At 33.5% G+C, this 57,671-nt stretch carries 52 protein-coding genes, 8 pseudogenes and 2 riboswitches (1 of these 62 running past the window's edge); of the genes and pseudogenes, 41 read left to right on the top strand and 19 right to left on the bottom strand.

The genetic code is table 11. The annotated features are described in order from the left end of the window. From HMPREF3134_RS04080 to mbcS, 4 genes and pseudogenes are all read left to right on the top strand, one after another. Positions 1-209, top strand: partial view of an amidohydrolase gene (locus tag HMPREF3134_RS04080; RefSeq protein WP_070440916.1) — the end only. It extends 973 nt beyond the left edge of the window; the window shows 209 of its 1,182 coding nt (coding positions 974-1,182); its start codon lies off the left edge, out of view; the stop codon is at positions 207-209. Between the two features lie 117 nt (positions 210-326). After that, on the top strand, positions 327-539 hold the full coding sequence (locus HMPREF3134_RS04075; RefSeq protein ID WP_037551531.1) for a YozE family protein: 213 nt from the start codon (positions 327-329) through the stop codon (positions 537-539). A 71-nt stretch (positions 540-610) separates the two neighbouring features. Next, a pseudogene (locus HMPREF3134_RS04070) lies at positions 611-1,084 on the top strand (antibiotic biosynthesis monooxygenase). A 166-nt stretch (positions 1,085-1,250) separates the two neighbouring features. Further along, positions 1,251-2,846, top strand: coding sequence for an acyl-CoA synthetase MbcS (gene mbcS, locus HMPREF3134_RS04065; RefSeq protein ID WP_037551533.1), 1,596 nt, complete (start codon positions 1,251-1,253; stop codon positions 2,844-2,846). 117 nt (positions 2,847-2,963) lie between these two features. Here the strand turns inward: mbcS and HMPREF3134_RS12290 are convergent, their stop codons facing one another. From HMPREF3134_RS12290 to HMPREF3134_RS12280, 3 genes are read right to left on the bottom strand one after another with little or no spacing between them, the layout of a single operon-like run. Beyond that, the gene (locus HMPREF3134_RS12290; protein ID WP_218084861.1) at positions 2,964-3,101 is read right to left on the bottom strand and encodes an SDR family oxidoreductase; all 138 of its coding nucleotides are present in this window, start codon (positions 3,099-3,101) and stop codon (positions 2,964-2,966) included. A gap of 17 nt (positions 3,102-3,118) precedes the next feature. After that, entirely contained in the window at positions 3,119-3,607 is a 489-nt protein-coding gene (locus tag HMPREF3134_RS12285; protein WP_218084862.1) for an SDR family NAD(P)-dependent oxidoreductase, read from the bottom strand. Then, a complete protein-coding gene (locus tag HMPREF3134_RS12280) occupies positions 3,594-3,734 on the bottom strand; it encodes an SDR family NAD(P)-dependent oxidoreductase (RefSeq protein WP_218084860.1) in 141 nt (46 codons plus the stop codon). Before HMPREF3134_RS12280 ends, HMPREF3134_RS12285 begins: the two co-directional genes overlap by 14 nt. 120 nt (positions 3,735-3,854) lie before the next feature. Between HMPREF3134_RS12280 and HMPREF3134_RS04055 the strand changes: the two genes are divergently transcribed. The 5 genes from HMPREF3134_RS04055 (at position 3,855) to lqo (ending at position 10,205) form a co-directional block, all read left to right on the top strand. Beyond that, complete coding sequence (locus HMPREF3134_RS04055; RefSeq protein WP_070440913.1) at positions 3,855-4,034, top strand: helix-turn-helix domain-containing protein; 180 nt, start codon at positions 3,855-3,857, stop codon at positions 4,032-4,034. Between the two features lie 9 nt (positions 4,035-4,043). Further along, positions 4,044-4,736 (top strand): LysR family transcriptional regulator substrate-binding protein, encoded by a 693-nt coding sequence (locus HMPREF3134_RS04050; protein ID WP_070440910.1) that lies wholly within the window; start codon positions 4,044-4,046, stop codon positions 4,734-4,736. Between the two features lie 206 nt (positions 4,737-4,942). Then, positions 4,943-7,570, top strand: coding sequence for a pyruvate, phosphate dikinase (ppdK, locus tag HMPREF3134_RS04045; protein ID WP_070440907.1), 2,628 nt, complete (start codon positions 4,943-4,945; stop codon positions 7,568-7,570). A gap of 1 nt (position 7,571) precedes the next feature. Continuing rightward, a complete protein-coding gene (locus HMPREF3134_RS04040; RefSeq protein ID WP_049426432.1) occupies positions 7,572-8,402 on the top strand; it encodes a pyruvate, water dikinase regulatory protein in 831 nt (276 codons plus the stop codon). Positions 8,403-8,711: 309 nt separating this feature from the next. Continuing rightward, positions 8,712-10,205 (top strand): L-lactate dehydrogenase (quinone), encoded by a 1,494-nt coding sequence (lqo, locus tag HMPREF3134_RS04035; protein ID WP_048668172.1) that lies wholly within the window; start codon positions 8,712-8,714, stop codon positions 10,203-10,205. 55 nt (positions 10,206-10,260) lie between these two features. Here lqo and HMPREF3134_RS11745 read toward each other — a convergent pair whose 3' ends face one another. Continuing rightward, positions 10,261-10,476 carry a UTRA domain-containing protein gene (locus HMPREF3134_RS11745; protein ID WP_083279098.1) on the bottom strand — a complete coding sequence of 72 codons (216 nt, stop codon included), beginning with the start codon at positions 10,474-10,476 and terminating at the stop codon, positions 10,261-10,263. Positions 10,477-10,614: 138 nt separating this feature from the next. Between HMPREF3134_RS11745 and HMPREF3134_RS04030 the strand changes: the two genes are divergently transcribed. From HMPREF3134_RS04030 to HMPREF3134_RS12195, 4 genes and pseudogenes are all read left to right on the top strand, one after another. Continuing rightward, positions 10,615-10,977 (top strand): class I SAM-dependent methyltransferase, encoded by a 363-nt coding sequence (locus tag HMPREF3134_RS04030; RefSeq protein WP_070440904.1) that lies wholly within the window; start codon positions 10,615-10,617, stop codon positions 10,975-10,977. A gap of 88 nt (positions 10,978-11,065) precedes the next feature. Continuing rightward, entirely contained in the window at positions 11,066-11,464 is a 399-nt protein-coding gene (locus HMPREF3134_RS04025) for a hypothetical protein (RefSeq protein WP_256262266.1), read from the top strand. A 12-nt stretch (positions 11,465-11,476) separates the two neighbouring features. Further along, complete coding sequence (locus HMPREF3134_RS04020) at positions 11,477-11,794, top strand: YciI family protein (protein WP_070440898.1); 318 nt, start codon at positions 11,477-11,479, stop codon at positions 11,792-11,794. A 174-nt stretch (positions 11,795-11,968) separates the two neighbouring features. Beyond that, a pseudogene (locus HMPREF3134_RS12195) lies at positions 11,969-12,367 on the top strand (hypothetical protein). A gap of 361 nt (positions 12,368-12,728) precedes the next feature. On the opposite strand, the gene HMPREF3134_RS04010 reads toward HMPREF3134_RS12195, so the two are convergent. Further along, positions 12,729-13,619: a fructose bisphosphate aldolase gene (locus tag HMPREF3134_RS04010; protein WP_011274776.1), complete on the bottom strand. Its 891-nt coding sequence runs from the start codon at positions 13,617-13,619 to the stop codon at positions 12,729-12,731. Between the two features lie 173 nt (positions 13,620-13,792). Between HMPREF3134_RS04010 and HMPREF3134_RS04005 the strand changes: the two genes are divergently transcribed. The 3 genes and pseudogenes from HMPREF3134_RS04005 to HMPREF3134_RS03995 all read left to right on the top strand — a co-directional run bounded on the left by HMPREF3134_RS04005 (position 13,793) and on the right by HMPREF3134_RS03995 (position 16,808). Further along, entirely contained in the window at positions 13,793-14,275 is a 483-nt protein-coding gene (locus HMPREF3134_RS04005; protein ID WP_070440895.1) for an AAA family ATPase, read from the top strand. Between the two features lie 196 nt (positions 14,276-14,471). Then, positions 14,472-15,231, top strand: a pseudogene (locus tag HMPREF3134_RS04000) (HAD family hydrolase). 251 nt (positions 15,232-15,482) lie between these two features. Then, complete coding sequence (locus tag HMPREF3134_RS03995) at positions 15,483-16,808, top strand: putative glycoside hydrolase (RefSeq protein WP_070440890.1); 1,326 nt, start codon at positions 15,483-15,485, stop codon at positions 16,806-16,808. A gap of 39 nt (positions 16,809-16,847) precedes the next feature. On the opposite strand, the gene HMPREF3134_RS03990 is transcribed toward HMPREF3134_RS03995, so the two are convergent. Both HMPREF3134_RS03990 and HMPREF3134_RS03985 read right to left on the bottom strand, forming a co-directional pair. Then, positions 16,848-17,474, bottom strand: coding sequence for a cell surface protein (locus tag HMPREF3134_RS03990; RefSeq protein WP_256262268.1), 627 nt, complete (start codon positions 17,472-17,474; stop codon positions 16,848-16,850). Between the two features lie 199 nt (positions 17,475-17,673). Continuing rightward, the gene (locus tag HMPREF3134_RS03985; protein ID WP_070440884.1) at positions 17,674-18,099 is read right to left on the bottom strand and encodes a hypothetical protein; all 426 of its coding nucleotides are present in this window, start codon (positions 18,097-18,099) and stop codon (positions 17,674-17,676) included. 147 nt (positions 18,100-18,246) lie between these two features. After that, positions 18,247-18,353: riboswitch (SAM riboswitch) on the top strand. Between the two features lie 112 nt (positions 18,354-18,465). Here HMPREF3134_RS03985 and HMPREF3134_RS03980 point away from each other — a divergent pair. Both HMPREF3134_RS03980 and HMPREF3134_RS03975 read left to right on the top strand, forming a co-directional pair. Further along, a complete protein-coding gene (locus HMPREF3134_RS03980) occupies positions 18,466-19,281 on the top strand; it encodes a MetQ/NlpA family ABC transporter substrate-binding protein (RefSeq protein WP_070440881.1) in 816 nt (271 codons plus the stop codon). Positions 19,282-19,523: 242 nt separating this feature from the next. Continuing rightward, positions 19,524-20,861, top strand: coding sequence for an aspartate aminotransferase family protein (locus tag HMPREF3134_RS03975; protein ID WP_070440878.1), 1,338 nt, complete (start codon positions 19,524-19,526; stop codon positions 20,859-20,861). A gap of 44 nt (positions 20,862-20,905) precedes the next feature. On the opposite strand, the gene HMPREF3134_RS03970 is transcribed toward HMPREF3134_RS03975, so the two are convergent. Then, a complete protein-coding gene (locus HMPREF3134_RS03970; protein ID WP_141738624.1) occupies positions 20,906-22,369 on the bottom strand; it encodes an APC family permease in 1,464 nt (487 codons plus the stop codon). A 739-nt stretch (positions 22,370-23,108) separates the two neighbouring features. Between HMPREF3134_RS03970 and alsS the strand changes: the two genes are divergently transcribed. The 3 genes from alsS (at position 23,109) to HMPREF3134_RS03955 (ending at position 26,533) form a co-directional block, all read left to right on the top strand. Beyond that, on the top strand, positions 23,109-24,773 hold the full coding sequence (alsS, locus tag HMPREF3134_RS03965; RefSeq protein WP_037551543.1) for an acetolactate synthase AlsS: 1,665 nt from the start codon (positions 23,109-23,111) through the stop codon (positions 24,771-24,773). Positions 24,774-24,807: 34 nt separating this feature from the next. Further along, positions 24,808-25,512: an acetolactate decarboxylase gene (budA, locus tag HMPREF3134_RS03960; protein WP_070440875.1), complete on the top strand. Its 705-nt coding sequence runs from the start codon at positions 24,808-24,810 to the stop codon at positions 25,510-25,512. A 133-nt stretch (positions 25,513-25,645) separates the two neighbouring features. Then, on the top strand, positions 25,646-26,533 hold the full coding sequence (locus tag HMPREF3134_RS03955) for a zinc ribbon domain-containing protein (protein WP_070440872.1): 888 nt from the start codon (positions 25,646-25,648) through the stop codon (positions 26,531-26,533). Positions 26,534-26,667: 134 nt separating this feature from the next. On the opposite strand, the pseudogene HMPREF3134_RS11740 reads toward HMPREF3134_RS03955, so the two are convergent. Beyond that, positions 26,668-27,215: pseudogene (locus tag HMPREF3134_RS11740) on the bottom strand (CocE/NonD family hydrolase C-terminal non-catalytic domain-containing protein); the annotation flags it as partial. 127 nt (positions 27,216-27,342) lie between these two features. Between HMPREF3134_RS11740 and HMPREF3134_RS12190 the strand changes: the two are divergent. From HMPREF3134_RS12190 to HMPREF3134_RS03935, 4 genes are all read left to right on the top strand, one after another. Then, the gene (locus HMPREF3134_RS12190; protein ID WP_176744127.1) at positions 27,343-27,516 is read left to right on the top strand and encodes a hypothetical protein; all 174 of its coding nucleotides are present in this window, start codon (positions 27,343-27,345) and stop codon (positions 27,514-27,516) included. Further along, positions 27,500-27,805 carry a hypothetical protein gene (locus tag HMPREF3134_RS12435; RefSeq protein ID WP_256262263.1) on the top strand — a complete coding sequence of 102 codons (306 nt, stop codon included), beginning with the start codon at positions 27,500-27,502 and terminating at the stop codon, positions 27,803-27,805. Before HMPREF3134_RS12190 ends, HMPREF3134_RS12435 begins: the two co-directional genes overlap by 17 nt. 54 nt (positions 27,806-27,859) lie before the next feature. Beyond that, complete coding sequence (locus HMPREF3134_RS12430; RefSeq protein ID WP_242305274.1) at positions 27,860-28,012, top strand: hypothetical protein; 153 nt, start codon at positions 27,860-27,862, stop codon at positions 28,010-28,012. Between the two features lie 63 nt (positions 28,013-28,075). Further along, positions 28,076-28,792: an epoxyqueuosine reductase QueH gene (locus HMPREF3134_RS03935; protein ID WP_070440864.1), complete on the top strand. Its 717-nt coding sequence runs from the start codon at positions 28,076-28,078 to the stop codon at positions 28,790-28,792. Positions 28,793-28,844: 52 nt separating this feature from the next. Here the strand turns inward: HMPREF3134_RS03935 and HMPREF3134_RS03930 are convergent, their stop codons facing one another. Both HMPREF3134_RS03930 and HMPREF3134_RS03925 read right to left on the bottom strand, forming a co-directional pair. Further along, entirely contained in the window at positions 28,845-29,138 is a 294-nt protein-coding gene (locus tag HMPREF3134_RS03930; RefSeq protein WP_070440861.1) for a hypothetical protein, read from the bottom strand. A gap of 72 nt (positions 29,139-29,210) precedes the next feature. Continuing rightward, positions 29,211-30,278: a quinone-dependent dihydroorotate dehydrogenase gene (locus HMPREF3134_RS03925; protein WP_070440859.1), complete on the bottom strand. Its 1,068-nt coding sequence runs from the start codon at positions 30,276-30,278 to the stop codon at positions 29,211-29,213. Between the two features lie 230 nt (positions 30,279-30,508). Between HMPREF3134_RS03925 and HMPREF3134_RS03920 the strand changes: the two genes are divergently transcribed. Then, on the top strand, positions 30,509-31,363 hold the full coding sequence (locus HMPREF3134_RS03920; protein WP_070440856.1) for a fructosamine kinase family protein: 855 nt from the start codon (positions 30,509-30,511) through the stop codon (positions 31,361-31,363). Between the two features lie 291 nt (positions 31,364-31,654). Here HMPREF3134_RS03920 and HMPREF3134_RS03915 read toward each other — a convergent pair. The 4 genes and pseudogenes from HMPREF3134_RS03915 to HMPREF3134_RS03900 all read right to left on the bottom strand — a co-directional run. After that, positions 31,655-32,220, bottom strand: a pseudogene (locus HMPREF3134_RS03915) (DMT family transporter); the annotation flags it as partial. A 392-nt stretch (positions 32,221-32,612) separates the two neighbouring features. Further along, positions 32,613-32,849 carry a DUF896 domain-containing protein gene (locus tag HMPREF3134_RS03910; RefSeq protein ID WP_070440853.1) on the bottom strand — a complete coding sequence of 79 codons (237 nt, stop codon included), beginning with the start codon at positions 32,847-32,849 and terminating at the stop codon, positions 32,613-32,615. A 12-nt stretch (positions 32,850-32,861) separates the two neighbouring features. Continuing rightward, positions 32,862-33,806 carry an LLM class oxidoreductase gene (locus HMPREF3134_RS03905; protein ID WP_070440850.1) on the bottom strand — a complete coding sequence of 315 codons (945 nt, stop codon included), beginning with the start codon at positions 33,804-33,806 and terminating at the stop codon, positions 32,862-32,864. Positions 33,807-34,014: 208 nt separating this feature from the next. Further along, complete coding sequence (locus HMPREF3134_RS03900) at positions 34,015-34,581, bottom strand: TetR/AcrR family transcriptional regulator (RefSeq protein ID WP_070440847.1); 567 nt, start codon at positions 34,579-34,581, stop codon at positions 34,015-34,017. A gap of 312 nt (positions 34,582-34,893) precedes the next feature. On the opposite strand from HMPREF3134_RS03900, the gene HMPREF3134_RS03895 reads away from it, so the two are divergent. The 11 genes and pseudogenes from HMPREF3134_RS03895 to HMPREF3134_RS03845 all read left to right on the top strand — a co-directional run bounded on the left by HMPREF3134_RS03895 (position 34,894) and on the right by HMPREF3134_RS03845 (position 46,658). Next, positions 34,894-35,457 carry a M23 family metallopeptidase gene (locus HMPREF3134_RS03895; RefSeq protein ID WP_070440844.1) on the top strand — a complete coding sequence of 188 codons (564 nt, stop codon included), beginning with the start codon at positions 34,894-34,896 and terminating at the stop codon, positions 35,455-35,457. Between the two features lie 309 nt (positions 35,458-35,766). Continuing rightward, positions 35,767-36,825: a PTS sugar transporter subunit IIC gene (locus HMPREF3134_RS03890; protein WP_053024544.1), complete on the top strand. Its 1,059-nt coding sequence runs from the start codon at positions 35,767-35,769 to the stop codon at positions 36,823-36,825. Positions 36,826-36,981: 156 nt separating this feature from the next. Further along, positions 36,982-38,406 (top strand): phosphate--AMP phosphotransferase, encoded by a 1,425-nt coding sequence (locus HMPREF3134_RS03885; protein WP_070440839.1) that lies wholly within the window; start codon positions 36,982-36,984, stop codon positions 38,404-38,406. A gap of 452 nt (positions 38,407-38,858) precedes the next feature. Next, complete coding sequence (locus HMPREF3134_RS03880) at positions 38,859-39,569, top strand: aggregation-promoting factor C-terminal-like domain-containing protein (protein ID WP_037551556.1); 711 nt, start codon at positions 38,859-38,861, stop codon at positions 39,567-39,569. A 166-nt stretch (positions 39,570-39,735) separates the two neighbouring features. After that, complete coding sequence (locus tag HMPREF3134_RS03875) at positions 39,736-40,203, top strand: glycosyl-4,4'-diaponeurosporenoate acyltransferase CrtO family protein (protein ID WP_070440836.1); 468 nt, start codon at positions 39,736-39,738, stop codon at positions 40,201-40,203. Between the two features lie 20 nt (positions 40,204-40,223). Next, positions 40,224-41,335, top strand: a pseudogene (locus HMPREF3134_RS03870) (phytoene desaturase family protein); the annotation flags it as partial. Then, a pseudogene (locus HMPREF3134_RS12635) lies at positions 41,321-41,809 on the top strand (4,4'-diaponeurosporenoate glycosyltransferase); the annotation flags it as partial. The pseudogenes HMPREF3134_RS03870 and HMPREF3134_RS12635, both read left to right, overlap by 15 nt. 20 nt (positions 41,810-41,829) lie before the next feature. Beyond that, on the top strand, positions 41,830-42,687 hold the full coding sequence (locus HMPREF3134_RS03860) for a phytoene/squalene synthase family protein (RefSeq protein WP_070440834.1): 858 nt from the start codon (positions 41,830-41,832) through the stop codon (positions 42,685-42,687). Between the two features lie 9 nt (positions 42,688-42,696). Further along, positions 42,697-44,200: pseudogene (locus HMPREF3134_RS03855) on the top strand (phytoene desaturase family protein). 79 nt (positions 44,201-44,279) lie between these two features. After that, a riboswitch (SAM riboswitch) is annotated at positions 44,280-44,387 on the top strand. Positions 44,388-44,466: 79 nt separating this feature from the next. Continuing rightward, a complete protein-coding gene (locus tag HMPREF3134_RS03850) occupies positions 44,467-45,627 on the top strand; it encodes an aminotransferase class I/II-fold pyridoxal phosphate-dependent enzyme (RefSeq protein ID WP_070440832.1) in 1,161 nt (386 codons plus the stop codon). Positions 45,628-45,659: 32 nt separating this feature from the next. Next, positions 45,660-46,658, top strand: coding sequence for a D-lactate dehydrogenase (locus HMPREF3134_RS03845; protein ID WP_070440830.1), 999 nt, complete (start codon positions 45,660-45,662; stop codon positions 46,656-46,658). Positions 46,659-46,826: 168 nt separating this feature from the next. On the opposite strand, the gene copZ is transcribed toward HMPREF3134_RS03845, so the two are convergent. The 3 genes from copZ to HMPREF3134_RS03830 form a co-directional block, all read right to left on the bottom strand. After that, positions 46,827-47,033: a copper chaperone CopZ gene (gene copZ / locus HMPREF3134_RS03840; RefSeq protein ID WP_029376679.1), complete on the bottom strand. Its 207-nt coding sequence runs from the start codon at positions 47,031-47,033 to the stop codon at positions 46,827-46,829. 88 nt (positions 47,034-47,121) lie between these two features. After that, positions 47,122-49,509, bottom strand: coding sequence for a heavy metal translocating P-type ATPase (locus tag HMPREF3134_RS03835; protein ID WP_070440990.1), 2,388 nt, complete (start codon positions 49,507-49,509; stop codon positions 47,122-47,124). Between the two features lie 203 nt (positions 49,510-49,712). Further along, entirely contained in the window at positions 49,713-49,919 is a 207-nt protein-coding gene (locus HMPREF3134_RS03830; RefSeq protein WP_011274822.1) for a hypothetical protein, read from the bottom strand. A gap of 233 nt (positions 49,920-50,152) precedes the next feature. Here HMPREF3134_RS03830 and HMPREF3134_RS03825 point away from each other — a divergent pair, with 233 nt between their 5' ends. From HMPREF3134_RS03825 to HMPREF3134_RS03815, 3 genes are all read left to right on the top strand, one after another. Further along, on the top strand, positions 50,153-51,022 hold the full coding sequence (locus tag HMPREF3134_RS03825; RefSeq protein ID WP_070440827.1) for an SDR family oxidoreductase: 870 nt from the start codon (positions 50,153-50,155) through the stop codon (positions 51,020-51,022). A gap of 143 nt (positions 51,023-51,165) precedes the next feature. Next, positions 51,166-51,741, top strand: a complete 576-nt coding sequence (locus HMPREF3134_RS03820; protein WP_037551561.1) for a sugar O-acetyltransferase — start codon at positions 51,166-51,168, stop codon at positions 51,739-51,741. 248 nt (positions 51,742-51,989) lie between these two features. Further along, complete coding sequence (locus HMPREF3134_RS03815; protein ID WP_070440824.1) at positions 51,990-54,494, top strand: glycosyltransferase; 2,505 nt, start codon at positions 51,990-51,992, stop codon at positions 54,492-54,494. Positions 54,495-54,673: 179 nt separating this feature from the next. Here the strand turns inward: HMPREF3134_RS03815 and HMPREF3134_RS03810 are convergent, their stop codons facing one another. Next, positions 54,674-55,624 (bottom strand): NAD-dependent epimerase/dehydratase family protein, encoded by a 951-nt coding sequence (locus HMPREF3134_RS03810; protein ID WP_070440821.1) that lies wholly within the window; start codon positions 55,622-55,624, stop codon positions 54,674-54,676. A gap of 277 nt (positions 55,625-55,901) precedes the next feature. Between HMPREF3134_RS03810 and pruA the strand changes: the two genes are divergently transcribed. After that, the gene (pruA, locus tag HMPREF3134_RS03805; RefSeq protein WP_070440818.1) at positions 55,902-57,446 is read left to right on the top strand and encodes an L-glutamate gamma-semialdehyde dehydrogenase; all 1,545 of its coding nucleotides are present in this window, start codon (positions 55,902-55,904) and stop codon (positions 57,444-57,446) included. Positions 57,447-57,671: the final 225 nt, after the last annotated feature.

Here is a 57,671-nt window from a genome sequence, read left to right as displayed (position 1 = left end):
TAGAAGAATGTGAAGCACAACCGCCATCAGAAGATTTCGCATTTTATGCTAAAACATTGCCAAGCACATTTATTTATTCAGGTGCTGCGCCTCAAGATGGAAAAGCGTATCCTCATCATCATCCTAAATTTAAAATTGATGAGAAAAGTATGTTAGTCGCAGCAGAAGCTGTGGGTGCAGTTGTGTTAGATTACTTAAATTCTAAATAAAAAATGCTTATCTCAACCTTAGCCAACAAAACTTCAGAAATTGTTGGCTTTCCAGTACTAGTGTAAAGCTATGTATCATGATAGTATTAGCGTATATCTAAACACTGGGGTGAGATAATGAGTTTTTACGAATTTATGCAAGGATTTATTGGTGACCAAACCCCTTTAGGAGAACTTGCACATCGGATTAACCAAGATCAGCATTTTCCTAAGTACGAACGAGTTTCTGATAACATACTTAGTTATTTTACGAAAATTACAAAATTGGACCACGAATTTTTAGAAATCGTAAAGCGTTCTATCTCGCTTTATGAACAAAGCCAATTATAATGACAGAACGCATATAGATATACAAATTTAATAGTAGCTCAGTGCTAGTTTAGAAATGAAGGATAATAATCATGATTTTAAAAAATAGTTACAAAACTTATGTAGTAGAAGAAAAAGACGATAACACGATTTCAATAAAGAAAAATAATGATGAACATCAATATGATGTGTTAGAAGTGATTGATGATTTATCAAATGATTCTTTTTGTGTGTTAAATCATTTATTTATTAATGAAGGTATGGAAGATGAATTCGAGAAGAAATTCTTAGAACGTCCTAAATACTTACAAAATGTTCCAGGATTTAAAGCTTTAAGATTTTTACGTCCACAAGTAGCAAGACGACACTATATTATTTTAACTTTATAGGAAGAACGTCAGGCATTTTATGATTGGCAGAATTCTAATGAATATAGTCAAACCCATAAACATAGAGGCACTGAACGTGGTGTTGATCGCAACATTGTTAATCGTGATTTATCTTATAATGTGCGTATTGAGCTATCTGGTTTAGAGTCAAAATTAGATTTAAGTCATATTTTCTAGTACAGATATAAAGATTAAGCCAATGTCATTGTTATCGACATATGTGCTTAATCTTTTTCAATTTCAAACCAAATTGTAAAAACGTTTACATAAATTATTTTGATTTCATCAGACTAAAGCGTTTGATAAGATAATAAATAAGGTCGAACTGAAAGGGAGTATAGTAATGGATAATTCAAGTTTATTAGCACCAGAGACTTACAATATTGTTTCAGAAATAGAGAAACATGCTTCTAATACATCGAAGAAAGCCCTAATTTATGAAAATGGGGTAGACGAACCAATTACAGTGACATATTCAGAATTAATTAAAAATGCCAATAAAGTGGGACATGTCTTATTAAATCACGGACTTAAAAAAGGTGATAAAGTATTAATCATGATGCCGAGAGCAATTATGACATATGAACTATATCTTGCTGCATTAAAACTGGGTATTGCGATTATTCCTAGTTCAGAAATGCTAAGAACTAAAGATTTACAATATCGAATTACACATGGTGAGATTAAAGCAGTAATTGCTAAATCTGATTTTATTGAAGAGTTCAAAGGCGTTAAAGAGTATGACGCATTAACGAAATTTATTATTGACGGACACGAAACGGACTGGATTAATATTGAAGATGAAAAAACATCACAAAGTGATACGTTAGATATTGAAAAAACTTCAAGAGACGATTTAGCCATCTTATCATATACATCTGGAACGACAGGAAATCCTAAGGCTGTTACACATTCTCATGGTTGGGGCTTTGCACACATGAAAATGGCGCCGGAACATTGGTTATGTATTAAAGAAGACGACTTAGTGTGGGCGACAGCTGCACCAGGTTGGCAAAAATGGGTATGGAGTCCGTTCTTATCAATTATGGGTTCAGGCGCAACAGCATTTGTTTATAATGGTAAATTCAACCCTTCTCGTTATCTTGAATTACTACAAGGCTTTGAAATCAATGTCTTATGTTGTACACCAACAGAATATCGTATGATGGCGAAATTAGACAATTTACAAGAATATAACTTAGAACACCTTCACAGTGCTGTATCAGCAGGAGAGCCATTAAACCGTGAAGTTGTAGAACAATTCCGTAGTAACTTTAATTTAACGGTGCGTGATGGTTATGGACAAACAGAGAGTACTTTATTAATCGGGTTCCTAAAAGACACTAAATCACGACCAGGTTCAATGGGTAAAGAAATCCCAGGTAGCCGTGTTACTATTGTTGATGATGAAGGACAACCGGTTGAAACAAATGTTAAAGGAAATATTGCTTTGCCACTTGATTTCCCTGGTTTGTTTAAAGGTTATTATAAAGATGAAGAACGTACGAAAGCAGCTCAAGCAGGTGACTATTACATTACTGGAGACTTAGCGCATATAGATGAAGATGGCTATTTCTGGTTTGAAGGTCGACGAGATGATATTATCATCAGTTCAGGCTATACAATTGGACCGTTTGAAGTTGAAGATGCCTTAACAAATCACCCAGTCGTTAAAGAATGTGCTGTTGTAGCAAGTCCTCATGAAATTCGAGGCAACATTGTTAAAGCATTCGTTATTTTACAAGATAATTATCAAGGTAATGATGACCTTGTTAAAGAATTACAAACTTTTGCGAAAAATGAAGTAGCACCATATAAATACCCACGTGCAATTGAATTTGTAGACTCATTACCTAAAACAAATTCAGGTAAAATCCGTCGTGTTGAATTACGCGATGCTGAACGTGAGAAATATAATAAAGAAAATGGATTTAAATAATATCGATTTCAATGTATAAAAGACACCTCGTTAAATGCTTTGGTCATCTAACGAGGTGTTATTTTTGTGTATCAGTTTGTATTTGATTGAGTAATCGATACCAATTGATGAAGCATATTATCTTGCAGTATATCCACCGTCTACAGTTAATGTCGCACCTGTAATAAATCGAGCTTCATCACTTGCTAAGAATAATACTGCATTGGCAACGTCTACAGGTTCACCTAAATAGCCAATAGGATGGCGTTCAGACATTTTAGCAGTATAAGCCTCTAAACCACCTTCTGTTCTACATCGAGTTTTTTCACTAAAGGTGTTAATAATGTACCTGGATGTACATAGTTAACACGAATGTGATTTTTACCAAAGCTGATGGCATCTTGTCGTGTCATATTTGTAACATCACCTTTAGCAGCTGCGTATGGTGTGAGTTCATCTGTACCGACTAAACCTAAGATAGATGAGAAGTTGACGATTGAACCGCCACCGTTTTCACGTAAGAGTGTTACAGCATGTTTAGTACAGAAGAATACGCCTTTTACATCGACTGCAAATACTTGATCCCATTCTTCTTCAGTGAGTTGGTCTGTCGTTTTACCTGCACCAGTTATACCCGCACAATTAATGAGTATGTCTAATTTACCAATATCACGCTTAATATGTGTAAATGTTTCATCAACACTAGCTTCTTTAGAAACGTCTAAAACATAACCATATACCTTTTGATTAGTTTCTTTAGAAAGTGTGTCAACCCGCTTGATTGACTACATCTTCTTTAAGGTCTGAAATGATAACTTTTGCACCCTCTTCAACAAAACGCTTAGCAGTTTCGAAGCCCATGCCATCACCTGAATCAGTAATTAAAGCTACTTTGTTTTCTAGTCTCATAATAATCCTCTTTTCAAAAATAGTCTCATCACAATTTGATGGTATCATCGGAAATATATAATGTATAATGCATAATAATTATATTTTTATAACTTAAAGTTATGGTTTGAGGTGTAGCGTTTGGAGATTATAAAGCTCAAATATTTTAAAGTGGTAGCTAATATGAATAATATTACAGAGGCAGCAAAGCGACTGAATATTTCTCAACCAGCACTTAGTAAGGCGATTACATCAATTGAAGATGAGTTTGGTGTGGCATTATTTGACCGGAAAGATAGACATATCTACTTAAACCGATAGGGTGAATTAATGCTGAATTATATCGATAGTGCATATAGGGAGTTAAATGAAGGTGAACGTATAATCAAAGAATTAACAGGTGTCGAAAGTGGTCAAGTTACTTTTGCAGTAACATTTCCACATGTCATGCCATTACTCATTCAAAATTACGTGTCACGACATCCCAATATTAAAATTAAGCAATATCAAGCAATATCTGAACGGGCACCTCATTTGATTTTAAATAACGAAGTAGATTTTGCTATATCATCTTTTAAAATTGAACATCGCGATATTAGTTGGGAACCTATCATACAAGATGATATTTATTTAACTGTTAGTAAAGAACATCCTCTCTCTAAATGTACTTCTCTTGAATTAACACAAATTAAAGATGAACGATTGATAGGTCAAATTGAAGGTTATGGTTTTCGAGATACGATAGATCACATTTTAAAACAAGAAGGGATTGTTCCTAATTATCAAGTAGAGGTTGAGGATTCGAGCGCTATCTTAAAGCTAGTACCTATGAATATAGGCATCTCATTCACACCTAAACAAGCCTTAATAAATTTGGATAAGCAAATTGTAGCAATACCTATTAACAATGAACATTGTTATCGGGAGATTGGTTTAGCTTATAAAAAATCTCATTACTTTACAGAAGTAGCGTCGTCATTTAAGACATTTGCGACTGATTATTTTCAAAATCATATCACTTAAACTGAATAATATATAAATAGCATGACACAATTAAAGCGTGCAAAACAGACTTTTAGTTATTCTCATAAAGCCGTTTTATGCTTTGATTGTGTCTTTTTTATAAATATTGAAACTAAATGCGATGTTTTTAATTGTATTTATTTCGATTTTATGACATACTCAATAATAATTAGTATGACATAATAATTAATTGAGGTGACATTATAATGACGAAATATATTTATGCTTTTGATGAAGGACAAAAATCGATGAAAGATTTACTTGGAGGTAAAGGTGCTAACCTATCTGAAATGAAACGTTTAGGTTTACCTGTGCCAGACGGTTTTACAATAACAACTGCCGCTTGTATTGAATACTTAAGACAAGGCAAATCATTATCAACTGATGTAAAAACACAATTAATTGATCATCTTGTTGACTTTTCAGAGAGAACTGGGAAAGCATTCTCATCAGATGCTAACTTATTACTTGTATCTGTACGAAGCGGTGCAAAAATATCGATGCCTGGTATGATGGATACAATTCTTAACTTGGGATTAAATGACGATAACGTAAAGAAACTTGCAGATAAAACAGGTGATGCTCGCTTTGCATATGACTGTTACCGTCGCTTACTACAAATGTTCGGTGAAGTGGTATACAACGTTCCGATGCAAGCATTTGATACATATTTTGAAGATTATAAACAACGTCACAACTTTGAAAATGACGCTGCAATTACAGCTGAAGGTTTACAAGAAATTTGTGAACGTTTCAAAGACATTTATATGGAAGAAGTTTATAAACCGTTCCCTCAAGAACCTTTGAAACAATTAGAAGAAGCAATCGAAGCGGTCTTTAAGTCTTGGGATAATGACCGTGCACGAATTTATCGTGATTTAAATGATATTCCACATGACATAGGTACTGCTGTTAATATCCAAGAAATGGTATTTGGTAATAGTGGTAATAATAGTGGAACAGGTGTTGCATTCACTCGTAATCCTGTGAGCGGTGAAAATAAATTATTTGGTGAATATTTATTAAATGCACAGGGTGAAGATGTCGTAGCTGGTATCCGTACACCAAAAGACATTTCAACTTTACATGATCAAATGCCTGACGTACATCAAGAATTTGTTGAAGTAACGAAACAACTTGAACAGCATTATAAAGATATGCAAGATATTGAATTTACAATTGAAAATGGAAAGTTATACTTATTACAAACTCGTAATGGTAAACGTACGGCACGTGCAGCAATTAAAATAGCAGTAGATTTAGTAGATGAAGGTGTCATTAAAAAAGAAGAAGCGATGTCAAATGTTGATGTGAAATCAATCGACCAATTATTACATCCTAATTTTGATGAAAAAGCATTAAAACAAGCGACTGAAATTTCAAAAATAGGTTTACCTGCAAGTCCAGGGGCAGCTACAGGGCAAATTGTATTTTCAGCTGAAGATGCTAAGACACAAGCTGATGCAGGTAAGAAAGTTATCTTAATGCGTCCGGAAACGTCTCCTGAAGATATAGAAGGTATGATTGCGAGTGAAGCAATCGTAACAACACATGGAGGTATGACATCTCACGCAGCAGTTGTAGCTCGTGGTATGGGTAAATGTTGTGTGACAGGTTGTTCGGATTTAGAAATCAATACTATGGCAAAGACAGTTTACTATGATGGTGGGGAACTTCATGAAGGCGATACAATTTCAGTTGATGGTTCTAAAGGTGACATCTACATAGGTGAGATTGAAACAGTCAGTGCTGAACACAGTGAAGAGTTCACTCAATTTATGGAATGGTCAGAGGATATTGCACGTTTGAATGTTCGAATGAACGCAGAGACGCCTCAAGATATTAAAGCGGGTTATGACTTTGGTTCTAAAGGTATTGGTTTAGTTCGTACGGAGCATATGTTCTTCGGAGCGGAACGTTTAGTTGAAATGCGACGATTTATTCTTTCATCTTCATATGAACAACGAGTAGAAGCTTTGAATAATATTCGTAATTATCAAGTAGAAGACTTTGAAGCAATATTCCGATTATCTGGAGAGCGTCCTACAATTGTCCGTTTGCTTGATCCACCTTTACATGAGTTTTTACCTAATTCTGATGAAGATGTTGAAAATGTAGCACGACAACTCAACATTCCTAAAGAAGTATTGAATAAACGCATTGTAGATCTTCATGAAGTGAATCCAATGCTAGGACATCGTGGTTGTAGACTTGCAATCACATACCCTGAGTTATATGAAATGCAAGTTGAAGCGATTATGGGAAGCGTATTAAAACTTAAAAAAGAGGGTATAACATGTAAACCTGAAATTATGATTCCGCTAGTATCAACTGTGGAAGAATTCACAACGCTTAAAGAGAAATTGGTTAAAACCATTGAACAATTAGAGGATGAACAAGGTGACAGCGTACCATATTTAATTGGTACAATGATTGAAACGCCGCGCGCATGTTTAGTAGCAGATGAATTAGCAAAACATTGTGATTTCTTTAGTTTCGGTACAAATGATTTAACGCAATTGACATTTGGTTTCTCAAGAGATGATGCAGGTAAATTTATAAATGTGTATACTGAAAGTAATATATTGAAGCTTGACCCATTCCAAACGTTAGATAGAGATGGTGTCGGAAAATTAATCGAAATTGCAGTTGAACAAGCTAAAAAAGTAAATCCGAAAATCAAAATCGGTGTATGTGGTGAATTAGGTGGAGATGCTAAGTCTATTCGTCGTTTCAATCAATTAGCGATAGACTATGTTTCATGCTCACCATTCCGAGTTCCAGGTGCAATTTTAGCAACAGCTCAGAGTCAAGCGGAGGAAAGCGAGCAGTAAAGTGAACGAAACTCAATCAAATGAACAAATTCTAAAGTTATTTATCGTATCAGATTCCATTGGCGAAACAGCACAACGAATGATTCATGCAACATTAACACAATTCCCTGATTTGCATAATGTTGAAATTAAGAAATTTCCATATATTAAAGATGAAGAGGAATTCTTAAATATTTTAAATTTAGCACGTGAACAACATGCGATTGTAGCGACGACGTTAGTAAGTGAATCCTTTAATGCATTGGGACATCAATTTGCACATGAACATGATATTCCTTATGTTGACTACATGTCTGATTTAATCAGTATTATTAAGAAGGTAACACACAGTCAACCGCTTATGGAGAGTGGTGCGTTACGTAAATTAAATGATGAATATTTCAAGCGTATTGAAGCGATTGAATACTCTGTTAAATACGATGATGGTAAACATTTTACTGATATAGGTGAAGCGGATGCATTAATTGTTGGTGTGTCACGAACATCTAAAACACCATTAAGTATGTATTTAGCTAACAAAGGTTATAAAATAGCTAATATTCCATTGGTACCTGAAATTGAAATTCCTGATAATGTTTATAAACAAAAAGGGTTAAAAGTATTTGGATTAACTGCGAGTCCACAGTATATTGCAAACATACGAAAGAATCGTGCGGAAACGTTAGGTTTATCTAGTGAATCACGATACAATAACTTGGATCGTATTAAGAAAGAACTTGTATATGCTGAGGAAGTCTTTAAGAAATTAAATGCGACTGTTATCAACACGGAATATAAATCGATTGAAGAGTCAGCATTCTATATTGAGAAGTTTTTACAACCTAAATTGTAATTGCAAGAAGAAAGAAGTCTTTGATTGCAGTTTAGATAGTAGAAAGTCGATAAATAAAAACACTTAGTTGCATATTTGTGACTAAGTGTTTTTATTTTAAAATTAGGTAGCGTTAATGCTTTCAATTATATATAAAAAAATAATTTTAATTAAGGTTCTCCGATTTACAATTTACCATATTTGTTTTAACATAGAAATGAAAGGCTTAACAATCTTAATATAAAAAGGTATTACTTTATATTAGGGAGAAAGAGTAGTAAGTAATAACTTTTTAATTGTTAACTAATAAATTTGGAGAGGTGTACAACCATGGCAGAATCAAAAGACGTCATTTTAATTGGTGCGGGTGTCTTAAGTACAACATTTGGTTCTATGTTAAATGAGCTTGAGCCTAATTGGAATATCAAGCTTTATGAACGTATGGATCGACCAGGTCTAGAAAGTTCTAATGAACGCCACAACGCTGGTACTGGTCATGCTGCACTTTGTGAATTGAACTATACTGTTCAACAACCTGATGGTTCAATTGACATTGATAAAGCGAAAGAAATCAACGAAGAATTTGAAATTTCAAAACAGTTCTGGAGTCACTTAGTGAAAGCAGGACATATCGAGAATCCAAGAGAATTTATTAATCCTCTTCCACACATTAGTTTTGTTAGAGGCGTTAACAATAAAGAATTCTTGAAGAAACGTTACGAAGCAATGAAACAATCACCAATGTTCGATAACATCGAATATACTGAAGACATTGAAGTAATGAGAAAATGGATTCCATTAATGATGAAAGGTCGCGTTGATGACGGCAAAATGGCCGCTAGTAAAATCGACGAAGGTACTGACGTTAACTTTGGTGAATTAACACGTAAAATGTCACGACACTTAGAATTAGACGAGCATGTTGAAGTTAAATATAGTCACCAAGTACTTGACTTTGAACGTTTATCAAATGGTAAATGGCGAGTTAAAATCAAAGATCTTAAAACTGGTAACGTATTTGAAGAAGTTACTGACTATGTATTCATTGGTGCAGGCGGTGCTGCAATTCCATTACTACAAAAAACAGGTATCCCTGAAAGTAAACATTTAGGTGGATTCCCTATTACTGGTCAATTCTTAACATGTACTAATCCACAAGTGATTGAAGCACATGATGCGAAAGTATATGGTAAAGAACCACCAGGCACACCACCAATGACAGTACCTCACCTTGATGCACGTTACATCGAAGGTAAACGTACTTTATTATTTGGACCATTTGCGAACGTTGGACCTAAATTCCTTAAAAATGGCTCAAACTTAGATTTATTTAAATCTATTAAACCTTATAATATTACAACGATGTTAGCTGCTGCAGTTAAAAACTTACCATTGATTAAATATTCATTTGATCAAATTATCATGACTAAAGAGGGCTGTATGAACCACTTACGTACATTCTACCCTGAAGCTCGTGATGAAGATTGGGAATTATACACAGCAGGTAAACGTGTACAAGTAATTAAAGACACTGAAAAAGAAGGTAAAGGATTTATTCAATTCGGTACAGAAGTGGTTAACTCTGAAGACCATTCAGTAATTGCTTTACTTGGTGAATCACCAGGGGCATCAACTTCAGTATCAGTAGCTTTAGAAGTTCTTGAGAAAAACTTCCCAGAACAAATCGGCCAATGGAATGCTAAAATTAAAGAAATGATTCCATCATACGGTCAATCATTAATTGAAGATGTTGAATTAATGAGAAAAATACGTCGTCAAACGTCTAAAGATCTTGAATTAGGATACTATGAAGACGCTAAGTAAGATGTTTTAATAAATAAGAGTCGCTTGAGAGTTTATAGCTCAAGCGACTCTTTTTCTAACTTTCTATAGGGATAAAGAAGTTAGCATATTCATAATGGTAAACAATCTTCGAATAATCGAATGGTATCCCTTTATTAGTGTAAAAGGTCAAATCATGACGCATACAAGGATCATTTGGATTGAGATCCAATTGTGGCGCTTCATCTTCAGTAAGAAAAACAATATAGAAACTGTAACTTTTGAAATTATTAGGAATAACAGAATACAACATAAGCTTTCAATCATTTTCAAAGCGTAGCTAACTTGCTTTGGATTGGTTGAAAGCTTTTTTATAATGAGAATGCGCATTAGTTTATGAACTATACAAGAGTGGTTAAGATGAGGGTATCAAATAAAAAGGAGATTACTTATGACAAAAGATATATTTAGTAATCAATATTGGGAGAAAGCGTGGGAAGCTGACCCTAATACTCAGGATAAAAGGATGAAACATGCAGGTTTAGGTGATCCATCGGCACCAGGTTTTGAAAAGTGGGCAGAAAACTTTAATAAAAATTCTTTTACTGAAGAAAGTCAGCAACGTACGAAACGGATTATGAATTGGATTGAGCAACAAACAGGTCGATTTAGTAATTTAAGTGTATTAGACATAGGGGCTGCGTCAGGAGTGTTTAGTGTTCCGTTTGCTAAAGAAGGTGCTAAAGTTACAGCGTTGGAAGCATCGCCAATTTTACATGACATGTTAAAAATAATGCAAATCATTACGGTGTAGCACTTAAAACATTAAATCAATCGTTTGAAGATGCTCAGCTAGAAGAATTAGGGCAGCATGAATTAGTTTTGCGTCAATGTGTCCAGCAGTGACGACGTGGGAAGCGGTTAGCAAGGCAATCGATATTGCACAGAAATATGTTTATGTCAGTTTAATTGCAGGACCTAAGGAAAACTCAATTGTCGATGAAGTCGTGGTATTTTTAGATGAAGAAAGTCAACCTATGACGGCGGATATGTATTATTTATTACAGTTGTTATACTTTAATGATTATACTTTTGAAACATTAATCGAACGCCATACGCAACATAATGACAAACCAATTGAAGATGTGATGCAACAATTGCCACAATGGTTAAAAGAAGTAGAAGTGGAACTAGATGAACAGCAACTTGCAAACGTAGAACACTATTTACGAGATAAATATGGCAATACCATACCTGTTATCACTGGGGGTAAATTTGGTAAAGTATTAATTCACGTTTAGAGGAGACATTAGATGAAACACTACCTCGTAAAATTTGAACGCACTGATTTAAAAAGATGGAAAAAGTATGTTGTTCCACATGTTTTATATTTGAAGAAATTAATCAAACAGGTACATTTAATCGTTTCTGGTCCTACAGTGAATACGCGGAAAGATAAGAAGGAAGCTTATTTAATATTTAAAGTTAAAAATCGGGACGTCTTAATGACATTACTTGAAAAAGATCCATTTTGGTATAAGGGATTGATTTCGAATTATACCATTGAAGAGTGGAAACCATTATTCGGTAATCTCGATCAACTCACAAACGAAGAACTTAATAATGAATAATAATCGTAAATACTATTCTGGCAGAGTTTGTTGGGGTAGTATTTATTTTCATTAAAATTATTTAGATATATCGCTTTACTTATAACGATATATCGAAAAAATGATTAATTAAATATAAAAGAAAAGGTGATTTTAATAATGTTTAGAAGACATATGCAAGATATAAGATAAGGAATGGATCATTTTGAACAATTTGGTAGAAGTAAAGGGCCACAAGGTTTTGAGGGATTTGGTGGTTTTGGACGACGTGGTGGAGGTCGAGATAGATTCTTCAAAAAGGGAAATTTACAATTTATAATTTTACAAATGTTAGAAGATAGAAACTTTGTATCGATTTCTAAAGAAGGTAACAAAAAAATCTACACAATTACAGATGAAGGTAAAACTTTTTTAAAAGAGAATGTAGACCAAGATGAATTTACAAAACGCTTAGAACAATTTAAAAGTGTAGATTTTGAACAAATGAAAGCATCTCGTGAATAATTACAAGGATTATTCCATGGATTTATGAAAGCAAGTCAAAGCGCATTACAAGATGAAGAAAAACAAAAAGAATTAAATGTATTTATTTAGGAAACTAAACAAAAATTAGAACGTTTCTATAAATAATAAATATTAGAAAAGCCGGCCGGTTGAAATAACCAGTCGGCTTTTAAATATTCGAGTGAAGTTGTAGAGCACTTCGCCGGAATGATAAACAGGCTACAGTGAGCAGGTTTTTCGGCAGAAATACTCAAAGTTCGACAAAACCTGAGAAACAGTTTTGCTCACTTTTCGATTCTGCTCAAAACCTAAGCGCTCACTTTCGCACCTGGTGATAAACGGGCTATGAAAAGTAGGTCGTTCGACAATAATACGCTAATCGCTAAAATCAAAGAGCGATTTTTGCTCATAGCTCGTTATTGCTCACGACCTGAACGCTTTTCTTCGCACCTTAGTTTTTATTTACTGATGCGTCGTAAATTGAATCTACTGCGTCACCTAATGCTTTATCAAATTCTTCTTGTGATTGGCTAGCGCGTAAGTCACTTGCTAATGCACGTGAGAAGCTTGCGATTAATTCATCATTGTCTTTCAATAATTTGTTAGCTTCGTCTCTGCTGTAACCACCTGATAATACAACCACGCGTACAACATTTGGATGATCTGCTAATTCTTTGTATAAGTTAGCTTTAGTTGGGATAGTTAATTTTAACATTACTAATTGATCATCGTTTAAAGCATCTAAGCCTTTTTTAAGTTCAGCTTTTAATACTTCTTCAATTTCAGCTTTATCTTTAGCGTTAATGTTAACTTCAGGTTCAATGATTGGTACTAAACCTTTAGCGATGATTTTTTTAGCGAATTCAAATTGTTGTTCAACAACATCTTTAATACCTTGTTCATTTAATTCTAAGATATTAGAACGCATTTTAGTACCGAAGATATGACGTTCAACCGCACGGTCTAAAGTATCGTCTAAATCATCGATAGGTTTCATTAATTGAACACCGTTTTGTTGTTCAGCTAAACCTTTGTCGACTTTTAAGAAAGGTACAACACCTTTGTCTGCTAAGTAGTCACCAGTGTATTTGCCTTCAACTTCACGATCCATAGTTTGTTCGAAAAGGATAGCACCTAAAATTTTGTCTGGAGAGAATGAAGGTGAAGTTACAACTCTAGTACGCATATCGTGCACAAGTTGGAACATTTCGTCATCATTGCTATATTCGTCCTCGTTTACACCATACTCTTTTAATGCTTTAGGAGTACTACCGCCACTTTGGTCTAATGCTGCGATAAAACCTTTCCCATTTGTCATTTTTTCTAATTGTTCTTTATTCATTACTCTTTCCACTCCTTTAATTAACTTTCATATTTATTATGATAAAAATAAAGCTCATTCTCAAGTTATAAAACTTATATTTATTGAAAATTCATATTTTACAGTTTATAGTTTCATAAATTAGACGCATTTAGCGATAATAAAGTTAATTAATCTTATTAAGTGAGGGAAAAATGGAAAAACGTATTTTAATTATTGGAAGTCCAGGCTCTGGTAAATCGACATTAGCTCATCATTTACATAAAACGTATGGCATACCTTTATATCATATGGATAACATCAATTGGATTGATAACAAAACGATGATTAGTCAAGAAGAATTAATTGAAAAGCTTAATCAAATTATTGCTAAAAATACTTGGATTATTGATGGCAATTACTCGGACACACTACCTTTAAGGTTGAAGAGAGCAACTGTCGTTATATGGTTAAAAGAACCTAGATGGAAGTGTATTTACCGTGTCATAAAAAGGGTGATTATTCACAATTTGAAACGACATCGCATTGGGGGTAATCCGAATACAATTAGTTTTGAATTTATAAAATATGTGTGGCAATTTCCTGAAAATAATAATGAATTCATCAAGTTACAACAACTGAAAACGCAAGGTCTTATTAAATGGGTTATAAGTAATTCACATCTCAAAAACTTATAACATAATCATCAAGATGGTCATTAGTTAAAAAATACCTACAAATATTTAACATAGTTTCTTATTATTAACGATATAAAAACCCGGTAGAAAACGAACTATTTATATTAAACGTGAATAATAGTTCGTTTTATATTATCGTTTATTTTAAAGGTAGGGTGTTTTTTAACCTTCATTCATTTAAAAAGGCGTGTGAGTAATGATTAAAAAAGTTAAATTGGTTATTTTTGATTTAGATAATACGCTATTTTCTTTTAATAAATTATGGATAAAAGCGAATAAAGATACGTTTGAAGCGTATACGTTATTTAAAAATATAGATTATAGTGACTTTATGAAATTATTTAAAAAATATGATTTATACTTTTGGAAACAACATGATGAAGGGGTTATTACCTTAGATGAATTGCGAGAGTTAAGGCTAATTAAAACTTTACAGCATTTTGATATAAATATTTCTCGAGAAGAAGCCAACGAGTATTTCGAATCCTTTTTTACTAAGCTACTGTCTAGTATAACTGTTAATAGAAAAATGAATGATTTACTTATGTCACTAAAAGAAAATGTAAACATCGCCATACTTACCAATGGAAAGCTTAAAGAACAGAACACTAAAATTGATAATCTCTATATTAGATCGATTTTTGAAAAGAATATTTTTATATCTGAAAATATAGGTTGCGAAAAGCCTGATCCTAAAGCATTTTTAAATGTCACGTCTAGACTAAACGTTAATTCTGAAGAGTGCTTGTTTATAAGAGATTCTTATAGAAATGACATCACGGGAGCATTAAATGTTAATATGGGCTACCATTTGGTTAACGAATTCTGATAAAGATACAGAATTAAATATAAAAGATGGACTTTATTATTGCAAAGATAATATTGAAGTTCTACTAAAAAAGCTCCTTGATGATGAATATAAAGATTTAACAATTTATAACTATTTTTATGCGTGATAGACAATTCTCATCTCAGAACTCTTGTAACATAATCAGTGTATCATTAATTTTTAAAAATTAAATACATGCAAATATTAGATAATTTATTATATAAAATTTTGCCATATTGATTAATAGTTCATAGAGTATGCTATTCTATAAGAAAGTTAGGTTCTCTTATTTAGGATAATTAAACTATTTAAATCGCTTACTATTCTAAATAATGAGAACCTATTTATACTTATAAAGCATATTCGGAGGCTAAGGGAATGAAAAAGAACAAAATATTTGCTGTATTAACAACAAGTGCTTTGTTACTCGCTGCGTGCAGTAATGGTGATAATTCATCTAGTAGCGGGCAAAAAGGGGACAGCCAGAAGAACGAACAAACTAACAGTCAAAGCGAGAAATTGAAAAAGAATAATGACAAAAACAAGAATGAGAATAAAGTCGATTACCCTAAAGATGGCGTTAAGGGAATTTATGTCACAAACAATTCGACACAAGGCGATAAGATTGATGAATTAATTAAGTTCATTAAAGATTCTAAATTAAATACAATGGTTATCGATGTTAAAGATGATGAAGGTAATATTACAATGAAACTTAACACGGGAAATAAACAAGTGGATAAGAACACAATAGATATTGTAGATGGTAAGAAATTGTTGAAAAAATTGCATGATAACAATATTTATCCAATTGCTCGTATCGTTACATTTAAGGACACTAAATTAGCTAAAGAACATCCTGAATGGTCATTTAAAGAAAGTGATGGATCAGTTTGGGCAAATGGTAAAGGCGATAGCTTTGTTAACCCATTCATGAAGGAAGTATGGGATTATGATATTACTGTCGCTAAAGCTGCAGCTAAAGCTGGATTCCAAGACATCCAATTTGACTATGTACGTTTCCCAGAAGGCTTTGAAAATGAAGCAGACAGTTTAACTTATAGTAAGGGTGACTACAAAAATAGCAAGTTAAGTTCAGGTGATCAACGTGTTGATACAATTACAAAATTCTTAGAACATGCTAATAAAGAGTTGAAACCAATGGGTGTTAACGTATCGGCAGACGTATTTGGCTATTCTGCATTAGTTAAAAACGCACCAGGCATTGGTCAAAGTTTCCCTAAAATGTCTGAAAATGTAGATGCGATTTCATCAATGATTTATCCTTCACATTGGAGTAACGGTGACTTTGGATTAGATGCTCCGGATACAGAACCATACAAAACAGTAAATCGATACATTCAAAAAGAAAACAGTTTACTAGATTCACTTGGTAAGCAAAAACCAATTTCTCGTCCATGGATTCAAGATTTCACAGCATCATATTTAGGTAATGGTAATTATATTGATTATGATGCGAAAGCAGTATCTGAACAAGTTCAGGCTTTAAAAGATAATGGTGTGAATGAGTTCTTACTATGGGATGCGGGTAACGAATATACTGAAGGTGCAAACTATAATCCTAAAAAAGGTAGCGCGAAAGAACGTGACCCAGAAGGTGTAGAGCAAGATACAAAACAGCAAGACAATAAAGACGACAATAAAAAAGATAGTAATGAAGAGAATGGGAACAGCAATCAATAATAAAAAAGCGAGATGACTTTGAAGTCATCTCGCTTTTTTCTATGAGATTTTTTTATGAGATTGTTTAGCTACTAACGCACCGCCTAGTAATAAGAAAAAGCTACCTAATAATTGAGTGGATTGTTCACTGTCTGAATGACCAGTTTCAGGTAATGAAGATTGAGAGTTAGTGCTATCATGGTTTTCTTGTTTTTTTACTGATTGAGACGAAGGCACTTCGTTGGATTTGACGTTACCTACATAATATGAATTTAATTCACGTGCACAATCTACAGAATTGATTTTAGATATTTCTTCCTTTTGATCATCTAATTCAGCAGCATTTGCAATACCGTGTTCAACATATGTTTCTCCACTTTGAAGTTGATTAAACTTACTATATTTATCATTTTTATATTCGACTTGGCCATTTTTATGAACTTTATAAACACCTAAACCAGCATTTGCTTTATTATGGCTTTTAATTTCAAAATAGTCCCCTTTGTCGATTGCTTTTCCAAAGTTTTGTAAATCTGGATTACCTCCACTATTTGATAACGCCTCTGAAGCAACTTCTTGTGCGTTATTCTTAGTAACGATATCAGCAGCAAAAGCTTGATGTCCGCTAAACGCAGTTAATAATACTGTACTTGAAATAAGTGTTGACGCAAATAGAGAAACCTTCATCACAATGAAAACCCCATTTCATTATTTATCGTTTACAGCCTCAGTGTAACACTCAGAATTAATTAAAATAGGGCTTTAAAGTAAACCATATTGAAACTTTAAATTAGCTTAAAGAATGACATATTTGTAAAGTTAGTTTTACAATATTAAAGTTTTTATGAATATAAACAATCGTTATATAAAATTCAAAGATGCTAACTTACCATTTCTTTTTAGAAAAGTAAGGGATAGACCATGCCATACAAACAGTGAAAATCAAATGTGCAATTATCCATAAACCATATTCTGTCCAACTAAATTGGAAAAATGAACGTTGTGCCAACATAATAAGTGATGGATATAATATTAGAAAAATGATGATCAGTAATAAAAAACTTATTTTGTAAAAAGGTTTGAAAAATTTATAAATAAATAGAAATGTGATGTAAATTAAAAATCCAATGACAATATGAATCAATAGTTCTAAAATCAATGGTGTTTGATTTGGGTCAGCAATGAAATCGATATTGATCAATAACAAGGTTAGGTGCGTCGTGTGTGTTACGACATCCATAATAAACATTATAAGTAATAATAAAATGCTAATTAGCAATGCGCTAAGAAAGTGGTAGCCGTATCGTATCATAAATATCCATCCTTTAAGTATGTTTAACAAGCTATTCCCTATGGCAATATGAATCACACATTTTAAAAATTTAGAATATTTTAAAAATTATATTGACCAAGACAAAATCCAATGCTAATATGATATTAATTCAATAAAACTTGTTAACTCTTATCAAGAGTGGTGGAGGGATGTGCCCTAAGAAGCCCAGCAACCGTCGTTTAACGAAATGGTGCTAATTCACATAAAGTAGACAATACTTTAAGAGATAAGAGAAAGTGTATCGATACTTTCTCTTAAATAATAGAAAGTATTTTTTTATGTCTTCTAACTATTTAAGAGTTGAAGTGTAATTGAAGCATTATTAAAGAAGAGGTGTCGATATACATGAAAAAATGGTTAAGTGTGATAAGTATTTTAGTTTTAGTTATTGTATTGACAGGATGTGGCAAAGATAAAGAGGATAGTAAAAAAATCACGGTTGCTGCTTCACCTGCACCCCATGGAGATGTGTTGAAGAAAGCTAAAGAACAATTAAAGAAAAAAGGCTATGATTTAGAAGTTAAAGAGGTCAATGATTATAAAGTGCCAAATAAATTATTAGATAAAGGTGATGTAGATGCTAACTTCTTCCAACATGTACCTTATTTAAAAGCTGAAAAGAAAAATCATGGATATAAAATAGAAGAATTAGGTAAAATATTTACAACTCCAATGGGCGTATACAGTAAAAAATATAAAAATCTAAAAGATATTCCTGAAGGTTCAACGATTTATGTTTCAAATAATCCAGCGGAAGAGGGACGATTTTTATCATTCTTTGTAGATGAAGGTCTCATTAAGTTGAAAAAAGGTGTCAAAATCGAAGATGCTAAGTTTGAAGATATCGCTGAAAATAAAAAGAATTTAAAATTCAATCATCAACAAGGGGCTGAGTTTTTACCAAAGACATATAAAAATGGTGAAGGAGCAGCAGTGATTATGAATTCTAACTATGCCATCGATAATGGTTTGAAACCTTCTAAAGATGCAATTGTTATGGAAGGTAAATCATCTCCGTTTGCCAATATTATTGCTGTACAAGAAGGACATAAAAAAGATAAAAAGTTCCAAGAATTATTAAAAGTTATGCAATCGAAAGAAATTAAAGATTATATTAAGAAAGAATATGGGGACGACGTAATTCCATACGAAAGTAAATAATTATCCATATTAAACTACCCGCAAAGTAATTGCTTTGTGGGTTCTTTTTAAAAAGAAAATAATAAATACCAAAAATTACAAACTATAATTATTTTTGATTATTCAGAAAATATTTACAAATCTGACAATTATTAGTAATATATTGAATATTATCACTGAAATAGTGTTTATTTAGAGGACCGAAGAACTTTTTAAATAGAGGGAAGCAAAAGGGATGGTCTATCTTGGGAGGATGAGCCGATATGAGTAAAGCAGAGGAATTAATTAATGAAGATGGGAAATACTTCGCCGCATCAGGGAGAATAAAATACTATCCATTAGCCATTGACCATGGTTATGGTGCGACACTAGTAGATATGGATGGTAAAGAATATATTGATTTATTATCAAGTGCAAGTTCACAAAATGTAGGACACGCACCTAAACCAGTTACCGAAGCTATTAAGAAACAAGCTGAGAAATTTATTCATTATACACCAGCATATATGTATCATGAACCAGCAGTGAAATTATCTAAAAAGCTATGTGAAATTGCTCCAGGTGACTATGAAAAGCGTGTAACGTTTGGATTGAGTGGGTCTGATGCGAATGATGGTATTATTAAATTTGCGAGAGCTTATACGGGACGTCCTTACATTATTAGTTTTACAAATGCATATCATGGGTCAACATTTGGGGCATTATCCATGTCTGCCATTAGTTTAAATATGCGCAAACATTATGGACCATTATTGAATGGATTTTATCATATTCCATTCCCTGATAAATATAGAGGGATGTATGAGCAGTCAAATGCAAATACAGTTGAAGAGTATCTTGCACCATTAAAAGAAATGTTTGCGAAATATGTGCCAGCGGAAGAAGTGGCTTGTATTGTTGTAGAAACAATCCAAGGTGACGGGGGTCTATTAGAACCTGTAGATGGTTACTTTGAGGCATTAGAAACGTTATGCCGTGAACATGGTATTCTAATTGCTGTAGATGATATTCAACAGGGGTTAGGGCGAACTGGGACATGGAGTTCAATTGATCACTTTAATTTCACACCGGATTTAATTACATTTGGTAAATCACTAGCAGGTGGGTTACCGATGTCAGCTATTATTGGGCGTAAAGAAATCATAGAGACACTTGAGGCACCGGCACATCTATTTACAACTGGTGCGAATCCTGTAAGTTGTGAAGCGGCTTTAGCTACATTGGGTATGATTGAAGATGAAGATTTATTAACTGCTAGTTCTGAAAAAGGGGCTTACGTGCGTAAGCGAATGGATCAATGGGTGAATGCTTATGATTTCGTTGGAGATGTGCGTGGTAAAGGTTTATCAATTGGTATTGATATCGTATCAAATAAACAAGCTAAGACGAGAGCTTCTGAAGAAGCACTTAAAATATGTAATTATTGTTTTGATCATGGTCTTGTATTGATTGCAGTAGCTGGTAATGTATTACGTTTCCAACCTCCATTAGTTATTACGTATGAACAATTAGATTATGCGTTAAATACAATAGAGAATGCATTGCAAGCGTTACAAGATGGACAACTGGATAACTATAATATTGATGGTCAAGGTTGGTAATACGTAAAGAAGAGACTGGGAATGATGTCCCAGCCTCTTCTAGTTTATTTGATTAAATTAATCTTTCGGTACAATGTAGTCTTCTTCTTCATTTTTTTAGAGTGTCGAACACCATAATATAAATAGATGATGATACCAACTACGAACCAAATTAAAGTATATAGTTTAGCATCGAAACTTAATCCCCAGAATACAAGTAATACTAAAATAAATGTGATTATTGGTAATACAGGGAAGAATGGTACTTTAAACGATGGTACCGGTAAATCTTTACCTTCACGTTTTCTTAAACGATACATTGCAAGAGACACAAACATAAATGCGACTAATGTTCCTGCAGAGATAAGTTGTGCTAAGAATGCGAATGGGAACATTGAACCAATTAATACACCGATAATTGTTAGAATTAAAAGTGCTCTGTTTGGTAAATGTTTATGGTTTAATTTTGATAACCAAGATGGTAATAAACCATCACGACCAAATGAATAAAGTAAACGTGATCCTGCTAACATCATACCAATTAAAGCAGTGAACATACCGATTACTGAAATAGCTTGGATGACAGCGGCGATAATACCGTGGCCACTTTGACGAAGTGCCCAACCTACAGGTTCAGCATTACCTGCATATCTAGAGTAATGGAACATACCAACCAATACTAGTGCTACACCTACGAATAATACTAATGCCACAGCTAATGAACCAAGAATACCACGAGGCATTGTTCTTTGTGGGTTAATGGCTTCTGCAGAGTTGGCAGCGATTGAGTCGAAACCAATGTAAGCTAAGAATATCATAGAAACCCCAGCATAAATACCTTGCCACCCACCGAAATCACCATTTTCAGTCACTTTATGTTCTGGAATAAACGGAACATAGTTTGATGCTTGGATAGCAGTTAAACCTACGATAATGAATAATACGATTGCAAATACTTTTAAGATAACTAAGACGTTTTCTACACGTGCTGTTTCAGACATACCACGTGATAAAATGATTGCTGTAATAATGATTACAACAGCAGCGATGATATCAATGACACCACCATCAGCTCCGAATGGATTCGATAATGATTTAGGTAATACAATACCTAATGGCGAAATGAGTCCTCTTAGATTGGCTGAGAATCCGGATGCTACAAAGGCTACGGCAATAAAGTATTCAGCTAAAAGTGCCCAACCTGCGACCCAACCTGAAAATTCTCCAAATAAAACGTTAATCCAAGAATAAGCTGAACCGGCGAAAGGCATTGTTGATGCCATTTCGGCATACGAGAAGGCAACTAAACCTGCAACAATCGCTGCAAGTAAGAATGATAATGCAACGGCAGGGCCTGCGTGTTCAGCCGCTACAACGCCAGGCAATGTGAAAATTGCAGTTGATACAATCGTACCAACACCTAATGCAAGAAAATCTCGAACGCGTAGTGTACGCTTTAAATGACCATCTTTATTTTGATAGATTGTGGGATCTTCTTTTCGAGTTAAATTTTTGAAAAAACTGGCCATAATTATGAACCTCCACTTACTAATATATTGAGTTATAAGATTAGCTTGTTATCTCTAGAATATTTATTATATTAGCACAAAACTTTAAATTTTTGTCTAAAATTTCTGAAAATTTTAAGTTTTCTTACTTTTTATAAAATGACAGAGTGTAACAAGGAAATTTTAAATGATAGATTTGATTATAACAGATTAATAAGAAATAAAAACAACAAAAAAGAGTAAAATTATCCACAAAATATAAAAAGTAGTCTTTCGACTGAGAATAACATACTAAAAATACACAATAAGTCAAGTAATTAGACCTTTATTTAGTGGTATTTTACTAAAAAATTAAAGTTTGTTGACCTATTCCATTATGGAATAGGTTCTATCGAAAATATGTATTTTATTAATAGTTCAGCGCATACTATAATTAGTTATGTAATAAGGTTACATCATATTTAAATGCTTCTATTTCGTGTAGTAAATCCATCCCCTTATATTGTATTAGCATAGTAGTGCTAAACTTTATGATTTATTACACCCATTGACATAGATAGAAGACTCCCATCTCGCATTTAGATATGTATCCCTAACTGAGATTACTAGCAACAATGAAATAATGAAGTAACTTTAAATATAAAGAAGCCACAACTCATGTAACTAAGTCTTTCCCTCTTTTTCCCTTAAAAAATAGACATGTAGGTGGCTTCTTTTAATATTAAAATTTAAAACGGAACTTGAAAGGATATGAATTTAGATGACTAAAGAAAATTATTCTGCTGCAAACATGGTCATTGATACTTTAAAAAATAATAATGTAGATTACGTATTTGGTATTCCAGGAGCTAAAATAGACTATCTCTTTAATGCTCTTGAAGATGATGGTCCAGAACTTATTGTGACACGTCACGAACAAAATGCTGCCATGATGGCACAAGGTATCGGTCGTTTAACTGGTAAACCAGGTGTAGCATTAGTAACAAGTGGCCCTGGAGTGAGTAACTTAACAACTGGATTATTAACAGCGACTTCAGAAGGTGATCCTGTGTTAGCTATCGGTGGTCAAGTTAAACGTAACGATTTATTACGTATGACGCATCAAGCAGTAGATAACGCTTCTCTTTTAAGATCATCTACGAAATATAGTGCAGAAGTACAAGATCCTGAGTCTTTATCTGAGGTAATGACAAACGCTATTCGTACAGCGACTTCAGGTAAAAATGGTGCAAGCTTTATTAGTATCCCACAAGATGTTATCGAGTCTCCAGTAACATCTAATGCAATTGATTTATGTGAACAACCCCAACTAGGTGTTCCAAATTTAGAAGACATTCAAGACGTTATCAAAGCTATAAAACATGCGAAATTCCCAGTTTTGCTAGTAGGTATGAGAAGTTCAAGTGAGAAAGAAACTGAAGCAATTCGTAAATTAGTTGCTAAATCAAATTTACCAGTTGTTGAAACATTCCAAGGTGCCGGTGTACTTAACCGCGAATTAGAAAATCACTTCTTTGGAAGAGTCGGTTTATTCCGTAACCAAGTAGGTGACGAATTATTAAGAAAAGCTGACTTAGTTGTTGCAATTGGTTATGATCCAATTGAATACGAAGCAAGTAACTGGAATAAAGAATTAGATACAGAAATCATTGCTATTGATGAAGTACAGGCTGAAATCACTAACTTTTTACGCCCTAAAAAAGAATTAATTGGTAATATTGCAGGGACAATTCAACTCCTATCTGAAAATGTGCATGAACCTATTATTAATCAAAATCGTTTAGATGACTTAGAACGTTTGAGAGCAGAAGTCATTGAAGCAACAGGTATCAAGTACACACATGAAGATGGCGTAATGCATCCATTAGAAATTATTGAAACAATGCAAAAAACACTAACTGACGATACAACTGTTACTGTAGACGTAGGTAGCCATTATATTTGGATGGCACGTAAATTTAGAAGTTACAATCCAAGACATTTACTATTTAGTAATGGTATGCAAACACTTGGTGTTGCTTTACCTTGGGCAATCGCAGCTGCATTAGTGCGCCCAAATACTCAAGTTGTGTCAGTAGCTGGAGATGGCGGTTTCTTATTCTCAGGTCAAGATTTAGAAACAGCCGTACGCAAAAATTTAAACATCATCCAATTAATTTGGAATGACGGTAAATATAATATGGTAGAGTTCCAAGAAGAAATGAAATATAAACGTTCAGCTGGAGTTGAATTTGGACCAGTTGATTATGTGAAATATGCTGAATCATTCGGTGCAAAAGGGTTACGTGTTACTAATCAAGAAGAATTAGAAGCGGCTTTAAAAGAAGGCTATGCAACTGAAGGCCCTGTATTAATTGATATCCCAGTGAATTATAAAGACAATATCAAATTATCAACGAATGTATTACCAGATTCTTTAAATTAATTATTAGTCAAACAAACATAGGAGTGAATATTCAATGAGTCACGTATTATATCAACATGGTACTTTAGGTACATTAATGGCAGGTCTATTAGAAGGAACTGCGTCTATCGATGAACTATTAGAACATGGTGATTCAGGACTAGCTACATTAACAGGTTCTAATGGTGAGGTTATCTTTTTAGATGGTGAAGCATTCCATGCTAACGAGCATAAGGAGTTTAAGAAACTAAATGGTGATGAAATGACGCCATATGCAACAATTACTCGTTTTGAAGCAGATCAAACATATCAAACTTCAAATAAAGATTCTGAAAAAGTGTTAAACGAAGTTAAAGAACATATGTTAAGTGATAACTTATTCTCTGCAGTGAAAATAAGTGGTACTTTTAAAAAAATGCACGTACGAATGATGCCTAAACAAGAACCACCTTACACTAGATTAATTGATTCAGCACGTAGACAACCAGAGGAAACGCGTGAAGATATTAAAGGAACAATTATTGGATTCTTTACTCCAGAATTATTCCACGGTATTGGATCAGCTGGTTTCCATATTCACTTTGCTAATGATGAGCGCAACTTTGGTGGTCATGTATTAGACTTTGAAGTAGACGATGTAACTGTTGAAATACAGAATTTCGAAACATTCAAACAACATTTCCCAGTTAATAATAAAACATTTACAGAAACAGAAATTGATTACGCAGATGTTGATGCAGAGATTAGAGAAGCTGAATAATCATACCTATGAAAGAAAGATGAATTTTCAATGAATTCATCTTTCTTTTTTTAATTTATAAAATATAATATATGACACAATATAAAATAATGGTATAATAACTTAGAATTTTATATTTATGGAGGGAGCCCTAATGCAATGTCCAAATTGTGGTCAGACATATCAACAAGGAGATCAATATTGCGGTAGTTGTGGTAATAAATTAAATGGTTCATTATCTCAATCAACGCAATCAACAACAGAATCATTCAATTCGGAGATTCAATCTACAAGTCATTCTACAGCTGTTAAGCAAGAACAAATTAATGGAGAACAGAATCATAGTGAGTACGATCGTGGTGAATTTACACATAGATATATGTCTTATGAACACCGCTACGCTGAAGGTCCATTCACGATTAAAGTGAAATCGACCTTCAATGAAAGTAAGCAATTTTTTAAACAAGCTTTTACTTCTCATGATGCAGTGATGAAAGGGAATAAGTTATTTAGTATGACTTTGCTATCATCATTAGTCATTATTGGTTTACTTATATTGGGAATGTTTTTACACCTACTTTCAGCACGTTTATTTGATGGTTATTTTGTTGATACTGCAACAATTATCTTGAAATTTGTATTAACTACTATGCTAGCACTTGCGTTTTTATTTATCGTAACATTCGCCGTTATTCGCTTAATGATAGTAGAAAGCATTTCCTTTAAAAAGGTTTTATCTGATTATATATTAGTTAATACATTATCAGTAAGTATGTTATTTTTAGGATTTATTGTGTTTTTCCTTGAGTTGTATATTTTCAGTGGTATATTGATTGCCTTTTCAGTGATTTTACTTTTAACATCATCAGTGTATTTAATTTCAAAGTATAGTGTAAATCATACGTTACGTTTTGCGAGTTTCTATAGTGTAATGATTTTCTTTGTAATTATTGGATTTGCCTTACATTTATTTGGTTCAACTATCATTCATCGATATGATGATTTAGGTATTTTACATCAATTATTTTGGCGTTGGCTCTAATGATAGCTTGAGATAAATATTAATGGTAGATGATATATAAATTTAAAAGTTAGTAAGTGAATTTTATAATTCATTTACTGGCTTTTAGGTATTGAGAAAAAGAATATGCTTAATGTTTGTGTTACTTTAAATAATTATTCAATTACTGGAATAATTAGGTGTGAATCATAATCGCCACCAGTATAAACAAGGTGATTGTCTTTGTTTACAGTATCTTCGTGTTCATAACGTGTTTTCGTATTAGGTAAAGGAGTGCTATTACCTTTGATAATTTCGTTACATTTAACAACAACTGCTAATGACTCACCTTTTTTAAATAATGTACCAGATGGTAACCATTCTATTTCGATTGGCACGATTTCATTTGGGCTAACTTTTTGTTCATGTTCATGTGTATGCCATGGTTGTGCAATTGTTGATTTCGTTTCATCTAGTTCGCGATGAGAAGCGCGTAACCAACCTGTTGCAACTTGACCTTTTCTTGACCTTTTTCAATATGATTGAAATCAGGAAAATGCACCTCATTACCACGACGGTCTAACTTTTTAATGCCTGCAAAGATGTCTAAATCGTCAGCATTTTCTGCGGCTATCCACAGTTTTAATTTCATATTATCAGTCAATTCTGTATCTTGTTCGAAAGTATGAACATAACATAATTCATCGTCATCACTTTCAGAATCGATTGCTAGTATTTTCTTATCGAGGGGCATTCGAAAAAATAATTTAGATGAAAATCGAGTTTATTCTAAAGAAGCATATCAAAGATTATTAAAGAAGCATAAGTTAGGCAGTATTTTCGGTGGTATTATGTTCGGTGTAATCATGAGCCTACTTAATTTAACGCGACTATATTTTTCAGATCAAAAGATTGAATTAGGATTTTTCATAACATTTAATTTTATTTCTGCTTTAATTTTCGGCGTAGTAAGTTATTTCGTTGGTAAAGGTAAAATTGTTAAAGAATATGGTGAGGGGGATTAAGAAATGGATAAATTTATTTAATTGGTTCACTCAAAATCCCACAGGTCGTGATGAGCGTGAGCAATGTGTGCTTGAACATAAGTTAGCGGTTATGTTTTTATTGACATATATTTCAATAGTTATCTTAGGTACAATAAGCTTGGTTATTGATATGAAGAGAGAAACAGTGGATTTTGGAACAATATGCTTATTAGCGTTGAGTGTTATTTTAACGTTTGTATCTCTTTGGATTAATAGAAGAAACCGTTTAGATGAGTTAAAAGCTCATTCAGCTGAAGAATACAAATAATGGGTGAAAAAGCTTGCAATAAAATGCTCGTTTTTCGTTGTTTATTTTGCAACGATGATGTTTATTATTACGGGGATTATCTTCCCTTATATTTTTAATGATGGGTTTAACTTCAAAGAACAATTAATCAAATGTGCAATTTCTGGTGTGCTATTCGACGGTATCATGTTTATTTACTATATGATTATGCTAAAAAAAGAATATTAACTATTATTCAACTCCTTAATTATTATATAATAAATGTATATAATGCTTAAGGAGTCATTTTTTATGTTAAAAGCTGATCCAATTATTGCTAAAATGAAGAATCAAAAAATTAACTACGATAAGGTATTGAAAAAATTAATTAATCAATGGGAAAGGGAAGGTTTAAGACCTAAACTCTTACTACATAGTTGTTGTGCGCCATGTAGCACTTATACGTTAGAATATTTAACGGAATATGCTGACGTGGCAATTTATTTTGCGAATCCCAATATACATCCTAAAAATGAATATTTAAGACGTGCAAAAGTTCAGGAACAATTTGTCTATAATTTTAATGAGAGAACCGGAAAGAATGTTAAATATATTGAAGCGGAATATAAACCGCATGAATTTATGAAAATGGCAAAATCACGTGGCCTCACTGAAGAACCAGAAGGTGGGTTACGTTGTACGGCATGTTTCGAAATGCGGTTGGAGCTAGTTGCTGAAGCTGCTGTGAAATACGGGTATGATTACTTTGGAAGTGCACTCACACTATCACCTAAAAAGAATGCGCAACTTATAAATGAACTGGGTATGGAAGTACAACATTTATATGATGTGAGCTACTTGCCGAGTGACTTCAAGAAAAATAAGGGCTATGAACGTTCAATAGAGATGTGTAATGACTATCATATATTTCGACAATGCTATTGTGGATGTGTCTTCGCTGCGATGGCTCAAGGCATTGATTTTAAACAAATCAATCAAGAAGCTAAAGATTTTTTACAACAATTTTAAAGAAAATGACTCCTAATTTGAAGTTTAATCATTTCAAATTAGGAGTCGTATTTTATATTGTTCGATTAATGAGACGTATAATGGCTAGAATGGCAATCACAAATGCAGATAGGATACCTGCAATTTTCAAACCTTTTTTCTGCTTCTCAGGTTCTGGATCTTCATTTTCCATCATTTCAAGTAATTCACGTTCGATTTCAAGATCAAGTGCAGTTTTCTTTTCACCATTGTAACCAATGCTATTATCGTCATCTTTTTGCACTTTATCATTTTGATTTGATGGCTGTTCTTTACTTTTAGACGGTTGGTCTGCATTTTGTTTTGTATGTTTATCTTCTGCAGTCATACGTATACCCCTCCGGTAAATTTGTTATCTTTGGCTTAAGTATAGTACTTTTTATAATTAAGTAAAGCTATATTATTTCGCGTCTAATCCAATAATATCACTCACGTTATTATAATTATGTTGCTTTAAGTAAGCAGCGATGTCTTTATTTATCTTCTTAGTCAAACCAGGACCTTCAATAACTAATGAAGAATAGATTTGAACAAGGGATGCACCATTTCGCATCATTTGAATGGCGTCTTTAGCACTAAATATACCGCCTGTGCCGATAATTAAGAATTCGCCATTTGTTTGTTGATATGCCCATTTCACTAACTCTAAATTTCTTTTGAAAAGGGGTTGTCCACTTAATCCGCCATCTTCTACTTTATTAGAAGAAGTGAGACCATCACGCTTACGAGTTGTATTCGCTAGAATCATACCATCAAATGTTTCAGTAATTGCTGGTAGAATATTTTTAAAACCATCTAGTTCTAAATCAGAAGTTAATTTTAAGAAAATAGGGACATTTACTTCTGTATTGGCTTTAAAGTCTTTCAAAGCTTTGCATAACATTGAAAATTCATCTTTATCATGAAAACTTTGTAAATTCTCAGTATTTGGTGAACTTATGTTAACTGTAAAAAATGAGACATCAGCTTTAAACGTATCAATTACTTTAATGTAATCTTGATAACGCTCATTATAAGGTGTCGTTTTATTTACACCAACATTTAAGCCAACAGGGATATTGTATGAATGGCGACGTAAATTCCATAACGCTCTGTTCATACCAATATTATTAAAGCCCATACGATTGATTAATGCATTATCTTCAACTAGACGATACATGCGAGGTTTTGGATTACCATCTTGAGGTTTAGGTGTAATGCCACCTAATTCAAGTGCACCGAAGCCAACATTTTCAAGTGCTTTAGGTACTTCGCAAGATTTGTCAAAGCCAGCAGCTAAACCAACTGGGTTGTTAAATGTGATACCTTTAATTGTTTGTGTTAAATAAGGATCTTCATAGTTAAAGATTTTGTGCATAATAGGTAGTAAAAAGGGACGTTTTTGGGCAAGTTTTAAAGCATCAATGGTCATGCCATGCGCTTTTTCAGGGTCGAATTTAAATAATAGTGGTTTAATTAATTTATACATTTTAATGCTCCTGTTTCATTGTATTTGAGGCTTACTATCCTCATTTAATATCATTGAAAAAACATTCCTCTCTAAGACTAGCATGTTCAAGAATAATTGCATAGTTAATTTAGAAACTGTTTAAAAATTTGCCTCAACTTAAATGTGGATATATATGCTAACGATTAAATAGTCCTATTTCAGGAAATATAATAATAAAGTGAGAAGATGTATTCGAAGGAGGAAACATCATGAAAAAAGATTGGCAAGAACAATTACCATTAAATCATATACGAGACATTAAGTCGGTGAGTGGTGGAGATGTGAACGAAGCATTCAAAGTAACTACAGAAGATGACGTGTATTTCTTATTAGTTCAACGCAATCGTGATAAATCATTCTATGCTGCTGAAATTGCTGGACTTAACGCTTTTGAGGAAGCAGGTGTTACAGCACCACATGTGATTGATAGCGGTGAAATTAATGGTGATGCTTTCTTAATATTGAGTTACTTAGATGAGGGAACGACCGGTAGTCAACGAAAACTAGGTCAATTAGTAGCCAAAATGCATAGCCAGCAACAATCTGACGGCAAATTTGGATTTGATTTACCTCATGAAGGTGGAGATATTTCATTTGATAATACTTGGTCTGATTCGTGGAGTGAAATCTTTGTCGAACGTCGTATGGATCATTTGAGAGATGAACTCATGGGGAAAGGATTATGGAATGACGAAGATAATAAAGTCTATGAACAAGTCCGCACAGTGATGGTAAATGAACTAGAAAATCACAATAGTAAACCGTCATTATTGCATGGAGACTTATGGGGTGGCAATTATATGTTCTTAACAGATGGTAGCCCCGCTTTATTCGATCCTGCACCGTTTTATGGCGATAGGGAGTTTGATTTAGGAATCACTACTGTATTTGGTGGATTTACCCGAGAATTTTATGACGAATATGAGAAGCACTATCCTTCAGGAAAAGGTGCTCGTAAGCGTTTAGAATTTTATAGACTATATTTATTTATGGTCCATTTACTAAAATTTGGTGGAATGTACGCTAGTAGCGTAAATCGATCAATGGATGAAATATTGGCATAAAAATAAGCATGGGCGGTACAGGTACAGTGATACCCGTGCCGCTCAAGCTTATTAATCTTCTTTAATTGTTTTTAATAATTGTTTGCCATTATCATAGAACATTTTCTCAAGTTCATGATGTGATAATAGATCAGTTCTTTCAAGTTCATCAGCTAACATCGTAACAACTTAATCGGTTGTATAAGGTGCATCTGAACCATATATAATTTTATCCATGTCTACACATTGAGTAATATTTGGAAGCTGATAAGGTAGGACTTTTCCAGCTAAATCAAAGTATAACTCTTTCATAAGCAACAAAGTAGAAGTCGCCCGATTGTATAGTAAGATGGTTTTAGAATCAATGTCTTTGACGGTCTTTTTAGCTAATATATTCGTTAGCGCAAAAAAGAATGTATAAGATAGGGCGACAATCACACCTGATATACTGTTAAAATCACCTGAAAAATGAGTAATCAAGAATGTACCTATAACAGCAAAAATTATAGGAAGGGTATCGTTTTTGCACAATGTTTCATTTAGAAAGAGCACTGAAAGAAACAACGCAAATATAATATAAAATCTTCCTAATAATCCAACACTAACTGGATCTAACAAACTTAAACTTACATATTGGAGTAAAGTACCTATTGTATTAGTAATACCTAAGAGCCATATAAATTTGTTAGGATAGATTTTTATTTTACTTTTATCGAGTAATACAGTTATTAATAATATTAAAGTTGAAAACAAAGCATAAAAAAGTTTGCTTGAATAGATGATAAATCAGTGAGTGAAAGTTTGTTTAATATTGGGGGTAAAGACAGGATTGCTACGGAAATAATATTAAATAAATACCCTTTTTTAACCTTATTCATGGTATGCCCTTTCTTAGTTGTTTTATATATTATTATATATTTATTTTATATAATATCATAATTATTATCGTGATAAGTTAGGATGTTTGATTCTATACCTGAATGTATCTTATAAATAAACATTTGTGGCTTGAATTATTCTACGATAGACTATGAAATATATTTGTTGAGCGGCATAGAGAATCAGTCGCATAAACGAACATAAGTGAGCAATCACTTCATTAAGTAGTTTTAATTATTAAAATCAAAGAACTACTTTATAGTTTCCCTAGGAAAGGGTTTCAACAAAATGAGCTGTGATCAACTAAGAATTTTACTCAAAAATATGGACATAAAAAAGCTACCCTCAAAGTTGGAACTTTAAGGGCAGCCTAAGTCTTGATAATATGATTTTAATTTTCTTGAATGTTGCCGTATTCTTCTCTTAAGTCATACACTTTATCAGGTGTAACGTCTTGGCCAAGTGGGTCTAAAACTTTCATCGTTGAGAAAGTATGAAGTACTTGACCTCTAATCATACCTAAATATTCTTGTCTTAATTGATGTTGTTCTTGTATTTCATCAACACTCAAACTTTCAACTTTTTCTTTATTTGCTAATTGATTAATTCTATCTAATAATTCTCTCATTATTTATTCCTCCTAATTTGTATGAGCTGGGAAGTGGGGAACAATGTGCACACCAACTTCTTCTATTAATGCTTCGATATCACGATCATCGTTTGTAAATCTTAAGATAATATGATTTGTATTAATTGATTCATAAGCTTTTAATATTTGTAATAAATTTTTACGTCCAGTACGGAAACCACCTTTAATCGGTTTTACGGTTTCATTTGGATTTTGGGATAAATCAATCATTAGAATATTCATAAACGGTTTAAATCGGTCGGTACCACTATGCCAAGCTTCCACTAATTTCTTTTGATCTTGAAAAGGTTGTGCGTAAAATAGCCAACCATCCATATTTTCTTGAAGCCAAGCCATTGATTGTTTTGAATATCCGGTACCAAACATTGGAATTGAAGGGTGTTTTGGCAATACTTGTAACCCTGAATCTTCATATAATTCGAAAATTGAATTTGAGATTTTGGGAGAATGTGATTGCCACAGTTCTCTTAGTGAGTGAATGGTTGTTTGATAACGTTCTGTTAATTCATTTTCATCTACTTTAAATGCAGGGAATTCAAAAGAGCGATCACCGGTAGCCATACCGAGTAATAAACATTGATTGGAGATGAGATCAAGTGAGGCAGCTGATTTAGCTAGATGAATGGGATGTCGTAAGGTTGCTACGGTACTACCAGTACCCAGTGCAATCTTTGAGGTAAAGGCACTCAGATAAGTTAAAAAGACGAATGGATCATAATTCGTAGTAACGTTGCCTAAATGAGGGCTATACAATGGATTATCTCTCACAGACAAACTTGTAAATCCCAAAGACTCTGCCTTTTGAGCGAGTCTCAATTGCTCATCAAAATCAATATTGTTTTGTTGTTTATTATCAAACGGTATGGATAAACCTAGCGTCAATTTATTATTTTTAAACGTACGTTTAAATCCCTCGTGTTCATCAATATCTGACATGTCCTTACCTCCTAACTTCATTTAGTATTTATACAACACTTATTATCTAACTAACACATGTTGTATAAATGTAATATACGCCCCATTTAAATAATATGCAACATACATGCTTATGAAATTTGTTGCTTAGACAACAATGCTCAGTATTTGTTGATTAGATTAGCTTTTTCCATAAAAAAACCTCTAAGGCAACGCCTTAAAGGTTTAATTACAAGTGTGTGATGTGATGAATTAAGAAAGGTAAATTTTTATCTATAAAAGCTTCTGCTGTAAGCGAACTGGTATCGAGCCAATGTCTAGCGAGACCACATAATCCTGAAGCTAGAAAACTAGCACTATTAACGAGAACGTCAATATCCTGTTCAGGGTAGCTATTACGAAGCATAATGGTAAAAATATCTTCTAATTCATTATTAATACGTTGATGAGCTTGGTTACAAAACGTTTCACTATTCATCTTGCAAGAGTCTTGCACTTCAACCATATAATTAGCAATAGAAATAAATAGGTTTGATATGACAGTTTCATTAATAATATCTGATACGGATAATGTATTATTTAAATCTTTCAAAATTGTTTCGGATAAAGTGTAATTGAGAATATCATATTTATCTGTAAAATGTGCGTAGAAAGTAGCACGGTTGACCGTGGCACGTTCAGTAATATCTTTAACAGTGATTTGTGACATCTTTTTCTCTCGGGAAACCTCTTGAAACGCTTTTACCAGCAGCTTCTTTGTTCTGATAATACGAGGATCCACTTTAGTCGTAGTCAATATAGGCACCTCCCTTGTTGACCTATAGCTTACATTAAATTATCTGTCGAAGTGAGATGGTTGTCAAAGTTCACGCTTACAATGATATGTAACTATCAACCTAAACTGTGGAGTAGTCAAACTTCAATTTCCTAATAAAATTTTTAATTTAATTATGGTTAAAATTAATTATGAGATGAGTTTCTACTATTATAATAGTCAATTTTGTTTATTATCTAGTCAATTAGTCTGATTATAAGCAAAGTATACACTTTCTTGTCGTGATGTTTGATAATATACAGAATAATAATGAATTAAAAAGGAGAGCGATGTTTGAAACAATTTATCAAAATAGTTATGACTATACTGATATGTGTAGGTATCGGTGTTTCCGTAACATATTTAATTCGTGAAATTGATATGCAACCATCTCAAATGTCTTTTAATGATGATAATCAATATGGTGATTGGAATAGTGATGGACGTTTGACGCATGGTTATGGCACATATAATCATGGTTTAGAGTTTGAAGGTAATGACAAACATTATGGTAATGATTATGACTTACCTGAAGATACGAAAGTGTTAGCAGCGACAGATGGTGTTGTCACAAGAATATTTGAAGATGATTTAGGAGGGAAAGTGATACAAATCTCTGAAGATAATGGCCGATATCATCAATGGTATATGCATTTAAATGATTTCAAGGTAACTCAAGGTCAACAAGTTAAAGCCGGAGATGTGATTGCTTTATCCGGTAATACAGGTGAACAGACAACTGGCTCGCATTTACATTTTCAAAGAATGAAGGATGGCATAGGCAATGATTGTGCCGAAGATCCACAATCATTTATTGATCAACTACCAGAAAATGAAAAGAGTTTATTTAATATCTGATATGAAAAACAAAATAGATAGTATTAAAAATCTGAAGCCTGAGTCATGTTTCAGATTTTTTAACATCAAAAATTCATACCTATTAACCAAGAAGTAAATTTTGGAATCCAATCATTATCGTTAAATGTTACTTTTTTGAGAAAAAATAAAAATAATATTCTGAAAATTTAGAATTTATGATATAGTAAAATCTATCATTACTTATTCAAATGATTGACGTGAGTAGTTGTTTACATGTGGCATCAATCATCAGTAAGTAGGCTGATCAACATATTAAGTGTGCAGATTAAACAATAGGAGGTTTTTTATATGACATCAACACTTAGAGAAATAGGCGTTAAAGATTTTACATTTAGAGTGCTATCGGGCGTAGCCATTGGTATCGTTGTTGGATTAGTACCTAATGCTATTTTGGGAGAAATCTTTAAAGCGTTCATGCATCACCACCCATTTTTTGGAACATTGTTACATGTCGTACAAGCAATGCAATTTACAGTACCTGCTTTAATAGGAGCGCTTATTGCTTTGAAATTTGATATGACACCATTAGCAATTGCAGTTGTTGCTTGTGCATCTTATGTAGGAAGCGGGGCTGCACAATTTAAGAATGGTGCCTGGGTAATTGCCGGCATCGGAGACTTGATTAATACGATGATTACTGCAACGATTGCTGTATTATTTATTTTATTAATTGAAAAACGTGTCGGTAGCATGGCACTGATTGTGTATCCAACTATCGTAGGTGGTTTATCCGCTACAATTGGTGTACTTATATTGCCATACGTACATATGATTACAACTGGCATTGGTAATATGGTTAATAGCTTCACAGAACTACAACCTGTATTGATGTGTATGCTTATTTCTATGGTTTTTAGTTTTATTATTATTTCACCATTATCAACTGTTGCGATAGCTATTGCTATAGGGATTACAGGTCTGGCAGCAGGTTCAGCATCTATTGGTATTTCAGCTACTGAAGCAGTATTACTTATTGGGACAAGCAAAGTGAACCGAGTTGCAGTACCAATTTCTATATTCTTCGGCGGTGTGAAAATGATGATGCCAAACATGGTGAAATATCCAATTATAATGTTACCAATTCTTATAACTGCTGGAATTTCAGGAATTGCAGGTAGCTTGATTGGTATTGCGGGAACTAAAGAGTCTGCAGGATTTGGTTTCATTGGGATGATTGGACCAATTAGCGCTTTTAAATTCTTACATGTAGATTCTGCAATATTAAGTATCTTACTCATTATTTTGGGATTCTTTGTTGTACCATTAGTGACTGCATTCATTTTAGATATTATTTTCCGAAAAGTATTACATCTTTATACAAACGACATATATAAATTTATGGGTTAACCATTTGTTAAATAGGAATTGATAAAGTGTTGATTATCGCATTTTATCAATTCTTTTTTTGAAAATGAGAATACATATAGAAATTAAGATAAAATATGAAATAAATAGTGTTACAATAAAAATGAAATAATACGTTACTTAAAGGGTGAATGGTTAATGGCTAATAAAATCGAAAAATTAGCACTAAAGACAGCTGAACTTACAAGACAGACACACAAATTAGGTATTCCAATTATGATTCTATTTGAAGGTGTCCCTGCTTCTGGAAAAACACGACTTTCAAATGAATTATTACTCAATTTTGATGCCAAATATACACATTTTATTGCGACACAATCACCGCAAAAGGATGATTTGCGTTATCAGTTTTTACAAAAATATTGGAATACATTACCTAAAAAAGGTGATATCAATGTCTATTTTAGAAGCTGGTACTCTCATTATTTAGATTATCGAGAAAACGAAATTAAACACGATAGATATAAAAATTATGATGTTTTAAAAGAACAAATTACATCTTTTGAAGATATGTTAATCGAGGATGATTATGAAATCATCAAATTCTTTATTGAAATCAATGAAGATAAAAGACAAGAACATATTAAACAAACAAAAGAAAATCCACTGATGCGTTGGAAAGTTCAAGAGTATGGAAGTGTACTATCAACAGAAACGTATTTAGAAGACATGCATCAATTTATTAAACAGGATAAACAATGGAAGATTATTGACTATACAGAACGCCAAATGGCGATTGAAAAGATGTATGAACACATTATTGAACGTTTAGAACAAGCCATAGCGAAACATCATGCGAAGGATAAAGTTTATGATGGTGAATTCTCAGAGCACTTTGCTACTGAACTGTTTGATAAAGATGTAGAAAAAGTTTCTAAAGAAGAATACAAAACATTAATTACTGAACTGCAGAAACGTATGCGCGAAATACAATTTGCTTTATATGATAGAAAAATTCCGTTAATTCTTGTATTTGAAGGAATGGATGCAGCAGGAAAAGGTGGTAATATTAAGCGTATTAGAGAAAAGCTTGATCCTACTGGTTATGAAGTTAATGGCATCAGCGCACCTACAGATGTTGAATTGAAACATCATTATTTATGGCGCTTTGCAAAGGATATGCCAAGAAGCGGTCATATCGAATTGTTTGATAGAAGTTGGTATGGACGTGTATTAGTTGAGCGAATTGAAGGATTTGCAACAATGAATGAATGGCAACGAGCCTATGATGAGATCAACGCATTTGAAAAGATGTGGACCGATGAAGGTGCGATCATCCTAAAATTCTTCCTGACATTAGATAAAGACGAACAGCTTAAACGTTTTAAATATCGTCAAAATAATGTAGATAAACAATGGAAAATCACTGATGAAGATTGGCGTAATCGTGACAAGTGGGATTTGTACGTTGAAGCCAGCCACGACATGGTTAAAAAAACAAATACAACACATGCACCATGGCTAGTCGTACCAGCAGATCATAAGAAAACATCAAGAATAGAAATAATGAAGTATATTATTCGTAAATGCGAAAAAGTATTATGGGGCGTCAAGGATTATTAATTTATAAGACTATACTGTAATGAGTTGATTAATAAACCAAGAAACGGTTAATGATAGAGTCGTTTCTTGGTTTTTCTATGTTATATCAATAAATTGAATATATTCTAAGTTGTTAGAAATATTACGGTATTGTAACAAAACGGCAATTTGTAATATTACAGAATATGTAGAATTGTTGTAAATTTCTTAAAAGAGTATTGTAAAACCTCATTTCATAATGAAATTTTAAACGATTTGTTCGAAAAATAATATTACAGAATGAAATATAAATATTTCAATGTTACAGAATAAGTCGTTCATTGTAATTTTTTGTAAGATAAGCGTAATACTATTGGCGTTTTTTTATGATATAGTACTTATTGTCAAAAGTTAAACACAGAGCAAAACACAATAACTTAAGAATTTAACAAAACGAAAATATAAACTAAATTTTTTTGGAGGAATTTTTTATTATGAAAAAAACAGTAATCGCGTCGTCATTAGCAGTAGCTTTAGGAGTAACAGGTTATGCATTAACTACAGATAACAGTGCACATGCATCTGAATCAACTACAAACTATGCACAATTAGCTAACTTAGCTCAAAACAACCCATCTGAATTAAATGCTCACCCAGTACAAGCTGGTGCATACAACATCACATTCGTTAAAGATGGTTTTAAATACAACTTCACTTCAGACGGTCAATCTTGGTCTTGGGATTACACTTACGTTGGTGGAGCTGACACAGTAGCAACTACACAAGCTGCTCCAGCTGCTCAATCAACTGACTACTCAGCTTCTTACAGCAATGAAGCTTCAACTCAATCAGTAAGCTCAAACCAACAAGCAAGCAACACTAACGTTGAAGCAGTATCTGCACCAAAAACTACTTCATACTCAGCTTCAACTTCATCATCAGCTTCAACTGGTGGATCAGTTAAAGCTCAATTCTTAGCTAATGGTGGTACTGAAGCTGCTTGGAACGCAATAGTAATGCCTGAATCAGGTGGTAATCCTAACGCAGTTAACCCAGCTGGTTACAGAGGTTTAGGTCAAACTATGGAATCATGGGGTACTGGTTCAGTAGCTTCACAAACTAAAGGTATGATTAACTATGCTAATAGCCGTTACGGTTCATTAGATGCAGCAATTGCATTCCGTGCTAACAACGGTTGGTGGTAGGATTTACTAAGGTAACTGGATAGTACATTGAGTTATCACGAAAGAGGTCGACTTTAAGGTCGGCCTCTTTTTTTGTGTTTTAATAGACACTGTAGCTTAACGTTTACCGACCGCGATTATAGGGAAGATACTAAGACAATATACAAATTGAAAGTGTTGAATATCAATGACATTAAGAAAAGTATTAAAACTAGGTTTAATATATAGTGTGTTTTGGACAACTGTACAATTATCGCTATATAATATCATGTTACGATACCCGTCCTTTTTATTTGTGAGATATGAATCAGTTTTTAAAATAAGGTCATGGGAAAAGAGAGGCGCTTTATGGAATAAACTATTTCGTATTAATAAATGGAAACATTACATTCCAGAAGCAGCTCAATTCAATTATCGTATCTATAATAAAAGGCGACTGGTTTCATTTGAATTAGAAGATATACATTTTATGATTTTAGAAATGCGCCGTGCAGAACTTTTTCATTGGTTATCAATGATACCGATTGTTGTTTTTATCAAAGCGCTTAAATATATACTATTCATTGATGTGTGTTATATGATTTCGGCAAATTTACCGATCATACTCACGCAACGATACAATCGTCCTAGGTTAGAACATTACTATCAACTATGAATGAAAAGAGATGAACGTACATGTCTCAAAAGAAAATCATCATTATAGGTGGGGGACTAGGTGGGATATCAGCTGCTATTCGTCTTGCTCAAAGTGGCTTTGATGTTTCGCTTTATGAGAAGAATAACCACATTGGTGGGAAAGTAAATCGTTTAGAAACAGAGGGATTCTGTTTTGATTTAGGTCCAGCTATATTAACGATGCCATACATATTTGAAAATTTGTTTAACTATAGTGATAAGCAAATGAAAGACTATATTACTATTGAACGATTACCTTTGCAATGGCGTAGTTTCTTCACTAATGGTGAAGTGATAGCTTTATATGAAGACTTGTCTCAAATGTTAAATGCCAATACCTATCTTACCAATGACGATATTCAGCAACTTCATCAATTTTTAAATCATGAAGAAAAAATACATCGTTTTACGGAAAATGGCTACTTTGCACTAGGGCTTGATACAGTTTCTGAAATTATTAAATGCCAGGGACCATTGCGTTCACTTAAAGGTGTGGATTACTTCTCAACAATGTAACAAGCTATTAATCGTTATGTTGAGAAGCAAGAATTAAGAGATATGCTTGGCTACTTTATAAAGTATGTTGGCTCTTCTTATGATGCACCAGCAGTACTTTCACTTTTAATTCATATGTAATATGAACAAGGGTTGTGGTACGTTAAAGGTGGTATTCATAAACTTACACGTGCATTGGAACAATTAGCGATTGAAGAGAGCGTAACCATTCATACCGGTACGGATATACATAGTATTGATACGTATTTTAATCATGTTCAGACGTTAGATTAGATGATGATTTACATGTGAATGCAGATTACATTGTTTCTAATAGAGAAGTGATACCTACGTATCGTGACTTACTGCACTTTTTAAATAAAAAAATAGCACAATTAGAGAAAGTTTATGAACCTGCAGCATCTGGCTATGTGATGCATTTAGGAGTAGACAAATTATACCCTCAATTGGCACATCATAATTTCCTATTCTCAAATGATTCTAAGCGTAATTATCGAGAAGTGTTTCATGACAAAGTATTGCCACAAGACCCAACGATTTATCTTGTTAATTCAAATAAATCGGATGCATCTCAAGCGCTAGAAGGACATAAAAATGCTGCATCTCATATTATTGAAGGATTTTCTTTAGGAAAAGCGTTTCATCGTTGCCATTTGCCAGTGACACAATTTGAAGGTCAGGGATTTGTTAGCTTTAGAATGTATGAAGCGGGATTTATAACAATAATAGAGGGATGGACGAAACACTTAGCGGTAGGTGCTTCGTCAACACAACCTCATATCATGATATTAATTATCTTATGGATGGTGGGAAGTATCACCTCATATAGCGGATTAACATTTAGTTTATTTATGAAAACTTTGTCATTTAAGCGAATGGCGTTATCATATAGTTTATATACATTACTATTTATTCGTTTACATCGTCGAGTAGGACGTTTTTCAATTTTATTTTTATCTATCAACCCAATATTGTTTTTATTTTTTGTTTTAATTTATATAAATTCATATCGTCACATTCATTACACGAAACAGGTAAAATGGAAAGGACGACAATTTAGTATTAAATAATATTTAGCAGGGGGTTCTCCATGAGCACATTAGAAGAAAATTATCAATATTGTCATCAAATTATGAAAGATTACTCTAAGAGTTTCTCATATGCGTTTGATATGTTACCAGAACAACAACGACGAGCAATCTGGGCGATTTATGCAGTTTGTAGAATCGTTGATGATAGTATCGATGTACACCAAGACGTGGAATATCTACATAAGATTAACCGTGATGTTAAAGCTATTGAACATCAAACAACAACGACATTTGAAAGTGATGACCGCATTATGATGGCATTTGCTGATGCAGCTACACATTTCCAAATGAATTTCCAAGCCCTCTATGACTTAATTGATACGGTTGAAGCAGACCAGCATTTCGAAATGTTTGAAACAGATCGTGGTCTACTAGATTATTGTTATGGTGTTGCGGGAACTGTAGGTGTATTACTGATCCCAATATTGGCAACGCCACCGTCAGATGAAGCATATGAGTATGGAAAACAATTAGGTGAGGCACTTCAATTAACGAACATACTACGTGATGTTGGTGAAGATTATCGTAACGGACGTATTTACTTTAGTAAAGCGCGTTTAAGTGAATTTAATGTTTCAATTGCTGATGAAATAGGACGTGATCAACCCTCTGACAATTACATTAAAATTTGGGAATTCTACGCTACACTAGCCGATAATAACTATGACATGGTTTTAAATCATCTTAATGTATACAATGAAGAAGCTCGTATGATTATTGAGTTAGCAGCCCAAATATATCGAGGTATATTAACCGAAGTACGTAAAGCAGATTACTCATTGAAAGACCGTGCGTACGTTTCTAAATGGAAAAAACATAAAATCTACCGTAATTTAAAGAAAAAATATAAAGATTAGGTGAGATATATGAATATAGCAGTAGTTGGCGCTGGTGTTAGCGGCTTAGCAGCTGCAGCACGATTAGCCGCTTAGATCATCAAGTTACAATATTTGAGAAGAATGAACAAGTTGGTGGCCGTATGAGCCAATTTAAGAAAGATGGCTTTACTTTTGATATGGGACCAACCATAGTGATGGTACCGGATGTTTATAAAGCCGTATTTGAAGAAAGTGGCAAACGTTTTGAAGATTACGTTGATATGAAGCCACTTACACATATTATGGATATTTATTTTTCTGATAAAGATAAAGTGAGTGTATCAACTGATTTATCACAACTTAGTCAAACGTTAGAAGCGATAGAACCAGGTTCTACTCAAGATTTTATGCAATTTTTAACGGATGTGTATAAACGATATGAAGTGGCACGCAAATACTTCCATGAACGAACATTCCGTAAACCAAGTGAATTTTATAACCCATTGATGCTATATCGTGGATTAAAATTAAAAACATTTAATAATGCGAATCAATTAATAGATAATTATGTATCCAATGAAAAAATACGTAAGTTATTCGCATTTCAAACGTTCTACATAGGTATTGATCCTAAACAAGGGCCTTCAATTTATTCTATTTTTCCAATGAATGAAATGGTACATGGCGTTCATTATATAAAAGGCGGTATTTAAGGCTTAGCACAATGTTTACTACAACTTGGTCAAGATGATGGTGTTAAAGTAGAACTTAATGCAGATGTACAAGAAATCATTGTTGATCCTAAATTTAAACGTGCAGATGGTCTTCGTGTTAATGATGATATTCGAGTTTTGACAAAGTGCTATGCACTGCTGACTTTCCATGTGTGGCACAAAACTTAATGTCTGCGCACTCACCTTTAAAGAACTATTCTCCTGAAAAGGTAGATAACATGGACTATTCATGTTCAGCATTTTTAATTTATGCAGGTATTAATCGTCAATTACGTGATAAATTACATGTACATAATGTCGTATTTGCTAAAGAGTTTAGAGGCAATATTGATGACATTTTTAGTGGTAAGATGCCTAACGACCCATCATTATATCTTTACTTCCCATCTGTAGAAGACGAGGCATTAGTGCCTAAAGACCAGAGAGGAATGTATGTCTTAATGCCAGTCTCTGAGTTGAAGACAGGTGAAATTAACTGGAACGATCCTAGTATGGTTGAACAAGCGAAAGATGTCATTTATAACAAATTAGAAACGATTGAGGCACTTAAAGATATACGTCAGGATATTGTATCTGAAACAGTATTTACACCGCTTGATTTTGAGAGTCGTTATAATGCCAAATTCGGTTCAGCATTCGGACTTATGCCAACACTTACACAAAGTAATTATTATAGACACCCAAATGTATCAAGAGATTATAAAGACTTATACTTTGCAGGAGCAAGTACGCACCCTGGTGCAGGTGTGCCAATTGTGTTGACCAGTGCTAAAATTACTGCCGAAGCAATGTTAGAAGATATAGAACACGGAAAATAAAGTAAAACTTGCTATAAATCTGAAAATTATAAATATTGACAATACTTATTGAACTGATACAATAAATATTAATTCAATAGACTTATCCAGAGAAGTGTAGGGATTTGGCCCAATGAAACTTCAGCAACAGACTTAAAAGACAAAAGTACTGTGCTAATTCCAAAGAGGTATGCCTCAAAGATAAGTGTCATAGTCATAACTAAGCTATATGTCACTATCAATTGAGAGTGATATATAGCTTTTTTAATTTTAAAAGGGGGTAAATAATGACAATTTCTAATAAACTAGCCAATATTCCAGATAGTTACTTTGGTAAGACAATGGGACGTAAGGTTGAGCATGGACCACTACCGTTAATTAATATGGCAGTTGGTATCCCGGATGGCGAAACGCCTAAAGGCATCGTTGATCACTTTGCTGATGCTGTTCGAATTCCTGAAAATCAAAAATATGGTGCATTTCATGGTAAGGAATCCTTTAAAGAAGCAATTGTTAATTTCTATCAACGACAATATGGCGTTGAGCTACATAAAGATGATGAAGTGTGCATACTTTATGGTACTAAAAATGGTTTAGTGGCTTTGCCTACATGTATTGTTAATCCAGGAGAAAGTGTGCTACTTCCAGACCCAGGTTATACGGATTACCTCGCTGGTGTCATGCTTGCTGATGCCAATCCAGTACCACTTAATTTGGAGCCACCACATTATTTGCCAGATTGGAGCAAAGTAGATGCACAAACATTAGCACGTACGTCACTCGTTTATTTGACTTACCCGAATAATCCTACTGGATCAACGGCTACTAAAGCAGTGTTTGATGAAGCGATTCAAAGATTTAAGGGTACACATACAAAGATCGTTCATGATTTCGCATATAGTGCTTTTGGATTTGATGCAAAGAACCCAAGTATACTTGCTTCTAAAGATGGAAAGGAGGTAGCAATTGAAATCTTTTCATTATCTAAAGGCTATAATATGTCAGGGTTTAGAGTAGGATTCGCAGTAGGTAACAAAGACATGATACAAGCGCTGAAGAAATATCAAACACATACTAATGCTGGTATGTTTGGTGCCCTTCAAGATGCAGCAACATACGCACTTAATCACTATGATGACTTTCTAGATCAACAAAATGAAACATTCAAACGTCGTCGTGACATGTTTGAAAAGCAATTAAAAGATGCCAATTTACCATTTGTACATTCTAAAGGTGGCATTTACTCATGGCTTCAAACACCACCAGGGTATGATAGTGAATCATTTGAACAGTATTTGTTGAAAGAACAATCGATCTTAGTGGCGCCTGGCATTCCATTTGGTGAAAATGGTCGTCATTATGTCCGTATTTCCCTAGCATTAGATGATCAATTATTAACTGAAGCGGCTAAACGATTAGCTTCTTTATCTTATTTATATAACGAGTAACAAGAAGTCACAAATAGAAAGGATGAAATTTTATGACTAAAATTAAAATAATGAGTGTACGAGATGAAGATATTCCTTACATTGAAGAGTGGGCGGAACAAAATAATGTCGAAGTAGAGTTAAATAAAGAAATATTAACAGAAGATAATGTCGATGGTGTTCAAGGATTTGATGGCTTATCTTTATCTCAACAACACCCAATATCGGAAGATGTATTTGCCAAATTGCAACAATTTGGTATTAAACATATTGCACAACGTAGTGCTGGATTTGATACTTACGACTTAAATTTAGCTACACAATATGGCATTATTATATCTAATGTACCGTCATATTCACCGAGTTCAATTGCAGAGTTTGCAGTAACACAAGCGATTAATATTGTAAGAAATCAGAACGATATTCAACGTAAACTTCGTGAATATGATTTTAGATGGGAACCTTCAATATTGTCACGTTCAATTAGTGATTTGACCGTAGCTGTTATAGGAACAGGACGTATTGGCTCGATAGCGGCAAGCATTTTTGCTAAAGGATATGGAAGTCATGTTGTTGCATATGATCCATTTCCTAATGAAAAGGTTGGGCAATATGTTGAGTATAAGGATACGTTGGAAGAAACTTTACGTGATGCAGATATTGTTACAGTTCATATTCCAGCAACGAAATATAATCCACATCTCTTCAATAGAGATTTATTTTCAAAATTTAAAAAAGGTGCCATATTTGTAAATGCTGCTAGGGGATCAATCGTTGATACCAGAGCATTGCTTGATGCAATTGATAGTGGTCAAATTAAAGGTGCTGCATTAGATACATATGAGCATGAACGAGGTTTATTCCCTGGAGATTACCGTGATAAAGTGATTAATGATGACTTATTAGATGAATTAATTGCTAGAGAAGATATTTGGTTAACACCACATATTGCGTTTTATACTGATGCGGCAGTTAAGAATTTAATTGTTGATGCACTTGATGCAGTCATTGATGTTATTAATACAGGTACTACTAAATTAAGAGTGAATTAAAAAATGGAGTTGGGCGTGGGACAGAATTATTTGTGAATTCATTGTCCCAGACTCAACTCCTTTAATTAGCTTTAGCGAATGCTCACATTTCAAAATTTGCTTATATTTAAATCGCTTTTACCCGGGTTAGATTGACTGCCTAACAAAAGTAGGTTTCTTATCCGGATTTTATTTTACATCGTAGCCTTGATCTTCAATGGCTTCTTTCATTTGTTCAACTGATACTCTGTTTTCGTCGTAATCTACGCGAACTTGATTCTTATCTAAGTCTACTTCTGCTGAAGTCACACCATTTAATTTAGCTAATGCAGATTCCACAGCGTTTCTGCAATGGTCACAGCTCATACCTTCAACGTTAATTACTTTATTAATCATACCTTTCACCTCCGTTGTTCTTACTCATATATACCCATATTTTACTCCTTTTTAATAAACAAAGAAATAAAATAGAAATGCTTCATAATTATAATTTCATTCGTTTTAGTCTTAAGGCATTACTTACAACACTAACTGAACTTAAGGCCATCGCAGCACCAGCTATCCAAGGTGCAAGTAATCCCATTGCCGCAATAGGGATGCCTGCAATATTGTATCCAAATGCCCAGAATAAGTTCTGTTTAATATTGCGAATTGTTTTATGACTTGCATGAATGGCCTTAGGAACTAATTGAATATCTCCTCCAAGAATGGTGATATCTGCAGCTTCTATTGCTACTTCTGTACCCGTTCCCATTGCAATGCCGATATCTGCTTTGACAAGTGCAGGAGCATCGTTAATTCCATCGCCCACCATAGCAACTCTATGTTTCTGTTCTTGTAATTGCGTTATATGTTGTGCTTTATCTTCAGGTAGAACGCCGGCAATGACTTGATCAATACCGACTTCTTTAGCAATAGCTTTTGCAGTTCGTTCATTATCACCAGTTAGCATAACCGTTCTAATATTCATAGATGATAATTGTTGGATAGCTTCTTTAGCAGATGCTTTAACAGTGTCAGCTACAGCAACCATGCCTTTTAGTTCGTCGCCATAGGCAATTAGCATAACAGTATGTCCATCAGCTTCCATATGTTCCATTTTCTGCTTAATGCTTTGTATATTGATTTGGTGTTCTGACATTAATTTTTGATTGCCAACAAGTAACTTAGTATTATTTATAACAGCTTGTATTCCGTGACCTGGTAATGTTTGGTAATTTGTGACATTTACCAAGTTAACTTTATGGTGTTTGGCGTAGTTAACAATTGCAGTAGCAAGTGGGTGTTCAGAGTTATTTTCAGCTGAAGCAACTAAAGCTAAGATATCTTTGTCACCTTCAAAATAAGTTACCTCTGGTTTGCCGTGTGTAAGTGTTCCTGTCTTGTCAAACACAACTGTATCAACTTGATGTGTACGTTCGACATATTCGCCACCTTTAAACAAAATACCATTTTCAGCAGCGCGACCAGTTCCAACCATTATTGAAGTTGGTGTAGCTAAACCAAGTGCACATGGACAAGCAATCACTAGAACTGATATCGCAGCAACAAGTGCATCTTCAAATTGACCAGGATGTACAAGTGTAATCCAAATTAAGAATGTCAGTAAAGCAATCGCAATAACAATTGGAACGAAATAGCCTGATATAATATCAGCTAAACGTTGAATAGGTGCTTTAGAACTTTGAGCTTCCTCAACCACTTTAATAATATTGGATAGGGCAGTATCTTTGCCAACTTTAGTTGCCTTAATTGTAATAACACCATTCGTATTCATAGTTGAGCCTATTACTGCATCATCAACGTGTTTATCAACTGGCATTGATTCACCTGTTAGCATTGATTCATTAATAGCAGTTTCACCCTTAATAATTTGACCATCGACAGGTATCTTTTCACCGGGTTTAATTAACAAGATATCATCAACATTAACTTGATTGAGCGGTACCATTTTTTCGATACCATTGTCATCAATTAGTCGTGCCTCTTTTGCTTGTAAGTTAAGTAATTCACTTAATGCATTCGTCGTTTGTGATTTAGCACGTGCTTCTAAATATTTTCCGAAAAGAATTAATGTGATAAGTACAGCGCTTGTCTCAAAGTAAAGGTGAGGCATGTTTGTGGCACCTGTTAACCATTTAATCATCTCATAAATACTGTAAAAGTATGCAGCACTAGTGCCTAATGCAACGAGCACATCCATATTAACCCCACCGTTACGTAAATTTTTATAAGCACCAACATAGAACTGCCAACCAATGATAAATTGGATAGGTGTCGCAAGGATAAATTGGAACCAAGGATTCATTAATATGTCGGGTAAATGCATATTAAAGAGATGGACGAGCATTGTCATTAATAGAGGTAATGACAGAATAGCAGAGATCATTAATTTATTTCGCTTATGCTTAAGTTCTTGTTGTTTTCGGTTTGCTTGATCTTCTTCGGATTGTTTAGGTTGTGCGTCGTAACCTAAGTTTCTAATTCGTCCAATTAAGGTATCTAAATCCGTTTGCCCAGGATAATACGCTACCATAGCTTGTTCAGTCGTTAAATTAACTGTCGCATCTTTAACGCCTGGTGTTTTATTTAATATTTTCTCTATACGATTTGAACATGCTGCACATGTCATACCAGTTATGTCTAACTCAGCTTTGTCAATGACTACATCATACCCAAGCTTTTGAACCGTCGTAACAAAGTCATTTATTGCATAGTCATTAGTATCATATTCAATCGTTGCTTTTTCCGTTGTCAAATTAACTTGTGCTTTTACGTTATCCATTTTATTTAATCGTTTTTCAATACGATTTGAGCAAGCTGCACAAGTCATACCAGTAATGTTCAATGTGGCATTTTGTTTATTGCTCATTAAGACACCTCCATTGCAATTCATACATAATATACCCCCTTAGGGTATTCAAGTCAATGTTTATGTCTTACTTTTTCGCATAAAAAAGTAGGACAGAAATCTTTGTGAATTCATTGTCCTACTACTTCGAATTTGCAAAATAGTATCATTATATTATTTATGTCCTAGACTACTATTGTATTTGTAAAGATTATACAGCTAACTTAGAAAAAATCAGATGGTTTAAAATTTTCTAAATTTAAGTCTTTATAATTATTAAAATCAAAATTGGATATATTTTGAACAAGTTCACCGTTTTTGGCTTGATTATAATAATAATTTGCTTCGTTCATTACATCATGATCTTGGAATGTCTTTACAACGCCAAGAATGATAAGCAATGCAATAATACCTTTCAATAAACCTCTCATAGAATGTCGCACTCCTTTTTCTGTAATATCTCGTTAGTGGCTTTAGTTGGTTTTTTTAATAGAAGTTTAATTTAATTATATAGTCTTTCTAATAAAATTGCATGAGACTAGGGAACTGACTTTTTATCGTTCTAAAGTTGTAATAAGTAGAACTGCCCTATGCAACTTGATCCTTTGTTTCAAAAGAGTCTTTATTGGGAACGGTTAAGTAAATGGGTAAGGAGTGAAAATGAATGAATCTATTAGAATTCCATAAACAAATTAAAGGTTATACTCAAAATCGTCAACCAGGAACAGAGAAAGACATGGATCCTAGACCCATTTCAGAACTAGATGAATATAAAGCAGCTGGTAAATTGCAAGGTAAAGTTGCATTAATTACTGGTGGTGACTCAGGGATTGGTCGCTCTGTTGCAATCTTGTTTGCTAAAGAAGGCGCTAATGTAGCTATTGGTTATTATGACGAGCATGAAGATGCAGAGGAAACTGTTAATCGTCTTAAAGAGATTGGCGTAAAGGCTATAGCTTATGCTCATGATTTAAAAGATGCGCAGCAATCTAAAGAATTAGTGCAACAAGTTGTTCAAGACTTTGGTAATTTAAATATTCTAGTTAATAATGGTGCAGTTCAATATCCTCAGGATAGTTTCATGGACATTACGCCTGAACAATTTAAAGATACATTCGAAACAAATATATTTGGCATGTTCTTCTTATCACAAGCTGCCGTTCCATATTTAAGTGACAACGATACAATTATTAATACGACAAGTGTGACGGCGTATCGTGGTTCTGGTCATTTAATTGATTATGCTTCAACTAAAGGTGCGATTGTTTCATTTACACGTTCATTAGCAACTACGCTAATGGAGAAAAACATTCGAGTTAATGGCGTGGCTCCAGGTCCAATTTATACCCCATTAATTCCTGCTACTTTTGATGAGGACAAAGTAGAGAACCAAGGTGGCAATACACCAATGGGTCGACGTGGACAACCTGCTGAACTAGCGCCAGCCTACGTGTTCCTCGCGACAAACGCCGATAGTTCTTATATCACTGGTCAAATTATACATGTTAATGGTGGCGATTATATTACAACTTAAAAGTAAGCTTCTTATATTGAGCCATAAAGGTGTTGAGTGCCTTTATGGCTTATTATATGTTGAAAAATGGAGTGTTTCCGTGCGAAAACCACTTAATTTGTTTAAACTGTAATATAAATATTAAATGAAGGTGGGTAAGTACAATGACAGAAAAAGAAAAGATGTTAGCACACCAGTGGTATGATGCCAATTTTGATAAAGATTTGGAAACTGAACGAGTACGTGCAAAAGATTTATGTTTTGACTTTAACCAAACGCGTCCGAGTGATGACAGTAGAAGACAAGCAGTATTAACTGAATTATTTGGTTATACATTAGAGAATGTCGCAATTAATAGTCCGTTCGATACAGATTATGGTTGGAATGTTAAATTAGGCAAAAATGTGTTTGTTAATAGTAATTGTTATTTTATGGATGGAGGAGGCATCACAATAGGTAATGATGTATTTATAGGGCCATCTTGTGGATTCTATACTGCGCATCATCCATTAACATCTAAAGAACGTAATGCAGGATTAGAGTTAGCACAGCCGATTACGATTGGAAATAATATTTGGTTTGGTGGCAATGTCGTTGTCACGCCTGGTGTAACGATTGGAGATGGTTCAGTTATAGCAGCAGGAAGTGTCGTAACTAAGGATGTACCACCAAATAGTTTAGTTGCCGGTGTACCAGCTAAAGTAATAAGAGAGATAAATGAAAATGGCGCATCTAAATAGTCATTTCATAGGTCAGGTATAAATAACCTTTGAGTCGTCCGGTGGCTCAAAGGTTATTTGTATCTAAGAATTTAATATATAAAATAAATTAGTTATATAATATATAAGATAGATAAATGATATAATATATTTGGAGTGTATATGGGAGTTTATCTCCATACATATTTAAGAATCAAAATGTAACTCAAAACATTCATTTTATGACATCAACTTTAGAAACGAAATACAACTTAGAAAGGAAAATGAATATGAAACTGAAAACATTTTTACAAAATCAAAGTCGACGTAAATTCAAATTTATAACGACACCTTTACAAAGAAGAAATAACTCAGCTTATACACGTAAAATAATGCGTTATGCGCAAAATTATGAAGCGAATAAACTTAAACAACACGATATTCTATACCAAGTAAGAGATGGAGAAAGTATTACAGATAGTCCTTATGCTATCTTTAAACGTTTGATTCATCATCCCAAATATCGTAAATATACGCATAAATGGGTCGTCGACACTACCGAAACGTTAGAATTTTATAAAAAGAAATTTGAGAAATACAAAAATATTGAATTCGTGATTAAAGAATCTCCAGAGTATTTAAGGGCACTAACCGAATGTAAGTATTTAATTAACAACTCAACATTTCCAGCCTATTTCATTAAAAAGCCTGATCAAATTTATGTGAACACATGGCATGGGACGCCACTCAAATATATGGGTCTAGACCTAGAAAATGGCTTACGTGGTTCGCAAAATATTATTAAAAACTTTTTATCGAGTGATTATATCATAAGTCCTAATCGCCATACGTCAGACATTTTTAAAAGGGCATTTAGATTGGATAACATTTATGGTGGGCAAATTTTAGAAATTGGATATCCAAGAATAGATCTTACATTGAATAGTGATTCAAAAATGCTCATTAATGAATTAAAATCTTACATTGATATTACTGATGAGAAAGTATTGTTATATTGTCCAACTTGGAGGGGTGATGATGTCAACACGCCTGAGGAAAGTTTAAATCATATTGTGGAAGAAGTTGAAAAGTTGAAACTTCATCTTGATTATCAAGTATTAGTAAAGGTACATCCATTTATTTATAAAAAAGCAATTAAAAATGAGGCACTAAAACCATATCTTATTCCAGATTATTTTGATACAAATGAAATATTGGCGTTTGTTGATTTAATGATAACGGATTATTCAAGTATCTTCTTTGACTATTTAGTCACAAATAAACCCATTGTCTTTTATACACCAGACTACGAAGCATATCAATTTGAAAGAGGAATGTATATCAATGCTCAGGATTTACCGGGACCGGTTGTGCATACCATTGATGATGTTGTACAAGTGATACAACAGAAAACATATCAATTAAGTAAGGTGCAACATAACTATCAAACGTTCAAAAATACGTATACGTATCTAGATGATGGAAATGTTACTGACAAGGTGATTGACCGGGTATTCACCTCAAAACATAAACGTAAAAAGGAAAAGAAATGTGCTAAAAAACGACTATTAATTTATCCTGGTGGAATGAAAAATAATGGCATTACCTCTTCTGTTATCAATTTATTAGAGAATATTGATTACAATCAATATGACGTTACACTATTTACAAATCGAAGTAATAATGATGAAATCTTGAATAATCTGAATAATGTTAACCAAAATGTAAGAATTATTTTAAGAGTTGGCCCTTTAGCAGCGTCGTTAAAAGAGACGTATAAAGTAGACTTCGTCAGACAACGAGGGCTAAAAAGTGCATTAGAACGTTTCTTATATCCAAAACATGTATATGAACGTGAGATGCGCAAAGTATTAGGTGAAAGTCAATTTGATTATGCGATAGATTTCAGTGGGTATTCTATGTTTTGGGCGAATCTTATTTTAGCTACGACTGCTAAACGTAAACTGGTCTACCTTCATAGTGATATCAAAGCGGATATGGAGAAAACCGTAAATGGTGTGAAACCGCATTATCAAAATTTAAAAGGTTTGATAACACTATATAATCAATTTGATAAACTGGTATGTGTTTCTGACGCATCAAAAGAACAAAATATGCGCAATATAGCTAAAAAAGCACTAAATAAGAAATTTGTAGCGTCAAGAAACACGATTAATTTAAGTAAAATATCGCAATTCATGTTAGATGATTCTGATCAATTTGAGAAAAATAATGTACCGGTGCTCGTCAGTGTGAATAAAGGGAAAGTGACGTCGGTACCTTTTAAAGAGGATGATTTTAAAATTGTGTCGGTTGGCCGTTTATCACCTGAAAAAGGATTTGATTTATTAATTGAAGCGGTTGGCAAGGTTATCGTGCATTATCCTAATACGAAATTATATATTATAGGAGAAGGTCCATTAAGACATAAATTAGAACAACAAATTCGTAAGTTGAAGTTAGAACAGCATGTCTTTTTATTAGGACAACGAAAAAATCCATTCTATATTATGAAACAAGCAGATGTTTTATCGTTAACGTCTTATTATGAAGGCCAATCAATGGTTCTACTTGAAGCACTATCACTTGGTATGAACGTATTGGCATCGGATATCATTGCGAATCGTTATGTGTTAAACAATGGTAAGTATGGGATGTTAGTGAGTCATGATGTCAATGATATTAAGCACGGCTTAGAGCGTTTTATCAAACATCAAACACCACATTATGAAACGTTTAACGCTCAAGAATACAATCAATTAGCGATAGAAGAGTTCTATAAACTTCTAAAATAATCAGTAAATACAATATCTATTAAACTTAAAGAATTCTTGATCCAAAAAGCGTTTGAATGTGTATTAATATGATTGAATAATGTATGTAGTAATTCCATTGGTTAATTAAAATGATAAAAAGACAATTTCTATTGAAATTAAATAGAGATTGTCTTTTAAATTTATCTGAGTCGATTGTTTTATAATTTTACTTTATGTTCTTTATTATATGCCAAATAAGATTGAATGCCTTTGGCTATATCATATTGAGGATGATAACCCAATGATTCAAGTGGTGTAATGTCAGCACAAGAATGCTTAATATCTCCAAGTCTTGGTGCTTTAAAATGGCATGGGATACTGTACTTGAAGCCCTTCTCAAACGCTTTAAAAACTGCTTTCAGATTTGTTTGTATGCCCGTACCTATGTTGAATATTGAACCACTTGTTGTTGGGGTATTAAGCACAAGCCACATAGCGTCAATTAAATCATTAATGTAAACAAAATCACGAGTTTGTTCACCGTCACCATAGAAGGTAAATTCAGTTTGATTCGTAAATTTATGATTCATTATTGATATGACACCTGAATAATCCGAGTTAGGATTTTGTCTTGGGCCATAAACATTAAAGAATCTGAGACAAGCGCTGGGAATATCGAATAAATGATTGTAAATCTTAGCATACTGTTCTCCAGCGTATTTCTGTATTGCATATGGAGATAATGGCGACGGTTTAGAGAGAGAAACGGATTTAGGTAAACTTGGTAAATCACCGTAAATGGCTGCCGATGATGCAAATATGAATTTTTTAATTTGCTTATTATACGTTCGAATGGTTTCTAAAAGATGAACTGTGGCATCAACATTAATTTGATTAGATAATGATGGTTTCTCAATCGTTTCAACAACACTCACCATGGCTGCTAAATGAATAACATAATCAAATTGTTCTTGACGTATTAAGTGCGTTACAAACTCAAAATCGGTGATATCCTTTACGTAAATATGTTCTTTATTAACAAAGGGAATATTATGTAAGTATCCGGAACTTAAATTATCTATGACATGTACCTCGATATTTTGCTTAACAAAATGTTCGGCTACATGTGAACCAATGAATCCTGCTCCGCCTGTAATTAATGCTTTCATGTGTGAACTTCCTTTTCTTGATGTCGTTAAATTTTGTAAATTTATTATACTTTATTTATATAAAAATATAAAATTAGAATAATATAGTTATATTGTTTCGAGAAATAAGCCATCTCTGACTAATAATTAAAACTTTTCAGATAATGTTAATGTAAGCGATTGCAAAAATAACCCGAAGCATAGTAGAATGAAATTAATGACACAAATTATCATTTTAAGTAAGTCATTGTTTTACTGATTTTTATAATTCTTACAAATACATAGGGGGTAATTAAGAATGGTAGTACCTTTCAAAAATGAACCTGGGATTGATTTTTCAGTACAAGAAAATGTAGAAAGATTTCAAAAAACGTTAGAGCAAGTTAAAAGTGAACTTGGTCAAACACTTCCAATTGTGATTGACGGTGAGCACATTACTAAAGATGATACATTTGATTCAATTAATCCAGCTAATACAACGGAATTAATTGCTAAAGTATCTAAAGCTACTAAGGAAGATGTAGATAAAGCGTTTGAATCTTCAAACAAAGCTTATAAAACATGGCGTCAATGGTCACATAAAGATCGTGCAGAGTTATTATTACGTGTTGCAGCAATTATTCGTCGTCGTAAAGAGGAAATCTCTGCAGTCATGGTATATGAAGCAGGTAAACCTTGGGATGAAGCTGTAGGCGATGCTGCAGAAGGTATCGACTTTATAGAATACTATGCACGTTCAATGATGGAATTAGCAGATGGTAAACCGGTATTAGATCGTGAAGGGGAACATAACAAGTACTTCTATAAATCAATTGGTACTGGTGTTACAATTCCACCATGGAATTTCCCATTTGCAATTATGGCTGGTACAACATTAGCACCAGTAGTAGCTGGTAACACGGTTCTATTGAAACCTGCTGAAGATACAGTATTAACAGCGTATAAATTAATCGAAATCTTAGAAGAAGCGGGTCTACCTAAGGGTGTTGTTAACTTTGTACCTGGTGATCCGAAAGAAATCGGTGACTATTTAGTTGATTCTGTTCATACACACTTTGTTACATTTACAGGTTCACGTGCAACAGGAACTCGTATTTACGAACGCAGCGCAGTTGTTCAAGAAGGACAAACATTCTTAAAACGTGTTATTGCAGAAATGGGCGGTAAAGATGCGATTGTCGTTGATGAAAATATTGATACTGATTTAGCTGCAGAATCAATTGTAACGTCAGCATTTGGTTTCTCAGGCCAAAAATGTTCTGCATGTTCACGTGCCATCGTACACAGTTCAGTGTATGATGAAGTATTAGAAAAAGCGGTAGCATTAACTAAAGAATTAACAGTTGGTAATACTGTAGATAATACATTCATGGGTCCTGTTATTAATAAAAAACAATTCGACAAAATTAAAAAATATATCGAAATTGGTGGTAAAGAAGGTAAAATTGAAATCGGTGGCGAAGCTGATGATTCAACAGGTTACTTCATTAAACCAACAATTATTTCAGGATTAAAATCATCTGATCAAGTAATGCAAGAAGAAATCTTTGGTCCAGTGGTTGGCTTTACTAAATTTGATAATTTCGAAGAAGCAATTGAAATTGCGAATGATACAGACTATGGCTTAACAGGTGCAGTTATTACAAATAATCGTGAAAACTGGATTAAAGCTGTTAATGAATTCGAAGTAGGTAACTTATATCTTAACCGTGGATGTACTTCAGCAGTTGTAGGATATCATCCATTTGGTGGATTTAAAATGTCTGGTACAGATGCTAAAACAGGTAGCCCAGATTACTTATTAAACTTCTTAGAACAAAAAGTAGTTTCAGAGATGTTCTAAGCCATTAAGATCAATATATATCATGTTCAATAAAATATAAAATAACATTTTTAAATAAATAGTCAGTAGATGAATGCAGTCCATTCATTTACTGACTTATTTTTATTTCATTAAACTTGAGATGATTGTCTAGGGGGGAAAGAAATTCTCAGATGAATTTTTACTCATTTTAGTTGCGACGCTTTCTTGCGGGAAAGGCTCGTGCCTGTAGTCCTCTAAAGGCGT

Origin of the sequence: Staphylococcus sp. HMSC14D10 (genome assembly GCF_001808125.1) — a bacterium.
GTDB lineage: Bacteria > Bacillota > Bacilli > Staphylococcales > Staphylococcaceae > Staphylococcus > Staphylococcus haemolyticus.
The sequence above is the reverse complement of the archived record's forward strand: the minus strand, read 5'-3'. Positions and strand labels throughout refer to the sequence as shown.

Coding starts and splice junctions, on each gene's coding strand:
- HMPREF3134_RS04075 (WP_037551531.1), top strand. CDS start 327: ATGAGTTTTTACGAATTTATGCAAGGATTTATTGGTGACCAAACCCCT.
- mbcS (WP_037551533.1), top strand. CDS start 1,251: ATGGATAATTCAAGTTTATTAGCACCAGAGACTTACAATATTGTTTCA.
- HMPREF3134_RS12290 (WP_218084861.1), bottom strand. CDS start 3,101: ATGTCTGAACGCCATCCTATTGGCTATTTAGGTGAACCTGTAGACGTT.
- HMPREF3134_RS12280 (WP_218084860.1), bottom strand. CDS start 3,734: ATGAGACTAGAAAACAAAGTAGCTTTAATTACTGATTCAGGTGATGGC.
- HMPREF3134_RS04050 (WP_070440910.1), top strand. CDS start 4,044: ATGCTGAATTATATCGATAGTGCATATAGGGAGTTAAATGAAGGTGAA.
- ppdK (WP_070440907.1), top strand. CDS start 4,943: ATGACGAAATATATTTATGCTTTTGATGAAGGACAAAAATCGATGAAA.
- lqo (WP_048668172.1), top strand. CDS start 8,712: ATGGCAGAATCAAAAGACGTCATTTTAATTGGTGCGGGTGTCTTAAGT.
- HMPREF3134_RS11745 (WP_083279098.1), bottom strand. CDS start 10,476: ATGTTGTATTCTGTTATTCCTAATAATTTCAAAAGTTACAGTTTCTAT.
- HMPREF3134_RS04030 (WP_070440904.1), top strand. CDS start 10,615: ATGACAAAAGATATATTTAGTAATCAATATTGGGAGAAAGCGTGGGAA.
- HMPREF3134_RS04020 (WP_070440898.1), top strand. CDS start 11,477: ATGAAACACTACCTCGTAAAATTTGAACGCACTGATTTAAAAAGATGG.
- HMPREF3134_RS04010 (WP_011274776.1), bottom strand. CDS start 13,619: ATGAATAAAGAACAATTAGAAAAAATGACAAATGGGAAAGGTTTTATC.
- HMPREF3134_RS04005 (WP_070440895.1), top strand. CDS start 13,793: ATGGAAAAACGTATTTTAATTATTGGAAGTCCAGGCTCTGGTAAATCG.
- HMPREF3134_RS03995 (WP_070440890.1), top strand. CDS start 15,483: ATGAAAAAGAACAAAATATTTGCTGTATTAACAACAAGTGCTTTGTTA.
- HMPREF3134_RS03990 (WP_256262268.1), bottom strand. CDS start 17,474: ATGAAGGTTTCTCTATTTGCGTCAACACTTATTTCAAGTACAGTATTA.
- HMPREF3134_RS03985 (WP_070440884.1), bottom strand. CDS start 18,099: ATGATACGATACGGCTACCACTTTCTTAGCGCATTGCTAATTAGCATT.
- HMPREF3134_RS03980 (WP_070440881.1), top strand. CDS start 18,466: ATGAAAAAATGGTTAAGTGTGATAAGTATTTTAGTTTTAGTTATTGTA.
- HMPREF3134_RS03975 (WP_070440878.1), top strand. CDS start 19,524: ATGAGTAAAGCAGAGGAATTAATTAATGAAGATGGGAAATACTTCGCC.
- HMPREF3134_RS03970 (WP_141738624.1), bottom strand. CDS start 22,369: ATGGCCAGTTTTTTCAAAAATTTAACTCGAAAAGAAGATCCCACAATC.
- alsS (WP_037551543.1), top strand. CDS start 23,109: ATGACTAAAGAAAATTATTCTGCTGCAAACATGGTCATTGATACTTTA.
- budA (WP_070440875.1), top strand. CDS start 24,808: ATGAGTCACGTATTATATCAACATGGTACTTTAGGTACATTAATGGCA.
- HMPREF3134_RS03955 (WP_070440872.1), top strand. CDS start 25,646: ATGCAATGTCCAAATTGTGGTCAGACATATCAACAAGGAGATCAATAT.
- HMPREF3134_RS12190 (WP_176744127.1), top strand. CDS start 27,343: ATGTTCGGTGTAATCATGAGCCTACTTAATTTAACGCGACTATATTTT.
- HMPREF3134_RS12435 (WP_256262263.1), top strand. CDS start 27,500: ATGGTGAGGGGGATTAAGAAATGGATAAATTTATTTAATTGGTTCACT.
- HMPREF3134_RS12430 (WP_242305274.1), top strand. CDS start 27,860: ATGATGTTTATTATTACGGGGATTATCTTCCCTTATATTTTTAATGAT.
- HMPREF3134_RS03935 (WP_070440864.1), top strand. CDS start 28,076: ATGTTAAAAGCTGATCCAATTATTGCTAAAATGAAGAATCAAAAAATT.
- HMPREF3134_RS03930 (WP_070440861.1), bottom strand. CDS start 29,138: ATGACTGCAGAAGATAAACATACAAAACAAAATGCAGACCAACCGTCT.
- HMPREF3134_RS03925 (WP_070440859.1), bottom strand. CDS start 30,278: ATGTATAAATTAATTAAACCACTATTATTTAAATTCGACCCTGAAAAA.
- HMPREF3134_RS03920 (WP_070440856.1), top strand. CDS start 30,509: ATGAAAAAAGATTGGCAAGAACAATTACCATTAAATCATATACGAGAC.
- HMPREF3134_RS03910 (WP_070440853.1), bottom strand. CDS start 32,849: ATGAGAGAATTATTAGATAGAATTAATCAATTAGCAAATAAAGAAAAA.
- HMPREF3134_RS03905 (WP_070440850.1), bottom strand. CDS start 33,806: ATGTCAGATATTGATGAACACGAGGGATTTAAACGTACGTTTAAAAAT.
- HMPREF3134_RS03890 (WP_053024544.1), top strand. CDS start 35,767: ATGACATCAACACTTAGAGAAATAGGCGTTAAAGATTTTACATTTAGA.
- HMPREF3134_RS03885 (WP_070440839.1), top strand. CDS start 36,982: ATGGCTAATAAAATCGAAAAATTAGCACTAAAGACAGCTGAACTTACA.
- HMPREF3134_RS03880 (WP_037551556.1), top strand. CDS start 38,859: ATGAAAAAAACAGTAATCGCGTCGTCATTAGCAGTAGCTTTAGGAGTA.
- HMPREF3134_RS03875 (WP_070440836.1), top strand. CDS start 39,736: ATGACATTAAGAAAAGTATTAAAACTAGGTTTAATATATAGTGTGTTT.
- HMPREF3134_RS03860 (WP_070440834.1), top strand. CDS start 41,830: ATGAGCACATTAGAAGAAAATTATCAATATTGTCATCAAATTATGAAA.
- HMPREF3134_RS03850 (WP_070440832.1), top strand. CDS start 44,467: ATGACAATTTCTAATAAACTAGCCAATATTCCAGATAGTTACTTTGGT.
- HMPREF3134_RS03845 (WP_070440830.1), top strand. CDS start 45,660: ATGACTAAAATTAAAATAATGAGTGTACGAGATGAAGATATTCCTTAC.
- copZ (WP_029376679.1), bottom strand. CDS start 47,033: ATGATTAATAAAGTAATTAACGTTGAAGGTATGAGCTGTGACCATTGC.
- HMPREF3134_RS03835 (WP_070440990.1), bottom strand. CDS start 49,509: ATGAGCAATAAACAAAATGCCACATTGAACATTACTGGTATGACTTGT.
- HMPREF3134_RS03830 (WP_011274822.1), bottom strand. CDS start 49,919: ATGAGAGGTTTATTGAAAGGTATTATTGCATTGCTTATCATTCTTGGC.
- HMPREF3134_RS03825 (WP_070440827.1), top strand. CDS start 50,153: ATGAATCTATTAGAATTCCATAAACAAATTAAAGGTTATACTCAAAAT.
- HMPREF3134_RS03820 (WP_037551561.1), top strand. CDS start 51,166: ATGACAGAAAAAGAAAAGATGTTAGCACACCAGTGGTATGATGCCAAT.
- HMPREF3134_RS03815 (WP_070440824.1), top strand. CDS start 51,990: ATGAAACTGAAAACATTTTTACAAAATCAAAGTCGACGTAAATTCAAA.
- HMPREF3134_RS03810 (WP_070440821.1), bottom strand. CDS start 55,624: ATGAAAGCATTAATTACAGGCGGAGCAGGATTCATTGGTTCACATGTA.
- pruA (WP_070440818.1), top strand. CDS start 55,902: ATGGTAGTACCTTTCAAAAATGAACCTGGGATTGATTTTTCAGTACAA.